This window comes from Enterobacter sp. UPMP2061 (assembly GCF_053709615.1).
In genome coordinates, this window is the sequence record NZ_JBSKJP010000011.1 from 1 (window position 1) to 56,654 (window position 56,654).

Below are 56,654 nucleotides of genomic sequence, written 5' to 3' on the forward strand. Positions count from 1 at the left end.
AATGACATTACACGCCGATATTACGTAGTTTCTCCCCTCTCATCAGCTTGCGTTCAATATGCTCCAGGGTCACGCCTTTGGTTTCCGGAATCAGCCAGAAGGTCACGCCGATAAACGCCACGTTCAGCACCGTATAGAGCCAGAAGGTGCCTGCCGCGCCAATCGCATCCAGCAGCGTCAGGAAGGTCGCGCCAATGATCATGTTCGACACCCAGTTGGTGGTGGTGGAACAGGTGATACCAAAGTCACGGCATTTCAGCGGCTGAATTTCAGAGCACAGGATCCACACCACCGGCGCGGCGCTCATCGCGTAACCGGCGATGCACATCATGGTCATGCCGACGGAGAGCCAGGAGAGGCCGCTGGACGCCGTGCCGTTATCGAACTGCATCAGGCAGTAGCCGAGTATTAAGGTGCCGAGCGCCATCACGCTAAAGCCAATTTTCAGGGCGGGTTTACGTCCGGCCTTATCAACGGTGAACACCGCGATAAAGGTGGCGAACATAAAGGTCAGCCCTACCACCAGCGTGGCGATCATCTGCTGTTCGGTGGTGGTAAAACCGGCCATTTTAAAGATGCGTGGGGCGTAATACATGATGATGTTCATCCCCGTGAACTGCTGCATCGCCTGTAACAGCATGCCGAGGAACACCGCGCGGCGCACGTTGCGGTTTGCCTTAAACAGCGACCAGCCGCCCTGCTTCAGCTTCAGGCTCTCGCGGATTTCGTTCAGCTCTTCACGCGCTTTTTCAGACGTGTCGCGCAGCATGCGCAGCACCTCTTCCGCCTCCACGTGACGCCCTTTTTGCGCCAGCCAGCGCGGGCTGTTCGGCAGGAAAATGACTAACACAATCAGCAGCACCGCAGGCAGCGCCAACACGCCAAGCATTGCCCGCCAGTTGCCGCTGTAGCTGAAGTATGTATCCGACAGGAACGCCAGCACGATACCGAGCGTCACCATCAGCTGGTACATGCTGATCATCTTCCCGCGCACGTTTTCACTCGCCATTTCGGAGAGGTAAAGCGGCGCGGTGTAGGACGCGATACCCACCGCCACGCCCAGCAGCACGCGGGAGAGCAGCAGCACTTCAACGTTGGTTGCAAACGCTGAACCAAGAGAGCCGGCAACAAACAGGATCGCCCCGACCATCAGGCTGTATTTGCGCCCGAGACGGAACGACAGCCAGCCGTTAAAGAGCGCGCCGATGGCCGCGCCGAGCATCATGCTGCTCACCACCCACTCTTGCAGGCGGTTGCTTAACGTAAAGTGGTCGGTAATAAAGGGCAGTGCGCCAGCGATAACGCCGATATCCAGACCAAACAGTAAACCGGCTACGGCGGCCGCAACAGAAACAAACTGGTTCATGCGTCGGGTATCGCGCAGCGCAGCGGGCATAAGGGTAGAGTCATTTACAGATGTCATAGTTTCCTGCCTCAACAGCGAAATTCGTTAAGTGAAATTACGAGATACCGGAAGAAAGTGTCAGGCCGGAACTGGTGAAGATATGGATTATTTCGCTACGACATACCGATCTGTGATGGACATTACAATTTCAAATCAGGGTGGTTTAACCTTATTTTTTATTAATTAGTTAATATTTAAGCAATAAATGTGTGACACCCGTCATTCATTCCTTTTCAGTATGGATTTTTCATCTTTAAGGATATGGATAAAGCCAATTTTGGCGCAAAAAAAACCTCCACCCGAGGGCAGAGGTTCTTTATTCGGGGTGAATTATCGTGCCAGCCAGCCGCCGTCAACGGCAACGGTGTAGCCGTTAATATAATCCGAAGCCGGGGACGCCAGGAACACAACCGGGCCCATCAGATCGCTCGGCAGACCCCAGCGACCCGCTGGAATACGCTCCAGGATTGCCGCGCTGCGCTCTTCATCCGCACGCAGCTGCTGGGTATTGTTGGTGGCCATGTAGCCCGGCGCAATCGCGTTGACGTTGATGTTGTGCTGCGCCCACTCGTTCGCCAGCAGACGGGTCACGCCCATCACGGCACTCTTCGATGCGGTGTAAGACGGCACGCGGATGCCGCCCTGGAAAGAGAGCATGGAGGCAATATTGATGATCTTGCCCCCTTTCCCCTGGGCGATGAAGTGCTTCGCAGCCGCCTGGGACATAAAGAACACGCTCTTGATGTTCAGATTCATCACGTCGTCCCAGTCCGTTTCGCTGAAGTTAATCGCGTCTTCACGACGGATCAGGCCGGCGTTGTTGACCAGAATATCGATATGCCCAAACTCCGCCACCGCGCGATCCAGCAGCTCAGGGATCGCATCGATTTTGCGCAGGTCCGCGGTCAGGCTCAGGAAACGGCGGCCCAGTGCGGTAACGCGCTCGATGGTTTCCGTTGGCTCAACGATGTTAATCCCGACGATATCGCAGCCCGCTTCAGCCAGACCTAACGCCATACCCTGCCCCAGCCCGGTGTCACAACCGGAAACCACAGCCACTTTACCTTGCAGAGAAAATGCATCCAGAATCATGTTTATTCCTTAATCGTTCAGCGCCTGTCAGCAACAGGCAGATATATACTTAACTGCCTGCGACTAGCGTAGATCCTTAACAGCGACGTGGTCCATGTCATCGAAGACCTGGTTTTCACCGACCATACCCCAGATAAAGGTATAGGCTTTCGTTCCCACGCCAGAGTGGATGGACCAGCTCGGCGAAATGACCGCCTGCTCGTTGTGCATAACGATATGGCGCGTCTCCTGCGGCTGTCCCATCATGTGGAACACGCAGGCGTCTTCATCCATGTTGAAATAGAAGTAGACCTCCATGCGGCGCTCGTGGGTATGGCACGGCATGGTGTTCCACAGGTTGCCCGGCGCAAGTTCGGTCAGCCCCATGCTGAGCTGACAGGTTTCCAGCACATCCGGAACAAAGTATTTGTTGATGGTGCGACGGTTGCTGGTGAGGTTATCGCCAAGGGTCACCGGGGCAACATCCGCTGGCGTGACTTTTTTGGTAGGGTAAGTCGTATGAGCCGGGGCGCAGTTGTAGTAAAACTTCGCCGGTTTGCTGCCATCAATGCTGGCGAACACCACTTCTTTCGCCCCTTTGCCGACGTACAGCGCGTCGCGGTGACCAATTTCGTAGCACTGGCCATCAACGGTAATGGTGCCCGGCCCGCCGATGTTAATCACGCCCAGTTCACGGCGTTCGAGGAAGTAGCTCACGCCCAGCTGTTTGCCCACTTCACCGCCCACGGAGACGGTTTTCGCCACCGGCATAATCCCGCCCACAATAATGCGGTCAATATGGCTGTAGAGCATGGTGTACTTGTCGGCTTCGAACACTTGCTCAACTAAAAACTCACTGCGCAGCCCCTGAGTATCCAGCGTTTTAGCGTGCGCACTGTGGATGCTTTGTCTGACGTCCACGTAAACCTCCAGAATTGATCGTGCCCGAAGGCAAAGATAATTAACGAAACAACGTTCCGTTTTCGTGATGAACACATATTATCCCCTGATCACGGGGTTTTCAATTGCATTTAAAACAACGTTTCATTTTTTCTGCTTGTTTATGCCAGAAATGGTGTTTCGATCACGATAAATCTTTAAGACCCTCAATCTGGTTAATGAAACTGAGAAAGTGCGCTGTCAGTCACACATAATGAAACAACGTTTTGATAATTTATCACCTAGTTTTCAACCTACATTACGCGTTCAAAGGAGTGCATTATGGCTAAAGGTATGCGGGTCAAGCTGAACTATGAGGTCAGCCGCGATCCGGATACAGGCGTGGAAGTCACCCGCCTGACCCCACCGGAAGTAACCTGTCATCGCAACTACTTTTACCAGAAGTGCTTCTTTAACGATGGCAGCCACCTGCTGTTCGCCGGGGAGTTCGACGGTCACTGGAACTATTACCTGTTGGATCTGAAAAAAGCCGAAGCGGTACAGTTGACCGAAGGCGCGGGCGATAACACCTTTGGCGGTTTCCTCTCTCCGGATGATAAATCCCTCTACTATGTGAAGAACGATCGCACCCTGCTGGAGGTGAATTTACAGACGCTGGCAGAGCGCGAAGTGTACCGCGTCCCGGAAGAGTGGGTCGGCTACGGCACCTGGGTCGCGAACAGCGACTGCACCAAACTGGTGGGTATTGAGATTGCCAGACGTGACTGGACGCCACTCAACGACTGGAAAATTTTCCACGACTTCTTCCACAAAGGGCCGCACTGCCGCCTGCTGCGCGTTGATCTGAAAACGGGTGAAAGCACCACCATTCATGACGAGAAGATCTGGCTGGGACATCCGATATATCGCCCGTTCGATGACAATACCGTGGCCTTCTGTCATGAAGGGCCGCACGACCTGGTCGACGCCCGCATGTGGCTGGTCAACGAAGATGGCAGCAACGTGCGGAAAGTGAAAACGCACGCGGAAGGTGAAAGCTGTACACATGAATTTTGGGTGCCGGACGGGTCCGCGCTGATCTACGTTTCTTACCTGAAAGGTCAGCAAGGGCGCACAATCTCCCGCTTCAACCCGGACACCGGCGTGAATGAAGCGGTAATGAATATGCCCGCCTGTTCGCACCTGATGAGCAACGTCGACGGCACCCTGCTGGTTGGCGACGGCTCCGGTACGCCTGTCGATGTGAAAGACACCGGCGGCTACACCATTGATAACGATCCTTATCTGTATGCCTTTGACGTGGCGAAGAAAGCCTGTTACCGCATCGCCCGTCATGACACCTCATGGGCTACGGTGGCGAACAGCCGCCAGGTAACCCACCCGCATCCGTCCTTCACGCCGGACGAAAAAGCGGTGCTGTACAGTTCCGATAAAGACGGCAAACCGGCCCTCTATATCGCGAAACTCCCCGAGCAACCTGAAATGTTGCATGTCTGATTTGAGTTAGTGTTTCTGTAACTGGCCTTGCCCTCCGATTCGGAGGGCTTTTTTTTGGGTGATTGCGCGGCGCTTTTTGCCGGGTGGCGCTTCGCTTACCCGGCCTACGAAACGACGGAGTGGAAGGAAGGTGTAGGCCGGGTAAGCGAAGCGCCACCCGGCGGTTTTAGCGAAGAAGATAAATTATCAGAAGGAGTACGCCACGCCTAAACGGAACCGGGTCTGGCGTTCGTCCGTGTCTTTAACCCCCACGTTGCCCACCTCCACATACGGCGCCCAGTTTTTATCCCATTTGTAGGCCAGCTTGGCGTTATATTCGTTGGAATAATCTTTATTGTTATTTCGGGCCACGCCTTCAGAACTTTTCGCGTAAACATAGTTCAGCTCGGTACGCCAGTCACCTAATACCCAACCGACCCACGCATCGCCACGGTTAACTTTATCATCGTCCTTATTTGAGCTTGACGGGTAGCGGGTATATTCGTAACGGTAACGCGCAGCCACGTAGAAGCCATTATCGAAGCTATATTGCACATGCAGATTCGGTTTATAAATGGTGCGACTGTCTGTGCTTTCAATCGTAAACGCAGGGGTCAGGGCAATATTGTCTGTCGCTTTCCAGCGCCAGCTAATCTGATCTTCGTGACCGTTCCCCACTACATCCGCGAATGGCTGATCTGCCTTGTCCCCGCCTGATTTCCACTTCGCCTCGACTGAAAAACCGAAGCCATTATCAAAGCGGTGCGAGACGGCAACACGGTCGGCATTCGAGCCGCTGTCAATATATTCGTGACGCAGATCGATGGTAACGGCGCTAGCCGCAAAAGAGGCACTAATAAGGGAAGCAAGGAGCAGAGATTTCTTAAACATGAAAAAACCCTCAATTAAAATAACGTTTCGTTTTTATGAAACTTGAGTTTATTTTTTATGCACCGTTATTTTAGTGACAAGGATCGAAATTATTTGTTTCATTTTTTTTGGCAAAGATTGACGTGAACCCCATCAACAAAAAAAGGGTATTAACCGTAAATTTCAGGCGTGAGATCACATTAAGCACTTCACAAAGCAAATAATTAACCGCGCAATAATTATTGCGGGCTTCAGAAAGAACGCATAAGTGTTAAAAAAGGATTCTGCGGACACAAAAAAACCTCCCGTGGGAGGTTTCTGTGCGCAGAGGGAGAAATTACCGTTCGATAGCCAGGGCCACCCCCTGCCCCCCGCCAATACATAGCGTTGCGATCCCTTTTCGGGCGTTACGCTTTTTCATTTCGTGGACCAGCGACACCAGAATGCGGCAGCCGGAGGCGCCAATGGGATGGCCCAGCGCGATGGCTCCGCCGTTGACGTTGACCCGCAGCGGATCCCATTCCAGCATTTTCCCGACCGAGATCGCCTGTGCAGCAAAAGCTTCGTTGACCTCAATCAGATCCACATCGTTCAGCTCCCAGCCCGCCCGCTCCAGGCAGCGGCGCGTGGCATAGACCGGGGCGATCCCCATTAACGCGGGATCAACGCCCACGCTGGCAAACGCTTTGATCCGCGCCAGCACCGGCAGCGCCAGCTCCTGGGCTTTGCTTTCACTCATCATCATCACCGCCGCCGCACCGTCGTTAATGGATGAGGCGTTGCCTGCCGTTACGGAACCGAGCGTTTCAAAGGCCGGATCGAGTTTTGCCAGCCCTTCTGCGCTGGCATCGGTGCGCGGCTGCTCGTCGGTATCGACGATGAGCGCTTCACCGTTCTGGCGCTGGGTACTGACCGGGACAATTTCATCGCGAAAACGCCCGGAGTCGATCGCTGCACGCGCTTTTTGCTGTGAGCTGAGGGCATATGCATCCTGAAGCTCGCGGCTGATACCGTATTCCCGCGCCAGGTTTTCCGCCGTTACGCCCATATGGTAGTCGTTGAAGGCGTCCCACAGCCCGTCGTGAACCAGGCTGTCAAGCAGCTGACTATTCCCGAGCTGCGCGCCGGTCCGGCTGTCGGTCAGGACATGCGGGGCGCGGCTCATATTCTCCTGCCCGCCAGCAATGACCACGTCCGCTTCACCGCACTGGATGGCCTGCGTCGCAAGATGGAGCGCTTTCAAACCTGAACCACAGACGTCGTTGATGGTAATTGCCGAAACGGTATTAGGCAGGCCGCCCTTCAGCGCCGCCTGGCGCGCAGGGTTTTGTCCCGCGCCAGCGGTCAGCACCTGGCCCAGGATCACCTCATCAATTTCATGTGCGGCAATCCCGCTGCGTTCCACCAGCGCTCTTACCACCACGCTGCCAAGATCAACCGCAGAGTGACGCGCAAGCGCTCCCTGAAAACAGCCGATAGCCGTACGTAACGCACCCACTATAACGACATCTTTCATCACGACCTCTGTGCAAAATGACATGACGATAGTAGAGGATTGTTATCAACAATTGACCCAAATGTTTAAAAATAGTGAGTTTAGTCACAGGATTATCGTGCGTCCTGTAAGTACTGGCGCAGCCAGCTTCCGGCGACGCCGGGCGGGGTTCGTTTGTTCCATACCAGATCGATGGCAATCGACCTCGGCCAGCCCGGCACGTTCAGCTGAACCAGCGATTTCGACGCGGCAAATTCGTCGACCAGCGCGCAGGGTAACGCGCACCAGCCAAAGCCCTGTACCGCCATGCTCAGCAGTAACAGATAATTCGGCGCAGACCAGACCGGCCCGCGCGAAAGGGGCGCTTCCCGTTCAAGATAGGTGCTCAACCGCAGCTCGCGCCAGCCATGCAGCTCGTCCGCCTGCGTCTCATGTTGCCCTGCCAGAGGATGTCCGGCAGAAACGTAGATGGCCATCCGCGTCTGCATAGGCAGACGGGTCGCGCCAATATCGGTCGGGTAGCTGTCGCGCGCTTCCGTCAGGCCAATTTGCGCCCGCTCCTTTTGCAGCAGATCGATCACGTCCTCCTCTTCTCCAATCAGGCACTCAAATTCCGTGTGCGGAAAACGCTGGTCGAACTGGCTCATCATCTCTTCCAGCACGGCCGGGTTAAGCGTATCGGAGAGAACAAAGGTAAAACGCGCCTCCGTTTGCGCGGTTAACGATACGGCCAGCTCATCCAGGCGCGCGCTGGCGGCGAGTATCGACTGGACATAGCCCAGCACCTGTTCACCCTGGGCGGTTAATACCGGGTGACGCGCCGAGCGATCGAACAGCTCAAAGCCAAGGTCAGCTTCAAGGTTGGCGATGGAGGTGCTGATGGTGGACTGGCTTTTACGCAGCCGCCGTGCCGCAGCAGAAAACGAACCTGCGGCGACAGTTTCAACAAACGCGGTCAGTGCTTCGGGAGAGTAACGCATGATGTATCTACTTTATCGATGGATACCATCTTTTATATATCACCTTAAACGATAAGAATAGGCCGCATCAACGCCCATACTGGCGTCAATATGAGGTAAATATGCAACATCAGGATGCACTCCAACGTAAATTGCCGGAGCGGATCTTCCATGCCGTCTGTTTTGAAGGCATTGCTACGGCGATCCTCGCCCCGACGGCCGCGTGGCTAATGCAGCGCTCGGTGGTAGAAATGGGGGGTCTCACCATTATTCTGGCGACCACGGCAATGCTCTGGAACATTATCTATAACTTTGGCTTCGACCGTTTCTGGCCCGTCCAGCGGGTGAAGCGCACGGCGAAAGTGCGCGCCCTGCATGCCCTGGGTTTTGAATGCGGCTTTATTGTGATTGGCGTAACCATCGTTGCCGCCGTGCTGGGCGTGACGCTGCTACAGGCTTTTACCCTGGAAATTGGTTTCTTCCTGTTCTTCCTGCCGTACACCATGCTCTACAACTGGGCGTACGACACCCTGCGGGAGAAAATCATCAAGCGCCGCCAGCAACGACGCGCCCTGGCAAGCGAATAACCTTCCGGCCGGAGACCTGCTCCGGCCCACCCCCTGCGAAGCAACGGCGACCTCAACGCATAATTATGGTAAATTGCACTCCTTTTTGTTCGTTTTATAGTTGATACGTTGCTCTAATGTCGAAAATTTGGTCAAAAGAAGAGACTCTCTGGAGTTTCGCCCTCTACGGCACTGCCGTGGGCGCAGGAACCCTGTTCTTGCCCATTCAGCTCGGCTCTGCTGGCGCGATTGTCCTGCTGATCACCGCCCTTGTGGCGTATCCCTTAACCTACTGGCCGCATAAAGCGCTGGCGCAATTTATTCTGTCGTCGAAGACGAAAGGCAACGAAGGGATCACCGGTGCCGTTTCGCATTACTACGGCAAAAAGATCGGCAACCTGATCACCACACTCTATTTTGTGGCCTTCTTTGTGGTAGTTCTGATTTACGCGGTGGCGATAACCAACTCACTCACTGAACAGCTGGCGAAACGGATGACGGTGGATACCGGCATGCGGATGCTGGTGAGCTTTGGCGTAGTGCTGATTTTGAATCTGATCTTCCTGATGGGGCGGCACATCACCATTAAGGTGATGGGTTTCCTTGTCTTTCCGCTGATCGCCTATTTCCTGTTTGTCTCGCTGTATCTGACGGGCAGCTGGCAGCCGTCGCTGCTGACCAGCCAGATGGCCTTCGACCAGCATACGCTGCACCAGGTGTGGATTTCGATCCCGGTGATGGTTTTCGCTTTTAGCCATACTCCGATCATCTCGACCTTCGCCGTAGACCGTCGCGAGAAATACGGTGAAGAGGCGATGGGTAAATGCAAAAAAATCATGAAAGTGGCGTACCTGATCATCTGCCTCAGCGTGCTGTTCTTTGTGTTCAGCTGCCTGCTTTCGATTCCACCGTCGTATATCGTGGCGGCAAAAGAGGAAGGGGTGACGATCCTGTCCGCTCTTTCGATGATGCCATCGTCCCCGGCATGGCTGGTCATTTCCGGCATTATCGTGGCGATTATTGCGATGTCGAAATCGTTCCTCGGCACCTATTTTGGCGTGATTGAAGGGGCAACGGAAATTGTGAAATCGTCGCTGAATCAGGTGGGTGTGAAGAAAAGCCGCGCCTTTAACCGCGCGATTTCGATTCTCGGCGTGTCGCTGATTACCTTTGCGGTCTGCTGCATCAACCCGAATGCGATCTCAATGATTTATGCCATCAGCGGTCCGCTTATCGCCATGATCCTGTTCATCATGCCGACGCTGTCGACGTACCTGATCCCGTCATTAAAACCGTACCGCTCCTTCGGTAACCTGCTGACGCTGATTGTGGGTGTGCTGTGTGTGTCGGTGATGTTTGTGGGTTGAGTATGCTGCCCGGCGCAATGCCGGGCATCTGTTTTACGCCCGAATATCGTCATACTCCCGCGTATTATCAAACTCATGCTTCGCAAATGGACACAGCGGGATAATTTTACGATTCTCACCGCGCATCTTCTCTACCACCTTCGCCACCAGCTGTTTACCCACACCCTGCCCTTTCAGGCTCGGATCCACATCGGTGTGCTCAATGATGCTCAGATGCTCGCCGGTCGGGACAAAGACGATCTCCGCTACCTGATTGCCTTCGGCGTTGTTGACGTAAAACTTGTTATGGCCTTCAAGAATTTCCATGGTTCCTCGCTTATTTTTGGCGGTACTTCAGCGCACCGCTCGGGCAGGTATCAATTACGCGCATAACCGTTTCTGCATCTACTTCATCCGGCGCGATCCATGGTTTACGCTTCAGATCGAACAGCTTCGCGCTGCCGCGCACGCAGTTGCCCGAGTGTTTGCAGATCCCGGTGTTGAAGTAGACATCGATTTTCTCACCGGTATAGGCCCGGTACCCCGCATCCAGTAGCTCCTGATCCATGACATTGCCTCTGTAATTATTGTGGTGACAAAAGAAGCATACCCTCACCCGATCCGCCTGACCACGTCAAAAACGAGGTTTAGCCACACTCTTTTCAGCGCATGACTTCTTCACGTTCATAGGATTATTCCGAATACAAGAACACCCGTTGCGAAGATATATTTTTGCGCTGTGTCAATTCTTGTAATAATTCACGCCACGTTCACATTAGGATTATTAGCTAAGCGCAATCTTAACCTCCGGATTTATTTTCATCTAACTGATGGATTTCCCATCCGTTTTTAAAACTCGTAACGAAGCGGTATTTCTTCACTCCCTGCAAAATTACCGCAAAACAACCCAGACAAGAAATTTGACTCTTCTCACATAACGACTAATGTTAATTTCTGAACGACAACTGATACGAATTACTTATCGTATCTCCTGACATAAACGCAACATGAGGGTTGATATATGGCAGAGCAACATCGTGGTGGTTCCGGTAATTTCGCTGAAGACCGTGAAAAGGCATCAGAAGCTGGACGTAAAGGCGGCCAGCACAGCGGCGGTAATTTCAAAAACGATCCGCAACGCGCATCTGAAGCGGGTAAGAAAGGGGGACAGAGTAGTCACGGCGGAGGCCGTAAATCTGATAACTCCTGATCTTATTTAAAGCTCTTATAAATATACCGAGAGCATGCTGCGGGCCCGTCGGCTCGCAGTACCTTCCCTTTATTTCACTGGAGCGAAAATATGAATATGAAAACTGTTGAAGATGTATTTATTCACCTGTTATCCGACACCTACAGCGCTGAGAAGCAGCTGACCCGCGCGCTAAGCAAATTAGCTCGCGCCGCATCCAGCGAGAAGCTGAGTGCCGCGTTCACGGCTCACCTCGAAGAGACGCAGGGACAGATCGAACGTATCGATCAGATTATTGAGCAGGAATCCGGTCTCAAACTGAAGCGCATGAAATGCGTTGCGATGGAAGGCTTAATTGAAGAAGCCAACGAAGTTATTGAGAGCACTGAGAAAAATGAAGTGCGTGACGCTGCATTAATTGCCGCAGCTCAGAAAGTTGAACATTACGAAATTGCCAGCTATGGCACCCTGGCCACCCTGGCTGAACAATTAGGCTATAAAAAAGCCGTTAAACTTCTTGCCGAAACGCTGGAAGAAGAAAAAGAAACCGATCTCAAATTAACCGATCTGGCTGTCGGTAATATTAATCAAAAAGCCCAGAAAGGATAATTAATATCTGATGAGCATCAGCACCAAAAATTAACCAGAAAATAAATCACAGGAGTTAATTATGAATCATGTAGAACACTACCATGATTGGCTACGCGATGCCCATGCGATGGAAAAGCAAGCCGAATCCATGCTGGAATCAATGGCCAGCCGTATTGATAATTATCCCGACTTACGTGCACGAATTGAACAACATGTTAATGAAACTAAACACCAAATTACCGTGCTGGAAGAAATTCTCGACCGCAATGATATTTCCCGTTCGGTCATAAAAGATTCCATGAGTAAAATGGCGGCGCTCGGCCAGTCCATTGGCGGCATGTTCCCTTCCGACGAAATTGTTAAAGGCTCTATCAGCGGCTACGTTTTTGAGCAGTTTGAAATTGCCTGCTACACCTCTCTGCTGGCTGCGGCCAAACAAGCGGGCGATACCGCCTCCATTCCAGCCCTTGAATCCATTCTGGAAGAAGAGCGCCAGATGGCAGACTGGCTGCTCCAGCATATTCCACAGACGACGGAACAGTTCCTGCTGCGCTCCGACGCGGACGGCGTTGAAGCTAAAAAATAACGAAATAGGGAGAATGTATGTTTCGACACGTAAAACAGCTGCAATACACGGTACGCGTAGCCGAACCGAATCCGGGCCTGGCCAATCTTCTGCTTGAGCAGTTTGGCGGGCCACAGGGCGAACTTGCCGCGGCATGTCGTTACTTTACGCAAGGATTAAGCGACGACGATCCCGGTCGTAAAGATATGCTGATGGATATCGCGACCGAGGAGTTAAGTCACCTGGAAATTATCGGCACCCTGGTGGGTATGCTCAATAAGGGTGCGAAAGGCGAACTGGCGGAAGGCGTTGAAAATGAAGCGGAACTGTACCGCTCCATGACCGAGAACGGCAACGACAGTCATATCACCTCCCTGCTCTACGGCGGCGGTACTCCGCTTACTAACTCCGCAGGCGTACCGTGGACGGCGGCGTACGTGGATACCATTGGCGAACCGACCGCGGATCTGCGCTCTAACATAGCGGCCGAGGCGCGCGCCAAAATTATCTACGAACGGCTTATTAACGTAACGGACGATCCGGGTGTTAAAGATGCGCTGGCGTTTTTAATGACGCGTGAGGCAGCACACCAGCTCTCGTTTGAGAAGGCACTCCAGTCGATCCGTAACAATTTCCCACCGGGTAAATTGCCGCCAATCGAAGAGTACACCAACAAGTACTACAATATGTCTGAGGGGGGAGAAGTTCGCGGCAGCTGGAACAGCGATAAGCACTTCGACTACGTGGAATCTCCTCAGCCAGCGGTCGATGGCGGTGACGGCGGCGCAAGCGTAACGCTCACTACAGAGCAGGAAACGCTGGTCAAAGCGATGTGCGCACGCACGAAATCCGACCCTAATGCCGATCCGCTTACCGGTGCCGAGCTTGGCGCAGGTAAGAAAAAACCGTAACCGGTTTTGCCAGGCAGCCTGAGGCTGTCTGGCAATGCCTTGTGCGCTATCAGTTCCAGAGGTACGGAGCATGTTCGAGCTTGATGCGTTTCATCTGGCCAGGATACAGTTCGCCTTTACCGTCTCTTTTCATATTCTCTTCCCGGCGATCACCATCGGGCTTGCGAGCTATCTGGTGGTTCTCGAAGGCATGTGGCTTCGCACCAAAAATGATGTCTGGCGCTCGCTATACCATTTCTGGCTGAAAATTTTCGCCGTCAACTTTGGTATGGGCGTGGTTTCCGGGCTGGTCATGGCTTACCAGTTTGGGACTAACTGGAGCGGCTTTTCCCAGTTCGCAGGCAGCATAACCGGCCCTCTGCTCACCTATGAAGTACTAACCGCCTTCTTCCTGGAAGCTGGTTTCTTAGGCGTGATGCTGTTCGGCTGGAACAAGGTCGGCCCCGGCCTGCACTTCTTTGCCACCTGCATGGTGGCGCTGGGCACGCTGATGTCCACTTTCTGGATCCTCGCCTCCAACAGCTGGATGCACACCCCGCAGGGCTTCAGTATTCAGAACGGTCAGGTCATTCCCGAAGACTGGCTGGCCATTATCTTTAACCCCTCATTCCCTTACCGCCTGATCCATATGTCCATCGCCGCCTTCCTGTGCAGCGCCTTGTTTGTGGGCGCGTCCGGGGCATGGCATCTGCTGCGCGGTAACGATACGCCCGCTATTCGCACAATGTTCTCCATGGCCATGTGGATGGCGCTGCTGGTCGCGCCCATTCAGGCCGTGGTTGGGGATATGCACGGCCTGAATACGCTTGAGCACCAGCCTGCCAAAATCGCCGCGATTGAAGGCCACTGGGAAAACCCGCCCGGCGAGGCCACCCCGCTGCTGCTGTTTGGCGTACCGGATATGGAAGAGGAGCGCACCAAATACGGGCTTGAAATTCCCGCGCTCGGCAGCCTGATCCTGACGCACAGCCTGGATAAACAGGTCCCGGCGCTGAAGGATTTCCCGAAAGAGGACCGCCCTAACTCGCTCATCGTCTTCTGGTCCTTCCGCATTATGGTCGGCATGGGGCTGCTGATGATTACCCTTGGCGTGCTGAGCGTCTGGCTGCGCTATCGCCGTCGACTCTATCACTCGCGGCCATTCCACTGGTTTGCCCTCTGTATGGGGCCTGCCGGACTGCTCGCGCTGCTCGCCGGGTGGGTCACCACCGAAGTGGGCCGCCAGCCGTGGGTCGTTTACGGCTATCTGCGCACGATAGATGCGGTGTCTCTGCACAGTACGTTGCAGATGAGCATCAGCCTGCTGGCCTTTATCGTGGTCTACTGTTCGGTATTTGGCGTGGGTTATGTGTATCTCGCCCGGTTGATTAAGAAAGGTCCGCAGCCTGTGGGCACGCTAACGTCTAATACATCGGGCACCCCTGCCCGTCCGCTGTCCGCCGCCGAGTCTGTTCCGGAAGAGGAGAAGATCTGATGGGCGTCGATATCCCGGTCATCTGGTTTGCCATTATTGTCTTCGCCACGCTGATGTACATCATCATGGACGGTTTCGATCTCGGTATCGGCATGCTGTTCAGCTTTGTGGGCGATGCCAAAGAGCGCGACGTGATGGTGAACAGCGTCGCCCCGGTCTGGGACGGAAATGAAACCTGGCTGGTCCTCGGCGGCGCAGGGTTGTTCGGCGCGTTTCCGCTGGCCTACGCGGTAATAATCGATGCCCTGACCATCCCGCTGACGGCCATGCTGATCGGGCTTATTTTCCGCGGCGTGGCGTTTGAGTTTCGCTTTAAGGCGACCCCTTCACACCGCAAATTCTGGGACTACTCCTTTGCCGGCGGTTCCCTGCTGGCAACCTTCAGCCAGGGGATCGTGGTTGGCGCGATGATCAACGGCTTTGACGTGGAAGGGCGTCGCTTTGTGGGCTCCTCGCTGGACTGGTTCACCCCGTTTAATCTGTTCTGCGGGCTGGGCTTAAGTGTCGCCTATACCCTGCTGGCTACCACGTGGCTGATCATGAAAAGCGAAGGCGCGCTGCAATATCGGATGCGCGAGCTGACCCGCCACGTGCTGCTGGCGCTGATTGCCGTTATTGCGGTGGTAAGTATCTGGACCCCGCTCGGCTGGCAGTTTGTCGCCGAGCGCTGGTTTACTCTGCCTAACTTCTTCTGGTTCCTGCCAGTTCCGGTTCTGGTGGCGGTATTCAGCCTGTGGATCTGGCGGCTGACGCGCAATCCCGACAGCCATGCCCGTCCGTTCCTGTTAACGCTGGGCCTGATCTTCCTCGGCTTTAGCGGCCTGGGCATCAGCCTGTGGCCACACATTATTCCGCCGCACATCACCCTGTGGGAAGCCGCCGCGCCGCCTGCCAGCCAGCTGTTTATGCTGATTGGTACACTGTTAATCATCCCGGTGATCCTGGTTTATACCGCCTGGAGCTACTACGTCTTCCGGGGCAAAGTGTCTGATACCGAAGGTTATCATTAAGGATTGCTATGGCAGGCTGGCATACACGCGCCATTATTTACCAGATTGATACCGCCCTGTTTTACGATCTTAACGGCGATGGCTGTGGCGACATCGCCGGAATCACCGCGAAGCTGCGCTACATCCGCCGGATGGGCGCGACGGTTATCTGGATCACCCCGTTTTACCTCACGCCTTTTCTCGATGAAGGTTATGACGTGAGCGACCATTTGCAGGTCGATCCCCGCTTCGGCAAGCTCAACGATATCATCGCCTTTATTGAACAGGCGCGGGAGCTGGGGATGCAGGTCATTATTGAGCTGCTGATCCAGCATACCTCGGATGCGCATCCCTGGTTTCAACAGGCCCGCCGCAACCCCCAGTCACCCTACCGTGACTATTACCTGTGGTCCGACACGGACGACGACGATACGCCACCGATGTTCCCCGGCGTGGAGAAGAGCATCTGGACATGGGACGACGAGGCGGGGCAATACTACCGGCATATGTTTTATCACCACGAGCCGGATCTCAATCTGGCCTCCCCTGCGGTGCTAAAGGAGATTGAGAACATCATCATCTTCTGGCTAAAGCTCGGGGTGTCGGGCTTTCGCCTGGATGCGGCATCGCACCTGACAAAACAGGCCGGACGTGGGGATGAAAAACGCGGCCTGTGGATCCTGGAGCATCTGCGCCGTCTTATCGGGCAGCGTAACCCGGACGCGATCCTGCTCGGCGAAGTCGACGTGGAGGTCGAGGCCTACAAAGATTATTTTGGTCAGAACGACCGGCTCAACCTGGTGCTGAATTTCTGGCTCAATAAGTACTTTTACGTCAGCCTGGCAGAGAAGAGCGCACGACCGCTGCGCAACGCGGTGAAGAAGATGATTGTGCCGCCGGACTCCTGCTGCTTCGCCAACTGGCTGCGCAATCATGATGAGCTGGATCTGGAAGGGATAGGAAAAAAAGCGAAGCAGACCGTCATCGATACCTTTGCCCCTGACGAAGAGATGAGTGTGTATCAGCGAGGTATCCGCCGCCGTCTGGCGCCGATGCTTAATGGCGATCGAAAGCGGCTGGCCTTTTGCCATGCGGTCTTGTTTTCGCTACCGGGCGTACCGGTCATGCGCTACGGGGATGAGATTGGCATGGGGGATGATTTGGATCTTGAGGAGCGTTACGCCGTACGCACCCCGATGCAGTGGGCCGGATCGCAAGGCGGCGGTTTCTCAGATGCCGACCCGGAAACTTTTGTCGCCCCGATGATTGACCACGGCCCGTACCGCTATCAAAAAATCAACGTGGCGGATTCGCTGTTGCACCGCAACTCACTCCTGCACTGCATTATCGATATCGCCAATACGCGCTCGGAGTTCCCTGAGATCGGCGTCGCGCCGTTTCGTCTTATTAATATCGACAGCGATGCGGTACTGGGGATCTATTACGAAACCGACACGCGCAGCATTCTGACCTTCGTTAACTTCAGCGATAAGCCCGTTAATTTTACCGCCAGAGGGATCCGGCATGCGACCTGGACCGCCTGCCTGGCGGACAAACGCTACGACGACGCGCTGGTGTGCGGCAAAACCGTCGCGCTTAACCTCAGCGGCTATGGCTACCGCTGGTTCTGGACCGATCGTACCGCACTGCGCTGATTATCGTCTCCGCGAGAGCAGCAGACGGGCCACGATCGCGCCCGTGACGGCAAGGGAGCCGAGCAGCACTTTCCCCGGCATGCCGGAGGTGACGCTGATAGCGCGCTCTTTTGCTTCGTCGGTGAAGTGCCCGTGGATTTTATGCAGGTCGTTGACCGGCTGATCCAGATAGTCCTGACGGTCATCCGCATTTAACGTATCGGTCATCTGCCCTTCCCAGGCCTTTTTAACCATCAGCCGATCCAGAAAGCCGGGGAAAAGAAATTGCCCGACAATCGACTGGACGGTGCTGCTGCCCACCCACAGTTCCCGCACCGGTTTCTGCGCCACCTTAAAAATAGCGCTGGCAGCTACTTCCGGCTGAAAAACGGGAGGAACCGGGCGCATCGCCCAGGCAAATTTATTCCTCGCCCACTCGAACTGCGGCGTATTGAGGCCTGGCATCTGTACCATTGCGATCTGCACCCGGCTGTTTTCATGCATCAGTTCGGTGCGCACGGCATCGGTAAATCCGCGGATTGCGGCTTTCGCCCCGCAGTAGGCTGACTGCAAGGGAATGGAGCGGTAGGCCAGCGCGGAGCCAACCTGAATAATCGTTCCGCGATCGCGTGGGGTCATTAACTCCAGCGCGGCGCGGGTGCCGTTAACATACCCCAGATAGGTCACCTCGGTGACGCGGCGAAACTCCTCAGGCGACATGGTGCGAAACGGCGCCAGCATCCCGCCCATGGCGTTATTCACCCACACATCGATGGCCCCAAGCCGGTATTCAATCTCGTTAGCAGCATCGGTCACCGCCTTGCTGTCCGCCACGTCGGCCTGAACGGCGCAGGCGTTGATCCCGAAACGGCGCAACTCCTCTTCTGTGGAGCGCAGGCTCTGCTCGTCGCGGGCAATGATGCCCACATCGTAGCCCGCCTTGGCAAAGTGCAGCGCCGTGGCTTTCCCCACGCCCGCCGTACCGCCGGTAATAACGATCACAGCCATAGCCTTTCCCCTTGTTTCAGACGTTATCCCAGCCGGAGAGTATTTCGATCAGTTCAGACAGGGAATAACGCACCGCTTTATCCACCACATCCTGACATTCACCGGAAAACAGCACGGTGCGGGTTTCCGTCTGCCCGCGAATATTCCAGCCGAAGCAGACCGTACCGGCTGCGGTGCCATCGTCTCCGCCTTCCGGTCCCGCATACCCGCTGATGGCAAGGCCGATATCCGCCTCGGCAATTTCGCGAATTTTAGCGGCCATCTCGGTCACCGTTTGTTCACTGACGGCGGTGAAGCGCTCAATGGTTTCGTGCCGCACGCCGAGGATCCTCTCCTTCGCCGCATCGCTGAACACCACCATGCCAACGTCATAAAATTCCGCCGTGTTCTCTTCGGCACAAAGCGCAACCGCGAGGTTGCCCCCGGTACAGGACTCTGCGGTAGTTAACCGCAAACCTCTGTCCGTAAGCTGAGTGGCGAGCTTTTTCGTCAGCTCGCTGATGGTGCTGTTGCTGTCGTGAATAAGATTGCTCATCGCATTGCCCCTTAATTTTCGTCAGGAATAATAGAAATATGACCATTACGCTCAAGAATAGCGTATTTAATCTCCTTCAATTCTGTAATACCGTGATTCTGGCGGGCTGATACCAATATATCATCACAGGATACATCGACCTTTTTCAGTTTATCGGCAAGGGGAACACCGTTCTCCACCAATATCACCGGCGTGCCATCAAGAATATTCTCAACGGTGGAAAAATATTTCTTCAGCAGGCCAAAAATAATATCAACCACCACCAGCGTTGTTATTGTAATCATCGCACCGGTGACGGAGAAATCTTCACCAAGCAGCGCCTGTTGTGTCGCCTCACTGATAATTAAGAGCAAAATAAGGTCAAAACTGGTCATTTGTAGCAGGGCGCGTCGCCCGGCAACTTTAAACACAATGACCAGAAACAGGTAAATTGCCAGGGCACGAAAAACCATGTCCATATTCGACTCCTAGGGGTAAATAAACTGCCAGAAATGGATATCTGGCTCGTTGTTTACGCGGATGCTGTTTGTCCACTTCCCTGCTTTTGACGGCGTGATAAATAACAAAACGGTAAATTTATCGGTCTGTTGTAAACGATCGTAGACGAGAAACAGGGTATTCCCCCGGCTGTACATACTGTCCGGCTGTGGCCAGACGCTGCCGGGCTCATATGCGTCGCTGCTTTCGCTGGTCAGGCTGAGGGTATATTTCCCCTCAGACGTCACCGGAAACGTCACCGCCATCCGCGATTCGGTCTGGCGGCGACCGAAGCGCTCATAGTTCAGGGTCAGGGATTTTGCATCGTTTGTTTTCTCCACGTCGCTGACCACGCCGCTTGAAAACAGCCCGGCAATTGCCGCCACGATAATAGCTAACAGCACAATAAAACCCACCTGGCGAAATGCGTACTCAAACGTCAGTAAACGGCTACTCTCTTTTATCCCAGGCACTTTTTCATTTTTTGGTTCCATGGCTGTCGTCACCGTTTCGCTTAATTGCCGAAATTTTTGATTTTTCTGTGTAAATGCTTTTAAGACTTATCACATTTGCCACATAAAGGAATAGCAACAATACTTAATAAGTCAAGACATCCAAAATGAAGGATATCAGATGAAATTATCAGTGATTTCAGCCTTGTTAATATTAATTATCCCTTCTGCATGGGCAGATAATAACGGCGGGTTACAAAAGGGTGACGCGCCGCCACCGCCACATGCGCTGGACAGCGGTTATCGTGGTACCGATGATGCGCGCATTATGACCATTACTCAGGCGAAAGAGATGCATGATGGCGCCTCTATTTCACTGCGCGGCAATCTTATTGACGGCAATGGCGATAAATACGTATTCCAGGATAAAACAGGGAAAATCGACGTTATTATCCCGAAAGCCGTATTTGACGACAGAACCGTGGAACCTGACAACATGATCAGTATTAGCGGCTCGCTCGATAAAAAATCCTCCCCACCCGTAGTGCGGGTCAGCCACTTGCAAAAATAATTCAGCGAAGCGTTAACGCTGTAACTATCCATCAAATCTCACCCCTAACAAGGAGTTAGCTATGAGTGATAATGAACAACGTACGAACGCTTACCCAACGCCACCTTTCCCGGAGCAGCCTCAGACGCCACCGGGCCTGGCCTCTGAGATGGAACCCGTACCCGACCACGGCGAGAAGAGCTACAAAGGGCACGGTCGTCTTGCAGGTAAGAAGGCGCTAATTACCGGGGGCGATTCCGGCATCGGACGCGCGGTAGCCATTGCCTATGCCCGCGAAGGGGCAGACGTCGCCATTAACTATTTGCCGGAAGAGGAAGAAGACGCAGCGGAAGTCATCGCCCTGATTAAAGCGGAAGGACGGAACGCCGTCGCGCTTCCGGGCGATGTGCGGGATGAAACTTTTTGTCAGAACCTGGTAGAGCAGGCCGTCTCAAAACTGGGCGGGCTGGATATCCTGGTGAATAACGCAGGCCGCCAGCAGTATCGTGAGTCGCTGGAAGAACTGACCACGGAAGATTTTGACGCGACCTTTAAGACCAACGTCTATGCGCCTTTCTGGATCACAAAGGCGGCGTTGCACCACATCAAAGCCCCTGCTTCCATCATTAACACCTCATCTGTACAGGCGGTGAAACCGAGCGCCGTACTGCTTGACTATGCGCAGACCAAAGCCTGTCTCGCGGTGTTCACCAAAGCGCTGGCGAAACAACTGGGACCGAAGGGAATCCGCGTGAATGCGGTAGCGCCGGGACCTTACTGGACCGTGCTTCAGCCCAGCGGTGGGCAGCCACAGGAAAAAGTGAAACACTTTGGCGAGAGTACCCCTCTGGGACGCCCGGGACAGCCCGTGGAGATCGCACCGCTGTATGTCACCCTGGCCTCGGATGAGTGTTCATACACCTCCGGGCAGGTGTGGTGTTCAGACGGCGGGGATGGCGTCATCTAGCGCTCAAGGCGCGCAGAGTGTAGGCCGGGTAAGGCGAAGCCGCCACACCCGGCAAACTGTTGCAGGCGAATGCTAAAGGGCTGCGAAAGCAGCCTTTTTTACGTTTAAGGGGTGACGACAGGAAACCAGAAGCTGAAGCTCTCCATGCAGCGCAGCATTTCGTTCACCTTCGCGGCATTGCCGACGACCGTCACCTCTCCTGCCTGTTGCGCCTTTTTCAGCGTGGTCTCTTTGAGGATGATTTTATTCAGCGTTTCGCGGCTGAGCGTGATGGTTGCATCCGGATCTTGTGCCTGAGCGTTGGCGCTATGGTTCAGCACGCCATTCTCCAGCTCCAGCTTGTACCTGCCGCCCTCGCGGCCCAGATCAACGTTAAAAATCCCTCTGGCAGTCGCGGCTATGACGCCATTAAGGTGAACGCCGAAGTAGTCAAAAATCATCTCAGTCGACATGGCACGGACCGCATCCGGGCTGGCGGTATTGGGTGTCGGCATCCTCTTCACGCCGTTACGCAACTCCTGCGCACCGGTGAGGTAGGCGTTACGCCAGGGTCCTGACTCAGCCTGGTATCCCAGCTGTTCAAACGCGTCCGCTTCCAGTTCGCGCGCCGCCTTATTATTGGGATCGGCAAAAACGACTTTATTCATCACCTGCGCCACCCAGCGGTAATTTCCCCGGGCATAATCAACCCGGGCTTTTTCAAGGATCGCGCGGGCTCCGCCCATGTAATCGACATATTTTTTCGCCGCCTCGACCGGAGGCAGTTCATTGAGCGTCGCCGGATTGCCGTCGAACCAGCCAAGATAGTAGACATAGGTGGCTTTGACATTGTTGCTTACCGAGCCGTAATAGCCACGGCCTGCCCAGGATTTCGCCAGCCCGTAAGGCAGGGCGAAATTAGCGGCTATCTCATCCCTCGTCAGCCCTTTATTCGCCAGCCTCAGCGTCTGGTCGTTGATATAGCGGTAGATATCACGCTGGCTTTTCATCAGCTTCACCACTTTCTTATTACCCCATGTGGGCCAGTGGTGCTGCGCGATAATAATTTCCGCTTTATCCCCCCAACGATCGAGGGCGTTATTGATGTATTTTGACCATGCCAGCGGATCGTGTATTTTCGCCCCGCGCAGCGAGTAAGTATTGTGCAGGGTGTGAGTGACGTTCTCTGCTGCTTCAATCAGCTTTTTCTCTACCACATACCAGAGCATTTCAGACGGCGCTTCCGACCCCGGCGCCAGCATAAAATCATAGGTGAGACCGTCGATGATCTCTTTCTGCCCGTCTTTGGTAATGGCGTGAGTGGGCGCGATAAGCGTGACCGTCCCGGCTGAGGTGGTCGTTCCCAGCCCCGCCCCTACCTGACCTTTTACATTGGCCTTTAACAGGTTTCCGTAGATATAACTGGCACGGCGGCTCATGGCATTTCCGGCCATGATATTTTCCGATACCGCCTCTTCCATAAAATCTGCTGGAGCATAGACTTTCACTTTGCCGGTCATCACTCCCGCTTCATCGACTACGCCACGCACGCCGCCATAATGATCGACATGACTATGGGTATAAATAACGGCAACAACCGGGCGTTTGCCACGATGTTGAACGTAAAGATCTATGCCCGCTTTGGCCGTTTCCGCAGACACCAGCGGATCGATAACCGTGATCCCCTCTTTGCCCTCTATAATCGTCATATTCGACAGATCGAGGTTGCGGATCTGGTAGACGCCTTCCGTGACCTCAAACAGACCGCCAATATTATTCAGCTGCGCCTGACGCCACAGGCTCGGGTTGACGGTATCCGGCGCTTTTTGCCCTTCTTTGATAAAAGCGTATTTCTGGGGGTTCCAGATAACGGCGCCTTTTTCGCCTTTAATCACCGCGGGTGGCAGCGGGGCAATAAAGCCTTTGTGCGCATTCCGGAAATCGGTCTTATCAAAGAAGGGCAGTTGACCATAAAGTGCATCATTCATCTCTTTCGTATGGGCAGTGGCTCCCTTCCCTTCCTTTTGTGCCAGGACAGGCAATGAGGTCAACGAGACTAATAGCAGACCAGCAACGGCCATCGCACTAACGAGCGTTTTAAATTTCATACTTCCTCGAGGAGTTATATTCACGCTGGCGGTACATGGGGGGAAAGGAGGCTATCACCAGGCTTATCTTTAACCTATGAAAATAACGTTTATAAATAAATAAGTTTATTCTTTCGTCGCTGCGTCCTTAAGGGATAATGCTGAGTCCAGTTATTTCCCCGGAGTAATTCGATGAAGAGCCTGCCGTTCTTTTTCGCTGTATTAACCCTCAGCACATTAACAGCCTGTAGTTCTCCCCAACCAGACAATGTTGAAAAAATTAATCATCTGCAAATTCCACTGGTGTTGCCGGGGGAAAAACCGCCGCAGGCACAGATATCGCATATCGCGTCTCTTTATCAGGAAAATAAACAGCAGATCGAGACCTTAACGCGTAGCGTAAAATCACAGTATCTTCAGGACACCACCGCAAAAGAAATTTTTGTTGCGGACAGTGACGTTCAACGCGTCTATGCCTCGCTGACCAAACTGGAACAGTTAGATATGGTTAATCAGCAATACCTGAAAGATAATAATGTCACGGGCCTGCAAAATATTCATATCATTCTTGAACCGTTATTCACCAGCTGAAAATAAAAAACCCGGCAATATAAGCAGCCGGGTTTTTATTAATGGGCATATCACGGGCATCAGTCGTACTGACCAAAGCGATAGCTAAGCCCTGCGGTGACGGAACTCAGGTCGCTGCTTACGCCAATCTGGTTAACATTGCCCACGTTGCTTACCCACTGATACTCCAGGCGACCCGCCCAGTTTTTATTGAAAGCGTATTCAGTACCCACGGCTGCAAGCGGGCGCACACCAGTTTCAAAACGATTGTGACCACTTACATCGGATTCAGCGCGATAGCCCATTGCACCGGCACGGCCGTAAATATCCCAGTCATTGGTCAGGGCATAACTGGCCTTCAGAGACATTTGCAGGCCCTGCGTCTTCATTTGCGCCCCGGCGCCATGCTGACCTTTAATCTGCATGTTGCCTAAATAATCATAACCGCCTTCTACCGCAAGCCATGGGGTAATCTGATAACCCGTATAACCCCCCCCGCCGACATTATCATGGTCAAAATCGAAATGATCGGAATGCGTGTTCTCAAACGCTTTTGAACCCATATTGGTATCAAAATAGTGAGACCAGCCGAATTTCGCCCCGCTATACCAGGTGCCCGCATCAGCGGCGGCGAACGCGGAAGTGGCGGTAAATGCATTAGCCATAATCAATGCGATAACTGTCTTTTTCATAAAATTACCGTTTACTTGATAAAGTTAAATCTGAGAAAGCAAACGATATAGAAAATTAACGGTGGCGTTAATTCCATTTCTGTTTAATTTTAAACTTTCGCTAGAATGACTCGGGTAAATGTCTGACCTCAAGCAGATATCCACCGCGCTTAAAGGCGATATATTCCCCCTGCTTAAGGGCGGATAATACATTGAGTATACTGCTGCGAGAGAGCAGCGTACGATCCTGGATATATTCCAGAATCGTGGTACGCAGACGCGTCTCTTCCGGGAGCAAAATCATTTCCTGAAGGTGGTTACGAATAACGGAATAGGTACGCTGCTGGAGTACCTGGGCATCACGGAATATTAAATAGGCCGTATGGTATGAGAGCAGCGCGGCGACATCCTCCCAGACGCCCTCGGCGCGAAACAACTCAGCCGCCTTGTCCGCATCGAGACGTAAAATAGTCGACTCCCTTTCCGCACGGAGAAGGTGCCCCTGCGTAGGCTGGATCATCTCTGCAATACCAAACAAATGCGGCTCGTAAACGGTCACTACCACCAGTCCATCCGAAGCCCGCAGCAGGGACAACTCCCCTTCCAGAAAGAGGTACATCTGCTGTTTCCCCTTCCGTAACCAGGTAAGTCGCTTACGCGGAACAACGTGCACTTTCTCCGCTATCGGCTCAAGGATGGCGGTCAGTCGTTCGATGGATTTTTCGGGTCGAACAGGCGGTAAAATATGCATGGTACAACCTTCTGACATTGAATATCTGCCATTATAGACCATATATTTTAAGCGGTTAGCCGATCAAAACTGATAGCTGTAGTTGACGCTGGCAAACCAAAGATAAGGATGATCGTAACTTCCGGCAAACGCCGTCGGCGATTTCACATGCGACGACTGCATATGAAGATACGACACGGCAATACCTATATTGCTGGCCGGGGTGATCTGATACTGGGCTCCCGTGCCAAATCGCCACTCATCGCCGGTGGGTAAGGTCAAGGCCACATCACTCTGACTTTCATACGGCGAACTGTCGAACGCCACACCGGCATTCAGTCGCCACTGAGGTGTTGGACGATACTGCACGCCCACCGCACCGTGCCACGTATCTTTCAGGCGGCTGACGTTGTTCAGTTGCTTATCCCCAACGACGATTTGCGGCGCACCGAACTGGCTCCAGTCCTGCCAGCCGAGATCGCCCATAACCGACCACCGCGGGTTAATATCATGCACAAGACTGAGCATGATTTGCTGCGGCGCGCTGATTTGTGCCGACACCGGCAGGTCGTAGGCGCCATTCTGAATGCGAGCTTTGCCGTTAACAGAATAGCGATAGTTCGTCTCGCTGTTCCATATAATACCGGCTCGCGTCTGGTCGGTCAGTTGCATGAGTAACCCAAGCCGATAGCTCATGGCCCAGTCCTCATCATGCTGTCGATAGTCTTTATCATTAACGTTGCGGGTCAGCGAGAAATAACCGTAATTAACGTTGGCGGACGCCCCTATTGAGAGGCGGTCGTTGAGCTTGTATGCCAGTGACGGACTGAGCGTCATTGCGACCAGGGTGCTCTTTTTAATCAGCCTGTCGCCCGCCCAGCTACCGTAATCGATCCCCAGACCGTAATTACCGTAAAGCCCGATCCCGGCATAAAGATCATCGTTTATTTTCTGGCTATAAAAGGCGCTGGCATTCGGGATGGTTTTCATCACGTCGCCGGGGCTTTGATGGGCATCGTTATCCAGCTGGTTATCGATGGAGCCATCCATAACCTGTAACCCACCGGTGACCATATGATCCGGCAGGCGCGTCATGCCAGCAGGGTTGGTCATGATTGTCGAGGCGTCCTGCGCACGAGCCGCCTGCCCTGCTCCGGCAAGCGCGGTATCTTCGGTGCCGACTTCATAAAAATAGAGGGCGCTGGCATGGGTACTGGAGGCGGCAAATAAGCCCGCGCACAGGAGGAGTCGTGTTTTCATCTGCGATCCGGGAAATAAAAAATTTGCCGACAGATATAACAGGGGCGTCTGATGACGTAAAAAGAAAGAGGGTTTAATTTTAAATTATGCGCGGTTCAGCCCCTCTTAATATCTCTGACAGTTCAGCGACGTCCAGAATAAGGCGCCGCTACGTCCTGCACCTGTAATACACTCAGGTACAGGACGATAAAATCCAGGAATTTTGTTCAGGTTTATCCGGCCTTACTTATAATGCTCCAGATTGGTTTCCGGGCCCGTTCTGGCAATTTCCTGAGCTTTGCCGAAACTTTCAATCAGGCACTTATATTCCGGACAGACATGCTCTGCCAGGATCTCAGCAAAGCGTGAGCCTTCCGCGCGGTTCCAGGTTCTCATTAATTCAGCGACAATGGCAAACGTATCGGTAGGGATCGCCCCCGCCTGAGCCACACGCGCGATGGTGGTATCGGTCGCGATTTTGGACCAGTTCCCCGAGGCATCCACAACACAGTAAACCTTGTACCCTTCCTGGACAGCGCTAACCGCAGGGAACGCCATGCAGACGCTAGTGAGCGTGCCGGCAATAATCAGGGTCTTTCTGCCCGTCTTTTCCACTTCCTTCACAAACGCCGGATTATCCCAGGTATTAATCTGCCCGGTGCGCGGAACATACACGGCATGGGGTGCATATTTGTGAATTTCCGGGATGAGCGGGCCATTGGGACCGTCAGGGACAGAGGCCGTGGTGATCACCGGGATATTTAAAAGCGTGGCAACCTTGGCTATCGCTGTCACGTAATTACGAAGGTCTGGTACAGGCACATCACGTACCGTGTTGAATAAGCCACTCTGATGGTCGATGAGTAAAATTACAGCGTCATCAGTATCAATCATACCGTTTGTAGCAGCCATATTTCTTTCCTCATGATTTCTTTTACATTGCCGTCAACTCTCCCGGCTCCGCGATTTTACATGCACCTGGTCAGGCTATAATGCATTGATAAATCATAATGAATAGTAGTCCGATCCGGTCTGAATACCGCATCATTTCAGGACAATTTCTGGCACGGTACGCTGAGCCATCGACGCTGACGGAAAGTCATAGTGAGGAGAAGAGATCCTTACAATGCCGTTATGCGGCCATTCGTATTCGTTCGGCTGAAGGCAAGCGTTACTCCTCACAGGGATCCCCCTTATCCTCCCGCATGGATTCAATAAACTCCCGTTGCTCCTCTGTGAGTTCAAGCGCATCCAGCAAGCGATCTAACTCTTCTTCAGGTGATTCCTTTTGGTTCTTTCTCTTCCCGGTAGCCATACTCACCCTTGAGTTATTAGGATTAATCTCAGGGTATCCAGGGTACAGGAAATGTGCAACTTAGCGTGTTATGCCATGGGTGATTCGTAGTTTAGGAGAAGAAGGCTTTTTACTACGAAAAGAGAGCTTTTTGCCTGTTGCAATAAAGCGAGGCAAATTGCAACGTAAGCAAAGCGGTGTGACGCAGTGGCAACACCAGGATATTTCATACAAACCCCAGAAAAATAGTTAGCGTCATAATTAGTTGCCTGACCGTGCTCCAACAGAGCCGGGGATATTTTAAGCAGGAGGATGTAAACCGGGAGGATAAAGAGACGGGACACCCACGGGGGCGGGTTGTGAAAATACTTCCTGTTGCCTTCGACCTTATTGCACGTAAAATGACCAGACACATTTTGGGAAGGAGTCTTTAATGGATATTGCGTTGCTCAACAGGGGCTGGAACAGAACATGGTCAGATACCATGGTGAATCTTGAAGCCCGGAAACTCGTCGAAACAGCAAATCGGCTGTCAGCATTCTATTTGCAAGATGGTCTTACACGAATCAAGTTTGTCGAAGAAATAAAACAGGTTGTAGATAAAGAATTTGAAACTGCACGACGGGCCAAAACCGATGAAGAATGCATTGCATGCATCAAAAATCTGCGTGCCGAAACAGATAATCTACACGAACAAGAACGCCTGTTAAGAACCAGAGCCGCACAGCTTTACGCGAAGGTCGAATTTGTTAAGGAAAATAATAAAATCGTCGGTTATGTTATATCCGCTGTAAATGTGGTGCTATCAGGCGTGGTTCTCTTTGGTGGCTTTATGATGTTATCCACTATGGGGCCGATTGGTATGCTGGCTGGGGCAGTCCTGATTGCCGATGGAATGAACGGATTAACGAAAGAAGTGCTCAACTTTGATCAGCCAGAAGGAAATAAACCCTCGCAAGGTATCATTGCTGACTCCGCGATGCATACGGCCCAGTTCATGGGATTTAATCCTAACACGGGCTTGGCTCTCTATAATGGTGTTACTCTTGGTGCCAGTGTGTACAGCATTGTAGGACTCGCTCGAAAAACTGGAGCCTGGAGATTATTTCGCTGGCTTCCACACGATTACTATCGCAAAGTCAGCACAATGAGCACTCCTAAGCTAACAATGAAGATTGTCGGTTATGGTGTTAAAGCAAAAGTGATTTTCGATCTATTGACAACCGAAAATGGAACCAGTTAATCCTTGATAGTTTTTCGGTAACGCCAGGATTTATAGGAAATTATCGGCGGCTGCGCGAAGGACATAATGGCAACCCCAAAGATCATCGCCAGCCCCCATGCAACTGCTCTATCAGGTGAGCTGAAGACGATAAGTAGCAGTAGGATTAAGGCACACACAGCCACCACTCCCGCCAAGGTAACAAATCGCCTGGCGAGGTCATTTATGGCCTCTCCAAGCGTTCCTCCATATTTTTCAATGTTACTTTTTATTTTCTGCAATTCGGGCTGCGTAAACCCTGAACGTAACAAAGCCTCATCAGTCACTTTCATATCGTCTCGTCCCTTATCTCCCAGAAGTGTTTTCCCAATCGCTGATTGTGCAAGCAATCATACTGATGAACTTTACAGCATTCCACATGATGTTTGTCCATTGAATCAGATTTCAGACAATAGCAGCCATAAAGCCCCGTTAGTGATACAAGCAACAAGCGGAGCGTAGCGACTTCATCAGGACAACCTAGTTGGTTTCGCTTTGCGAAAGTCACCAGTGACCAAATCAGATTGTCAGAGAGATCACACCTTATCAGGGTGCTCGTGTACCTTTCGGAGCGTGAGCGAAGCGCTGGCAGAGCCTGCATGTCGTGTGCAGGTACGTTTACCACTATTCACCTGTTTACGTGGCTCATGGGGCCACACATCGGGCTTAAATGCGTGTGATCACTCTGTTTCGGGAATTATGCCAGGTACGCGGCTTTTTGTTCGTTGTTGTACTGTCGCGGTAAGAACCTGGAACCACCGCCAGCGTGGATGATATGTTCCCTTGTACTACAGACCCTGTCACGCGACGACAGGTACGGGCATAGAATATTGAGTAGTTTTAGTTGTACCTGCTAAAGCGGAGCAACGTAACTAACTGAAAATTTATAACTTTTTGATTTATGAGGAGACTCGAGCGGGTGAAGGGATTAGAACAAGCCACTCAATAAATTGAAAAATATGAAATTTTCAAGTTATATATTTACTTATACCCCCAAAGATACCACCAAAGCACAGAGGCTTTGAATTCAAGCAATTACCTTTGTCGATAAATCAGCAGGAAGCGAGATGATACCAAATGACAAGGCATACTCAAAAGCAGCGATACCGTTAGCATCAGACTAATTACGATTCATTAAACCCAGATCGCGGCGGGCCCTCATGAAATCGGTAATCGTGAGATATGGCGTTTGTTCTTGCCAGCTAAACCCTCTGCGATCGATACGGACCAGTTCGTACTTTTCCACCAGAAAGTTAACGGCATTAGCAAGAGTAATACCGGCATCGATATGTTCCTTTATAACGGTTTCATCACTAAAAGGTGTATCGTTTAGCGTCAGGCCATAATGTTGTTCCAGCAGCCGTGTAAGTAGCATTTGCCAGACAGCTACGGGCGACAGACAGGGCTTCGCCGCCCGCATATTTGTTGCAGGTAGAAATTTCATTTTTTCTCTCGTGAAAGTAATTAACGTTGAGTGGGATAAACAGCGATGTATACGTAGCCGAAACTATCCACTCCGGCCTTACGCAGACGTCGTTCATCGAGATATCCCAGAGCGATATTGAGCAGTAGTGTGATAAACCAGTACCGTCCGCCCGAGACGGCCTCATATGCCTCGTCAAATGACATCCCGCTCAATCCTGCCGTCCACAACTCCAGCGCATAGCCAATAAAAGGCGCAAATGCCAGTGTCCATACCACTCCGCCTGGAATGCGGTGCCCCGGCAGCGCTGGTGGTGTGGTGCTGTGGAGCAGCGCCGAAGCCAGCGGGGTGGTGGAGACCGGTTGCCAATCCGTCATACCCTGTCGCCATACCAGCGTGGTTGCCGTCAGTTCACCGCGCATAATCAGGCCAGTGATGTCGTCTTCGGTCACATTGTCGTGACGTATGCCATTTTTCTCGTAATGCCAGGTCATTGTTTTTCCTTCTTAACAGAGGCAATTAAATCAGTGTGTTGCCCTGCTCCTCCTCAGAGGGCCCAGGAGACAGGACTTCGCGAATACAGCTGAAGTGCGGAAGCCGGGTTGTGATAAATAGTGATGTTATTCATATCAGTATCTCATTACAAAGTGAAAGAGAGACGTAGCGCCAGCGCGGCCAGCGTTACAAACAACACAGGCAGAGTCATGACGATCCCGGTGCGGAAATAGTACCCCCAGGTGATGGTCATGTTCTTGTGTGAAGGAACATTTAGCCAGAGCAGCGCTGCCAAGATACCAATAGGTGTAATTTTCGGTCCCAGATCGCACGTTGGCAGAGATCATCGCCACTTTGATAACGTCGGTTGCGGTGTTTCTTGCGGTGGGAGTTCTGGATCAGAAGACTATTCGACAGTGGCTAATGAACCACTCACATTGTCCCTTCGGAAGAATTATTGCTAAAAAACAAGATATTCACTTTATGAAATTTTAAACACTCATGAATATTTCTTATAAAAGTAAAATTGAATAATTAAGTTCAACCATTTATACAATAATTGATTTAATTGAATTGTAATGTTAACATATGTAGACATGGTTATCATTTCATAAAATCCCATCAGGCCTCCCTGAGGGCGGTAGCGTTTCTTGATTAAACCTCTCTGACAAGGACTATCTAAGTGACAAAGAAAAGAAAAAAAGGATTGAGTCTTGCGACTAAAATAAAACAACATGCAACCGCTCTAATTAAAAGAAACATCAATAATCGCTCAGTCATAAAAAAAGACAGAAAGGGCCGCTTAATTATCCCCAAAAAAGGTATTAATGGTGCGGGTTTACTTTCAGGTCTAAGGGATAAGGACTACAACGAATCGCTACACGAGTTGAAAAATACTTTAGCAAATAAGGATGTACGAAATTCAATTATTCCATATGCCTTTCCTCATACTGTTGAAATAAAAGAAAGCGTGAGGTATAAAGATTCATTTCATGGGTTATTTTACGACCTTGAATTTGAAATTATCATCCTCAATGCCTTTTCAGATGAAATAAAATATTTTCTAGAGTTACAACATGAGTTTGATTGCTTGCTACTGAATAGTAGATTAGGAGAAGCGTCAGAAACTCTCCAAAAAATATTTGATACTTTTGGGTATAGCAATTGGTATATTTCTTCAAAGCTAAATTTGTTTTTTGAAATGGGGAATTCAAAAGGTTTCTTAGAATACCATAAAAAAATAACATCCATATTCAAAGAAAACCAATACAATAATTTATCAGAAGTTCATCTGAGTTACCCGTTCATAAGATGCGATAAAGGCGTTTCATTCGAAAGATATACATTTGCGATTCAGCATCAATCTGAAGAGTTCAAGATTTCGCGTAACGACACAGCCATAGAACAAATTGATTTTTCACATTGCTACTCCCCGGAAAAAAATTATAACCACCTTTCTAAAATAATATGCGAGAATTCATCGAGTAATATAATAGATCGCTATTTGAATTTCAGAAGAATAATAATAAGTTGCCAACTTCATAATCGACTTGATGGATTCAATTTTTCTAGTATCAGAGATTTATATTATAATATCAACGATTCAATTCTGCGAAATATTCTATGTGCGAATAAAGTACTGGAGTTCAAGTATAATGTAAACGATGAGCGAATTGCTAAGGTTGGAGAACTCTATTTCAAAGGCCATTATAATGACGCAGCCATCTTATGTGAAAAAATACTTGATGAAAACCCGCTGTCGACTTCAATCATAGAAATCTTTGTAAAATCATTAATCAGGTGCGGCCGTCGTTGTGAAAAAAAATCACTTCTAAATGATATAATTAATAAAATTATTGATTTATACACTGAAAGTTATAAAAGTGAGTTAATTAAATTACTAATGAAGGACTTTTTACGTTTATATCATTGTAATTGGGCTTTTTTTATAAAACTCCAGTGTGAGAAATTTACAGTTACTTCTGAAAGCGATCCTAGCGAGTATTTATATAGCTTTTTAGATTTCCATACTTCACTCGCTAATTTATTTAGCAACGAGAATATAGAAATCAATCATTGTGGACAAGAAATTATATACAAAAGAATTTTGTCGCTAAATGATGATGAGATAAATAATGATACATTCATTGATAAAGGTCGAAAATTAAAAACCCTCGGCGACAAATATTTTCAACAAAGAGAATATAACACTGCGTATCAATACTACAATGAACTAGCCAACATTGAAGATCCATTATATAGTGAACACGCACTATCACGCTTGGCTATGTGCCTTTTTAAGGAGAACCATATAGATCAAGCGTTTAATCGCATAGCAAATCTCATAAAAACGTCCTCCAATGCCATTTACTCTTGCCTTAAAGAATTCTCAATATTCATAATTGATAGTAACAATAATGATGTGAATTTAGAGCAGTTAATGGATAGGGTAATTATATTAAACACCTTTAACAATCTAAAAAACAATGAATATTCGTATATTTTAACTTTAATCTGTGAAGATATCCTTGAACGATTGGATATCTCACGCGCTGAAGAAATATATATTGACATTAATAATTCCTACTTCTTCGAAAACGTGCTCAATGAAGATATAATGGAGACGTTTGATATCTTCGAAAACAATAAAGAAATATTACTTTTCAGGATGGTTACATTACAAAAATTAGTTTCTTTTAATAATAAAAGCGATGAAGAAATAGATATATTAAGAGTAGAGATGTTTCGAACCTTGGAGAAACTTGTTAAAGAAATATGCGTAACTGATTGCGGTACAGGAAGAATTGAAGTTGACACAATATCAGTGAAAATAAATGCCATCAGTAAATTCTCTGATGATTTTGAATCAATAAAAAAATCAGAAAAAATCCCATTTAGGGACTCAGATTACACCGAGATAACTAAGGATTACGAAAGTTTCAGCTACAGTTCCAATAATTACTATTCGAAAGTGTTAGATCTATTCTATAAAATCAGAGATGAATATACTATCAGCCCTCTTTATGGGTTAGATAATTTTCTCAATCTTAACATCCGGCATGGTGGAATAATAAACCTACTCTTAGGTCCAATTAAAGCTCACAAGTTATTCTATCTCAAAAATGACAAAGGTATTTATGAAAGAGAAAACTATTGGTTTGAACAGTATGTATATTTGAGCAAAGTTAATCGTGAGTTAATTGATGATGCCTTTAGACAATTCTCAAGATCTATTGATAAAGAAGTGCAAACTGCCAAGGGATGGATTCATATAAATACTGGTGAGTTTAATGAAGGTGAAAAAGTATTCAACTTTTTCTCCGATCCAGGTGTCATAGAAAAACTAGGCGGAAATATAGATGACCAATCGAACTTCGAGGATTTTGTTAATTTAATTATAGATTACTTAGTATCACAAACAAATGATGCACTTGAAATCTTAAAAAATAAAGTCGATACAGTTCTTAGAAAAAATATAAATAATTGCTTTGAGGTTTTATCTGACGATATCACAAATATATCTAGACTTGATGAACTCAAAAGAAAAATTCGGCTATCACAGCGAGAAGTTAATGAAAAAATCAATGAGCTAATATCTTGGTTAGATTGGAAAAATGAGACAAACAATCCATTCTTAATAGGCTCAAGCTTTGATGCTGCGTTAGATATGACTAAGAGCTTGCATCCAAATGTTAGTCTAGAAACTAATCTCATTGATGACACACATATAACAATTAAAGGTGATTACTTTAGACGATTCGTAACTATATTCTTAATATTGATTGAAAACTCAATAAATCATTCCTGCATGAAAGATACAATCGCCATAAATATTGCTGTGACAAATCATGACTCAGAAAATATACTTATTAGATTTTCTAACAAAGCATCTTTAGAAGCATTGCAAAAAATAAAAGACAAAATTGAAAAACTTAAATCCCTAATAAATAGCAACTACATCATCGGAGCCAACGGTGAATCCGGAAGTGGATTATATAAAATAAAAAAACTGTTTTCTTACGATATGAGAGTTAAAAACTACCTAGATATATCTCTTGACTTCGATAATGAATCGTTCAACCTATCAATTTATTTAATTCAGGGGCAAATTAATGCAAATCAAAATATTGTTAGCTGATGACAGCCCTGAAAAAGTAACCTACATAAAAGAAGCCTTAGATAAAAATATTACTTATGATTCATTGGATATTACTAAGTCTTACAAAAGCACAATGATGGCTATCAAGGATAATACATACGATCTACTCATTTTAGATATGTCAATGCCGACTTTTGAATCTAGAGACGATAAGACGATACTAACGCCTAGACCACTTGCAGGGAAAGATGTGTTAAGCAAGTTGCATTATAGGAAAGTTAAAATCCCTGTCATCGTTCTAACTCAGTTTGATGTATTTGGAAGGTTAGTTGATGCCATAGGCTTAAGTGATTTAACAGAAGATTTGTCAAAATCATTTCCCAACAATTTTAAAGGATGCGTATTTTACGATCCACAAAGTTCCAAATGGGTAAATGAACTTATTTCAATAATAAATGGAATTGAATTCAGTGAGTAAATATCTGATTATTGAAGATGAGAAAAATAAGGCTGACGTAATTAAAGCTGAACTTTTAGATTTTGGCATTCACGAAACATCAATTAATCATGTAAAATCTATAAAGAGTGGTTTAGAATGTTTAAGGACTACTAAATATCGATTAGTCATTCTAGACTTGAACATTCCTGCAAAAGATGATGAAACCCCCAAAGAAAATGGTGGAGTTATTTTTTTAGGGAAGCTAATTCGAGATAAGAGTCGATATATAAGACCTAATCAGATTATTGGTCTGACGGCTTATCCAAAACTTATATCCCTTTACGAAACAAAATTTTCGGAGCTGGATTTCTCACTAAAAGATTTTTCATCATCCTCATGGAAAACAACGATTAGAAATCGCATTGAATGGAGCGCAGAATCTTTAATTGGAAAGGAAAGATCTCCTGGTAAAAATATTGTAGTGTCTATACATGGCATCCGAACTTTAGGGAAATGGCAGAATAAATTTGAGAGTGAAGTAGCAAGTAAGTTACCTGAATTTATAATAAAAACTTATCGTTATAATTATTTTTCTTGCATTCAGCTATTATTACCCTTTGCCAGAAATAGGATTATAAAACATTTTAGAGAGGAGCTAATTCATATCATCAATAGCTATCCAAATGCAGAATTTCATTTTATTTCTCATAGCTTTGGTACATACGTTTTAGCCAATGGGATTATAACCCTTCCTATAGATACGGAATTAAAAATTAAAAACATTATTTTAGCTGGTAGTGTTTTAAAAGAAAACTTTCAATGGACATTATTAAAAAACAAGTTTGACATAGAGAACATAATTAATGAATGTGGTTATAACGATAATGTATTACTTTTATCAAAAATCGCATGTATTGGCATGGGGATGGCGGGACGCCGAGGGTTCATGGGTTGCGATGAAGTAGTTAACAGATTCTATCATGGAGGACATGATTTTTTTGATCGGGAACCAAATTTCATGAGCAAATATTGGCTTCCTTTTTTTGGTGGAGATGTGACTGCTCACGATGAACGGGATTTCGGAAATTTTCGCGAGAACATTGAGATACTTCTATCAACCAGAATAAATATTCTCTTAATTATACTGGTGATATGTCTTTTATTTTTTTTCATCTAACCTCAATCCTTCATCAATGTTAGTGAGTGTACTATTTTGAATTATTCCTTAAGCTAATCCTTTGTAAAGTTGTTTTTTGTATTCGCCTCCTAGTTAAAGAAGGTCCTTCAGCACAATAACACTGAAACTGACTAAACATCTAAGTACATTATGCCGGTGATGTTATCGTGCGCTCTGACTAAAAAAGCGAAAATAACCACTTTTCATAAAAAATGAAATTATCTGTACTTTATCTAACAAATGGATAAAAATTATATCTGCAGGATAATAATGTTCTACTCAAGATAAAAATCTGCAACCAATGCTGCCATTTTGGATAACCTCAATGGCGGCATTGTTTTATAGAACTAAGTGTTTAAAAGTGATTACATCCGTTCAGAGCGATTGGATTTAGCTCTAGATATTCATTAAACACTACAAAATTGATGTACCTGTAAAAATTGACATCAATGGCGAAAGATTAAATAATTTAAATACAATAAATCACCTGACAAAAAGAGTCTAATTACAGTCAAAAAGAGTTAGAAATTGTTATTGGAGGTGATACGCCCCTACATACTTGGAGCACAAAAAAACACCTGCAATTAGTCAATTAAATAAATAGCTTATAAAAACTAGAATATTTTTACTTTCGCTTAAATTCGTTAACCTTTGCAGCCAGAGATTAAATAGTCGGAATACCACTGCATCATCTCCCTTCTCCCTTCAAGATACTGAGCGTGGTTATATGTCCCGCGAATTGAGTTCTTATCGACGTGAGCCAGTTGTAACTCAATCCAGGCCGAGTTGAATCCCTGCTCATGCAAAATGGTACTCATCGTGTGGCGGAATCCATGCCCTGTGACGCGACCTGCATAGCCGATACGCCTTACCAACACAGTCAAAGCCATATTGCTCATAGGTTTCTTAGGATCATTACGTCCAGGGAACAACAACGCTCCTGCTCCCGTCATGGGTTTAAGCTGATTAAGCAGGTCAATTGCCTTGCTTGATAATGGAACCAGATGAGGGCGGCGCATTTTCATACGTTCCGCTGGAACATTCCAAACCTTTTTCTCAAAATCAAATTCCTGCCACTCCGCTTGCCTCAACTCCCCAGGCCTTACTCCTGTTAAAATAAGCAATTGCATCGCAATCTTAACAAGCACACTACCAGCATAGGTGTTCAGAGTCCGAAGAAACTCTGGCAATTCATCCTGGGTTAAAAAAGCATAGTGCTCTTTCTCATGAGGAGTAACGGCGCTGGCTAGGTCAGGTGCTGGATTGTACTCGGCCCTGCCAGTCACAACGGCATACTTCCAGACCTCACCACAACGCTGGCGAACCTTACGGACCTTCTCAGTTGCTCCTCGTGCTTCTATTTTTGAAAGAACAGTAAGCAACTCCATCGGCTTGATATCTTTGATTGGCCGGTGACCGATATAAGGAAACACATCCTTTTCAAAGGTTCTCAGCATCTCTTCACGGTAAGAGACAGACCAGCGGTCATAGCGCCGCTGATACCACTCTCGCGTGATAGCCTCAAAAGAGTTTTCTGTGTCTTGTTGACGACTAAGTTTCTCAATTTTCCGTTCAAGCGAAGGATCATTGCCAGCCGCTAATGTTCTTTTTGCATCCTCACGCTTACTTCTGGCTTCAGCTAAAGAAACATCAGGGTAAACGCCAATAGCAAGTAGCTTCTCTTTACCTAGCGAACGGTATTTGAGGCGCCAGTATCTCTTACCGTTAGGATTAACCAGCAGGGTAAAGCCCACCACCATCGGCCAGTTTGTAGGGCTTCTCTTTGGGTTTCGCAGTTTCAACCTGCCGAGCAGTCAGCTTCATTGGGGGTACCTCTCTGCAGGGGGTACAATTATACCCCCATCTATACCCCCACATTAGGGTTGACCCAGGGAGAGTACAATTGAGTTCAATAGACTAATTGAATGCTATAACTGCTGATTTATCAAAGTAAAATTGAGTTTGGTAGACTTCAGGAGACTTGAGTTTGGAGCGGGCGAAGGGAATCGAACCCTCGTATAGAGCTTGGGAAGCTCTCGTTCTACCATTGAACTACGCCCGCTTTGAGGTGCGTAAGGCATTATAGACCTTACGCCTCTTCATACAAGCCTTTACCCCACTAAGTGGCGATTAAATAATCACTTAGCACTTCGGCTTACTGCCCTGCGCGGGAAGATAACGCTGCGGATCGATGGCCGTGGCCTTATAGCGGATCTGGAAGTGCAGCTTCACCGTATCCGTCCCGGTACTGCCCATGGTCGCAATCTTCTGCCCCGCCTTCACGTTCTGGCCGTTATTGACCAGCATCGTGTCGTTATGCGCATACGCCGTAATGTAGTCCTCACCATGCTTAATCATGATCAGGTTACCGTATCCACGAAGCTGGTTACCGACATAGACCACCTTCCCGGCCCCTGAAGCGTAAACCGGTGTGCCGCGTGCGGCAGCGATATCAATACCTTTATTGCCACCTTCCGAGAGCGAGTACGGCGCAACCACTTTTCCGCTTGCAGGCCAGATCCAGCAGCGCTGACCGACCGGCGGCCAGGATGATTTAGGCACCTGATAGGATGGCGTGACTTTGGCTGTTTTACGCGTTGAGGACTTTTTCCCTGAGGAGGAACCGCCGTTAACCTTGAGCTTCTGCCCTACCTCAATAGTATACGGTGGAGAAATATTATTCAGGCGCGCCAGCTCCTTCACGCTGGTTCCCGTGGCGCGTGAGATGCGGTAGAGCGTGTCCCCGCGCTTAACGGTATAGACTGCACCGGAATAACTGCCCATATCCGAAGATTTACTCCCCGAGCATCCTGCTACAAGTAGCGTCAGCGTCAGGCAGAAAACGGCAATGATCGGGTTTCTCGTCAGGCTTCCTGCAAACAAAACAGCTCCTCGGTCAGCGTGAATGGCGCACTATGATAGCAGCCCAAACTGATGCGGGTCATGCCCTTTTCCGCTCTGTGGGCCAAACCGTTCGCATAAGAATGCAGTATAATAATTCCGCTGGTGGTGCTGAACCATTAAGCATTTTGGCACTGGAGCATCAATGAGTATTCAAGAACACGTTATTTTGGTAAATGACCAGGGAAAGGTGATTGGCACTCAGGAGAAGTACGCCGCGCACACGTCACACACCCCGCTACACCTGGCCTTCTCTTCATGGCTGTTTAACGCTAACGGAGAATGTCTGATCACCCGGCGCGCATTAAGTAAAAAAGCCTGGCCCGGCGTATGGACCAACTCCGTTTGCGGCCATCCACAGGCCGACGAAGCGACAGAGCAGGCGATTATCCGCCGCTGCCGCTTTGAAGTCGGCGCCGAAATCACAGACATCACCCCCATTGCCCCGGAGTTCCGCTACCGTGAAGCCGACCCGTCAGGGATCGTTGAAAACGAAATCTGCCCGGTCTATGCCGCCCGCGTAACGAATACCCTCGCAATCAATGACGATGAAGTGATGGAGTATCAGTGGGTGGAGCTGGACGCGCTATTCCGCGCGCTGGACGCCACACCGTGGGCATTTAGCCCGTGGATGGTGCAGGAAGCGAACACCGCGCGTGAAAAACTCAGCGCCTTCGCGGCGCAATAAAAAAGCCCCGGCGATAAACGCACGGGGCTTTTTTTACGTCTTAACGGCTTATTTCACCGGACGCATCGCCGGGAACAGGATCACGTCGCGGATGGTGTGGCTGTTGGTGAACAGCATCACCATACGGTCGATACCAATACCCAGGCCAGCCGTCGGCGGCAGACCGTGCTCCAGCGCGGTCACGTAGTCTTCGTCGAAGAACATCGCTTCGTCGTCGCCTGCCGCTTTCGCGTTAACCTGATCCTGGAAGCGCTGCGCCTGATCTTCTGCATCGTTCAGCTCGCTAAAGCCGTTACCGATTTCGCGGCCACCGATGAAGAATTCGAAGCGATCGGTGATTTCCGGGTTCTCGTCATTACGACGCGCCAGGGGAGACACCTCCGCCGGGTATTCGGTGATGAAGGTCGGCTGAATCAGGTGCGCTTCGGCCACTTCTTCGAAGATCTCGGTCACGATACGGCCCAAGCCCCAGCTCTTCTCAACCTTAATACCGATGCTTTCAGCGATCGCTTTCGCAGAGTCGAAGTTATCCAGATCCGCCATGTTGGTTTCCGGACGGTATTTCTTGATCGCTTCGCGCATGGTCAGTTTTTCGAACGGCTTGCCGAAGTCGAACACCTCTTCACCGTAAGGCACCTGGGTGGTGCCCAGAATGTCCTGCGCCAGGGTGCGGAACAGGGATTCGGTCAGCTCGATCAGATCTTTGTAATCCGCATACGCCATATAGAGTTCCATCATGGTGAACTCTGGGTTATGACGTACGGAGATACCTTCGTTACGGAAGTTACGGTTGATCTCAAACACGCGGTCGAAACCGCCGACCACCAGACGCTTCAGATACAGTTCCGGCGCGATACGCAGGTACATGTCCAGGTCCAGGGCGTTGTGATGGGTGATGAACGGACGGGCTGAGGCACCGCCTGGGATCACCTGCATCATCGGGGTTTCTACTTCCATAAAATCGCGGTTAACCATGAACTGGCGAATACCGGCCATGATCTGGGAGCGAATTTTGAAGGTCTTACGGGATTCATCGTTAGAGATGAGATCCAGGTAACGCTGACGATAGCGCGCTTCCTGATCCTGCAAACCGTGGAACTTGTCCGGCAGCGGGCGCAGGGCTTTGGTCAGCAGACGCAGTTCGGTGCAGTGGATAGACAGTTCACCGGTCTTGGTTTTGAACAGTTTACCTTTCGCGCCCAGGATATCGCCCAGGTCCCACTTTTTGAACTGCTCGTTGTAGATGCCTTCCGGCAGGTCGTCACGAGAGACGTACAGCTGAATGCGGCCGCCAACGTCCTGTAAGGTCACGAAGGACGCTTTACCCATGATACGACGGGTCATCATGCGGCCCGCCACGGACACTTCAACGTTCAGCGCTTCCAGCTCTTCGTTCTCTTTACCGTCGAAGTCTGCGTGCAGTTGGTCTGAGGTGTGGTCACGACGAAAATCGTTCGGGAACGGCACGCCCTGCTCACGCAGCGCTGCCAGCTTCTCGCGGCGGGTTTTCAGTTCGTTGTTAAGATCGACTACCGCGTCAGCGCCCTGTGCTTGTTGTTCAGACATGTTGGTTCCTCATAACCCTGCTTTCAAACTTGCTTCGATAAATTGGTCCAGGCTGCCGTCCAGCACCGCCTGCGTGTTGCGGGTTTCAACCCCGGTACGCAGGTCTTTGATGCGGGAGTCATCAAGGACGTAAGAACGGATCTGGCTGCCCCAGCCGATATCGGACTTGTTGTCTTCCATCGCCTGCTTCTCAGCATTTTTCTTCTGCATCTCCAGCTCATAAAGCTTCGCTTTCATCTGCTTCATGGCCTGGTCTTTGTTCTTATGCTGGGAACGGTCGTTCTGGCACTGTGTTACCAGCCCGGTTGGAATGTGGGTAATACGCACCGCAGATTCCGTACGGTTAACGTGCTGACCACCCGCGCCGGATGCGCGGTAAACGTCGATACGCAGGTCCGCCGGGTTGATGTCGATATCGATATCTTCATCCACTTCCGGGTAGACAAACGCGGAGCTGAAGGAGGTGTGACGACGGCCGCCGGAATCGAACGGGCTCTTACGCACCAGGCGGTGAACGCCGGTCTCGGTACGCAGCCAGCCGTAAGCGTAATCGCCAATAATCTTGATGGTGACGGATTTGATACCCGCCACTTCACCTTCGGACTCTTCGATAATCTCGGTTTTGAAACCGCGCGCTTCCGCCCAGCGCAGGTACATGCGCATCAGCATGCTCGCCCAGTCCTGCGCTTCGGTACCGCCAGAACCTGCCTGAATATCGAGATAGCAGTCAGCGCTATCGTATTCGCCGGAGAACATGCGACGGAATTCCAGCTGCGCCAGCTTCTCTTCCAGCACGTCGAGCTCTGCCACGGCTTCGTTAAAGGTTTCTTCGTCGTCGGCTTCGACAGCCAGCTCCAGCAGCCCAGAAACATCTTCCAGACCCTGCGCCATTTGATCCAGCGTATCTACGATGGCTTCGAGGGAGGAACGCTCTTTACCCAGCGCCTGAGCGCGCTCAGGTTCGTTCCAGACGTCCGGCTGTTCCAGCTCGGCGTTTACTTCTTCGAGACGCTCTTTCTTGGCATCGTAGTCAAAGATACCCCCTAAGAACGTCAGAGCGCTCCGTGAGGTCCTGAATGCGGTTTTTTACCGGATTAATTTCAAACATGGTCTGTTTTCTTTTATGAGCTTGTCAAAATGCGGTGATAAGAGCGGGATTGTACCGAATCCACGCCCTTTTTTATAGAGATTACTGACGCTAAATTGGCCAGATATTGTCGATGATGATCTGAAGGGAGCGGTTACCGCGGAACTCGTTAATATCCAGCTTATAGGCCAGCTCAACCTCGCGCACGCCGTTGTCCGGCCAGATGGAGGTATCAACGTTAAAGGCGATGCCATCGAGCAGCGGTCCGCCGCCGACCGGTTCCACCATCACTTTGAGATGGCGTTCGCCCACGATGCGCTGTTGCAGCAAACGAAAACGTCCGTCGAAAAGCGGTTCCGGGAACATCTGCCCCCACGGGCCGGCATCGCGCAGCATCTGCGCCACCTCCATGGTCATTTCAGCCGGTGAAAGCTCACCGTCAGAAACCACTTCACCCTGCAACAGAGCCGGATCGATCCACTCGGTGACCAGTTCGCCAAACAGACGCTGGAATTCGTCGAACTTCGCCTCTTCCAGCGACAGGCCTGCCGCCATCGCGTGACCGCCGAACTTAATCATCAGGTTCGGATGCAGCGTATCCAGACGCTCCAGCGCATCGCGCATATGCAGACCCTGAATGGAACGACCGGAGCCTTTCAGCGTGCCGTCCCCGGCGGGGGCGAACGCAATCACCGGGCGGTGGAAACGCTCTTTAATGCGCGACGCCAGAATGCCCACCACGCCCTGGTGCCATTCAGGGTGATACATCGCCAGCCCGCCCGGCAGGGTATCGCCGCTGCGCTCCAGCTTTTCGCACAGGGTCAGCGCTTCGGCCTGCATCCCCTGCTCAATCTCTTTACGGGTCTGGTTGAGTGCGTCCAGCTCACTGGCCAGCACGCGCGCTTCGCCGATGTTGTCGCACAGCAGCAGCGCGACGCCAACCGACATATCATCCAGCCGCCCCGCCGCGTTCAGGCGCGGGCCGAGGGCAAAGCCTAAATCGCTTGCCGCAAGCTTCAGCGGATCGCGGTTGGCAATTTCCAGCAGCGCCTTAATTCCCGGACGGCATTTACCTGCCCGAATGCGGCTTAAGCCCTGCCAGGTGAGAATACGGTTATTGGTATCGAGCGGCACCACGTCCGCCACGGTTCCCAGCGCCACCAGATCGAGATACTCCGCGAGGTTCGGCACGGCAATTCCGCGCGATTCGAACCAGCCCTTATCTCGCAGCAACGTGCGTAACGCCAGCATCAGATAAAACGCCACCCCTACTCCGGCCAGCGATTTCGACGGGAAATCGCAGTCGCGCAGGTTCGGGTTAATGATGGCTTCGGCGGCAGGCAGAGTTTCGCCTGGCAGGTGGTGATCGGTGACCAGTACGGGGATCCCCAACGCATGGGCATGATCGACCCCCGCATGAGAGGAGATCCCGTTATCCACGGTCATGATCATCTGTGCGCCACGGGCGTGGGCTTGATCGACCACTTCCGGGCTGAGGCCGTAGCCGTCTTCAAACCGGTTCGGCACCAGGTAAGTCACGTTCTCGCAGCCCAGCGCACGCAGGCTGAGCACGCTCAGCGCGGTACTGGTTGCGCCGTCGGCATCGAAATCGCCCACCACGACAATCCGCGTGCCTTCCCGGAACGCGTCGTAGAGCATTTCAGTCGCTTTTTCGATGCCACTCAGCGCTTGCCAGGGCAGCATGCCTTTGACGCTGCGCTCAAGATCGCTTGCCGTACGCACGCCACGGCTGGCGTACAGCCGCTTTAACAGCAGCGGAAGCGTGTCTGGTAAATCCGCGGTTTCACCCGCATCGCGGCGGCGCAGTTTTATCGGGGCTTTCACGCGAATTATTTACCACCCATCTGTTTCTGGTGCTCGTCGAGGAACGCTTTCATCTCTTTTGGACCCTGGTAGCCCGGTACCACGTAGCCGTTACTCAGCACAATGGCTGGCGTACCGCTCACGCCAAACTGTACGCCCAGCGCGTAGTGGTTAGCGATGTCGATATCGCAGGACGCGGGCTTCACGCCTTTGCCGTTCATCGCGTCATCAAAGGCCTTGTTGCGGTCTTTCGCACACCAGATCGCTTTCATATCCTGCTCAGGCTGGCTCTGCACGCCGGCGCGTGGGAAAGCCAGGTAACGCACGGTAATGCCCAGCGCGTTGTAGTCTTTCATCTCTTCATGCAGCTTGTGGCAGTAGCCGCAGGTGATGTCGGTGAAGACGGTAATAACGTGCTTTTCCTGCGCCGCTTTGTAGACAATCATCTCTTTTTCGAGCGCGTTCAGGTTTTTCATCAGCAGCTGGTTAGTGACGTTCACCGGCTGCGCGCCACTCACGTCGTACATAGGCCCCTGAATGATGTGCTTGCCGTCTTCGGTCACGTACAGCACGCCGCTGTTGGTCAGCACCGTTTTCATGCCAGCCACCGGCGCTGGCTGGATCTCGCTGCTGGCGACGCCGAGTTTCGTCAGAGACTGTTTAATGGCGGCATCGTCCGCATGGGCAATACCGGAAATCGAAGCTGCCAGCAGGGTGAGCAGCGCTAAAGACTTTTTCATATTTGTTCCTGTAACAATTCGTCGGCACTCACGCGCGAGGGTGGTGCTGTTGGTGTAGCTGCCGCAGGCGTTCCGTCGCGACATGGGTGTATATTTGCGTCGTTGAAAGATCGCTGTGTCCAAGCAACATCTGCACCACGCGTAAATCAGCGCCGTGGTTTAACAGATGCGTCGCGAAGGCGTGACGCAAAACGTGCGGCGACAGCTTCTCACTGTCAATACCCGCCAGTGTGGCGTAATGTTTAATGCGATGCCAGAACGTTTGTCGCGTCATCTGCTGCGCGCGCTGGCTCGGGAACAATACATCTATGGAGACGCCGTTCAGCAGCCACGGACGCCCGTGTTCCAGATACGTCTCCAGCCAGTAGACCGCCTCTTCACCCAGCGGCACCAGCCGTTCTTTGTTCCCTTTACCGATAACGCGCACCACGCCCTGACGCAGGCTGATATCGCTCATCGTCAGGCCCACCAGCTCGGAAACGCGCAAGCCCGTGGCATACAATAGTTCAAGCATGGCTTTATCGCGTAACTCCAGCGGAAGGTCAACTGCGGGCGACTGTAATAATCTCTCAACTTGTGCTTCGCTGAGATCTTTTGGCAGCCGCTGAGGCAGTTTAGGCGATGCCAGCAGTGCGCTGGGGTCATCCGCGCGGATCTTCTCGCGGTACAGGTGCTGGAACAGGCGGCGCATGGCGCTCAGCAGACGTGCGGAGCTGGTGGCTTTGTACCCCCCTTCCATCCGCTCGGCCAGTAACCCTTGCAGGTCATCGCTTTGCGCGCTTTCAAGCGTCAGCCCACGATGCGCCAGCCACTCGACCAGCAGCGTGAGATCCCGACGATAGGCGCTGAGCGTATTTTCAGCGAGGTTTTTCTCCAGCCACAGCGCGTCGAGAAACTGTTCGATGAGTGCGAGATCCTTTTCCACATCAGCCCCTTTGGTTCTGCAATCTGGCCATTATGCCTGATTGCCATCGGTTTCTGGTACACTACGCGCAAAGTCATAGCAAGAATTGAGATAGTTACGCGATGAATATTGGTCTGTTCTATGGTTCCAGCACCTGCTACACCGAAATGGCGGCGGAGAAAATTCGTGACATCATTGGCCCGGAACTGGTGACGCTGCATAACCTGAAAGATGACGCGGTTGCCTTGATGGAGCAGTACGATGTGCTCATTCTGGGTATCCCTACCTGGGACTTTGGTGAGATTCAGGAAGACTGGGAAGCCATCTGGGATCAGCTCGATTCAGTCAATTTTGAAGGCAAAATCATTGCGATGTACGGCATGGGCGACCAGTTGGGCTACGGGGAGTGGTTCCTTGACGCACTCGGCATGCTGCACGACAAACTGGCGCCAAAGGGCGCGACCTTTATCGGCTACTGGCCTACGGAAGGCTATGAGTTCACCAGTCAAAAACCGATTATTGCCGACGGTCAGCTGTTTGTCGGGCTCGCGCTGGATGAAACCAACCAGTACGATCTTAGCGACGAGCGCCTCCAGAGCTGGTGCGAGCAGATTCTGGGTGAGATGGCCGAGCAGTTCAGCTGATTTACTCCTGCGTCGGCTGTTGCACGATCAACCGGCGCAGATCTCGCCACTCCGCGGGATCCATACTGTCTGCGGCCAGCCACAGGTGCTGGCGACGGTTATCCTCGACCCGACGCAGCCGTAGCATCATCCCGGTGTTAAGCATCCACGGCGTCCCCATCATCTCCCACTCTTTTCCCTGCCAGCGCAGGCGAGAATCCATCAGCAACTTAATTTCACCCTGACGGGCGTTGATTCGACGCTGGCTGCGCACGCTGTCAAACACCACAAACGACAGCAATAGCAACCACAGAGGGGTATAGCTAAGCGGCCACGGCACCAATAACACCAGTGCCGCCACCAGCCCGTGGAGCAGTAAGGACATCCACTGTGAGCGCCACGAGACGCGAAGATCAGATTGCCACAGGACCACGTTCCTGATTCCGTGTTTGAATTAATTGCACCATCCGTTGCAACTCGGTGTCGGCGGGCTTGCCGTGATTCATCAGCCAGTTGAATAAATCCGGATCGTCAGACTCAAGCAGACGGACAAACAGGCGCTTATCGTCATCGCTTAAGCTGTCGTACTCATACTCGAAGAAAGGCATGATGGAGATATCAAGTTCACGCATGCCGCGACGGCACGCCCAGTGAATACGGGCCTTGTTGTTAATATCCATGTTCTGTTTCCTGCATTACGTTTGGCACAGTCGGTATCCCGCTTGGTATTCATTATTGCTCTCCGGGAACACCTGCTAGTGTAACGTGTTTTTGACCGTTTCTTTACTGGAATATTGCGAACCTCGAGCAGGCTCCCTGAATAATCCTTATAAAGACAGCGGATTACACTATTTTGCGTAGCGCCACGCATAACCGCGTAATGGCACGAATGGCCTGCTGAAAGCGCTTGCATTGAATACAGTCTCTTTTACCATTAGGTATTATCAAAGCGTTAAGCAATTCAGGACATCACTATGGCATTTACACCATTTTCTCCTCGCCAGCCCGCCGCCTCTGCGCGTCTGCCGCTGACGCTGATTACTCTTGATGACTGGGCACTGGCGACACTGACTGGTACGGACAGTGAAAAATACCTGCAAGGCCAGGTCACGGCGGACGTGGCGCAGTTGACTGAGCACCAGCATCTGCTGGCCGCGCATTGCGATCCAAAAGGCAAAATGTGGAGCAACCTGCGTCTGTTCCGCCGTCAGGACGGATTCGCCTTTATTGAGCGCCGCAGCCTGCGTGACGCCCAGCTTAAAGAGCTGAAAAAATACGCGGTCTTTTCTAAAGTCACCATCGCCCCGGACGATGAACACGTTCTGCTGGGGGTCGCGGGTTTCCAGGCGCGTGCAGCGCTGAAAAACCTGTTTGCCGAGCTGCCGGATGCTGAAAAACAGCTGGTCAGCGAGGGAGCGACCTCCATTCTGTGGTTCGAACACCCGGCGGAGCGCTTCCTGCTGGTAACCGACGAAGCAACGGCGGAACGCGTCACTGACGCCCTGCGCGGTGAAGCACAGCTCAACAACAGCCAGCAGTGGCTGGCGCTGAACATCGAAGCGGGCCTGCCGGTGATTGACGCGGCAAACAGCGCGCAGTTTATCCCGCAGGCGACAAACATCCAGGCGCTGGGTGGTATCAGCTTTAAGAAGGGCTGCTACACCGGTCAGGAAATGGTGGCGCGTGCGAAATTCCGCGGCGCGAACAAACGCGCCCTGTGGACGCTGGCTGGTCACGCCAGCCGTGTGCCGGAAGCGGGTGAAGATCTTGAGATGAAGATGGGCGAAAACTGGCGCCGTACCGGCACCGTGTTAGCCGCCGTCCAGCTCGATGATGGCCGCCTGCTGGTGCAGGTTGTCATGAATAATGATATGGAGCCCGACAGCGTGTTCCGCGTGCGGGATGATGCAAACACGCTCAGCATTGAGCCGCTACCGTATTCTCTGGAAGATTGATGCTGTATCGCCCGGTGGCGCTGCGCTTACCGGGCCTACGGTGTTGATATTCTCCCTCTCCCTGTGGGAGAGGGTCGGGGTGAGGGCATCAGACCGCACCTTACAAAAAAACTACACCTGCCCAACATACAGATAAATTGCCAGGAAGTGGCACACGCTGCCGCCCAGCACAAAGCCGTGCCAGATGGCATGGTTATACGGGATACGCTTGCAGACGTAGAAAATCACGCCCAGCGAGTAGACCACCCCGCCCACCGCCAGAAGCGTCACGCCCCCCACCGCCAGCTTAATGGCTAACTGATACACCACAATCAGCGACAGCCAGCCCATTGTCAGATAGGTAACCAGCGACAACACTTTAAACCGGTGCGCAATGGTCAGCTTAAACAGGATCCCCAGCAGCGCCAGGCTCCAGATCACAATCATCAGGCCACGCGACAGCGGTGAGTTGAGCCCCACCAGCAAAAACGGCGTATAGGTACCCGCAATAAGAAGATAGATAGCGCAGTGGTCAAATTTCTTGAGCCATATCTTCGCCCGTTGATGCGGAATAGCGTGATACAGCGTTGAGGCCAGGAAAAGCAGGATCATACTCCCGCCATACAGACTGTAGCTGGTAATGGCCATCGCGCTGGCGTTGGTATCCACTGCCTGTACCAGCAATAACACTAAGCCGACAATCCCAAAAACCAGGCCAATGCCGTGGCTTATACTGTTGGCTACTTCCTCAGCCAGCGAATATCCCTGTGCGATTAATGGTCTGCTCACCATACTTAACTCCGGGAAAACAAAAGATGATTATTCATCGCCAGTCTATGCTAACTGAGAATGATTCCAGTGAACACCTGTTAGCTAAAATAAATCCACATTCAAGATTTATCCTTATAAATCAGCATAATGTAAAAACAATCCACCGCACAGGTGTAAATGATTTCATTAACATCTAAGTAATCAAGGAGATAAATCCGTCTCCCGCCCTTCGTCATCATGGTATGCTTCAGGAATAGTGTCCGACAGCGAGTTTAGCCATTGTGAGTATGTTCAGCCATTCCGCCATTGCCAGCCTCAACAATCTGGAAATGATGGTCTACAACTATGTCATTAAGAACCGCGATAAAGTGATGTACATGACCATCCGCGAGCTGGCGGATGCGGCGGGCGTTTCCACTACCACTATCCTGCGCTTCTGCCGCAAGCTCAACTGCGATGGTTACTCGGAATTTCGGGTGCGCTTTAAACTCTATCTGGAGCAGAACGAGCCGCAGCAGGCGAATTTTGGTGCCAGTGAAATTATCAGCTTCTTTAAAAGCGTAAATAACGAAGAGTTTGATGCGCTATTAGATAACGCGGTCGATATTATTTTATCATCTGAACGAATTATTTTTGTCGGTGCGGGCACCTCCGGATCGCTGGCAAAATATGGCGCACGTTTCTTTTCAAATATCGGGAAATTCAGCAACCATATCGACGATCCTTATTTCCCGGTCACTAACGATATGGCTAAAAATGCGCTGGCTATTGTACTCTCCGTCTCCGGCGAAACCGAGGAGATCCTGCGCTTCGCCAGCCAGTTCAGCCTGCACCACTGCAAGGTGCTCTCAGTCACCAGCCACGAACATTCACGTCTCGCAAAGCTGGCGGACTTTAACCTCTCCTGGCACGTACCGCAAACGCGCATTGGCGGCGTTTACGATATCACCACGCAAATTCCCGTCATCTATATTCTGGAATCATTAGGCCGGAAACTGGCGAAGAAATTAACAGAATAAAACATCCTGTTTTTTTGATGTGACAAATTACAATTTCCGCAAAATGTTATATCGTGACATTTAATTCCGCTTTGCTAGACTCGAAATCAATAAGTCCTGAATTGAGAATAGCAAAGATGAAAAAACTCACCTTACCGAAAGATTTTTTATGGGGCGGCGCGGTAGCGGCGCACCAGGTTGAAGGCGGCTGGAACAAAGGCGGCAAAGGGCCAAGCATCTGCGACGTGCTCACCGGCGGCGCACACGGCGTTCCGCGAGAAATCACGCAGGAAGTGATTGAAGGCAAATATTACCCGAACCACGAAGCCGTCGACTTTTACGGCCATTACAAAGAAGACATTAAGCTGTTTGCCGAGATGGGCTTCAAATGTTTCCGTACCTCCATCGCCTGGACGCGCATCTTCCCGAAAGGCGACGAAACTCAGCCAAACGAAGAGGGGCTGAAGTTTTACGACGACATGTTCGATGAACTGCTGAAGTACAACATCGAGCCGGTTATCACCCTCTCCCACTTTGAAATGCCGCTGCACCTCGTTCAGGAATATGGCGGATGGACCAACCGTAAAGTGGTCGATTTCTTTGTGCGCTTCTCGGAAGTGGTATTTGAGCGCTACAAAAATAAGGTCAAATACTGGATGACCTTCAACGAAATCAACAACCAGCGCAACTGGCGTGCGCCGCTGTTCGGCTACTGCTGCTCTGGCGTGGTCTATACCGAGCACGACAACCCGGAAGAGACCATGTACCAGGTGCTGCACCACCAGTTCGTGGCCAGCGCGCTGGCGGTGAAAGCCGCACGCCGCATTAACCCGGAAATGAAAGTCGGCTGCATGCTGGCGATGGTGGCGCTCTATCCGTACTCCTGCAAGCCAGAAGATGTCATGTTCGCTCAGGAATCCATGCGCGAGCGCTACGTCTTCACCGACGTGCAGCTGCGCGGCTACTACCCGTCTTACGTGCTGAACGAGTGGGAACGCCGTGGCTTCTCCATCAAAATGGAAGCGGGCGACGAGCAGATCCTGCGTGAAGGCACCTGCGATTACTTAGGTTTCAGCTACTACATGACCAACGCGGTCAAAGCGGAAGGCGGTACCGGTGACGCCATTTCCGGCTTCGAGGGCAGCGTGCCGAACCCACACGTCAAGGCGTCCGACTGGGGCTGGCAGATTGATCCGGTAGGCCTGCGCTATTCGCTGTGTGAACTGTACGAACGTTATCAGAAGCCGCTGTTTATCGTGGAAAATGGTTTCGGCGCCTACGACACCGTGGAAGAGGACGGCAGCATCAACGATGACTATCGCATCGACTACCTGCGCGCCCACGTGGAAGAGATGATGAAGGCGGTGACCTGGGATGGCGTGGATCTGATGGGCTACACGCCGTGGGGCTGCATCGACTGCGTCTCCTTCACCACCGGCCAGTACAGTAAGCGCTACGGCTTTATCTACGTCAACAAGCACGACGACGGTACCGGCGACATGTCCCGCTCCCGTAAGAAGAGCTTTGAGTGGTATAAAACCGTCATTGCCAGCAACGGCGAAACGCTGTAATGGCTCGCCCTCTCTGCAAGCGGAGAGGGCAAACCGCTTATCTTCCAGACACTTCTTTACAGCTTTTGCGTTGCCAAAATATGTTCGCCCGATAATATAGGCGTCCTGAATATTTGAGGCGAACATGATCAAGCGACAACGCAACGCTATCCTGCTTGTAGCCCTGGCCTGCCTGGTGGTGCTGATATGCACCGCCCAGCGGATGGCCGGGATGCACGCGCTTGTCATGAACGTCACCGCCACGAGCCAGTCTGTCCAGCAGGGGCAGGAGAGTACCGACGCACCGGTAACCCCGTGTGAGCTTAGCGCCAAGTCGCTGATGTCGGTCCCGCCTGTTTTATTTGAAGGCGCCCTGATTGCCGTCACCCTGCTGCTGGCGTTGCTGGCAGCCAGTCCACCGCGCCGCGAACGGCAGTGGCCTCCCCGCGTTATCTCCCCGCCCCGGTTAAGGGTGCATCTGCGATTATGCGTCTTCCGTGAATGAGCCTTCGCCTGTTACTTCAGGTTAATTCATCATTTACGGAGAAAATTTATGTTTACTGTATTCAGGCGACTGCTGGTCTGCCTGCTTTGGCTATGGCTGCCCCTCAGCCAGGGTGCCGACAGCGGCTGGCTGCGCGCCGCCGATAATCAGCACGCCAGCGTCAGGCTGCGTGCGCAACCCGAAAGCACTGGCGAAACCCGCCTGCTGCTGGACGTCGCCCTGCAAAAAGGCTGGAAAACCTACTGGCGCTCGCCGGGCGAAGGCGGCGTCGCCCCCGCGATTAAATGGCATCAGCCCGTCGAGGCGATCTGGCGCTGGCCTGTGCCGCAGCGTTTCGACGTCGCGGGCATCACCACGCAGGGCTACCACGGCGATGTCAGCTTTCCCATCACTCTGAGGGGCGACGTCCCGAAGATCCTGAGCGGCGTGCTGACGCTCTCCACCTGTAGCAACGTCTGTATTCTTACCGACTACCCGTTTTCGCTGAACATGACAGCATCCGCAGGCGCCGGTTTTGATTACGATTTCAGTCGGGCCATGGGCACCCTTCCGCTCAGCGGCGGGTTGACCTCAACGCTTAACGCCACCTATGCCCCCGGCAAGCTGACCGTAACGGCGCAGCGTGACGCAGGCTGGCAGGCGCCGTCCCTGTTTATCGACGGTATGGATGATGTTGATTTCGGCAAACCGGCCCTCACCGTGCGCGGTGATTCGCTGGTCGCCACCGTGCCCGTGACGGACAGCTGGGGCGAGGCCGCGCCCAACCTCAGCGGCAAAACCCTGTCGCTGGTTCTGGCCGATAGCGGCCAGGCGCAGGAGTCCAGCCTGAGCATTCAGCCGGGGAACGCCGCGCCGACGCTCTCGTTAGGCTGGGTGCTGCTGATGGCGCTGGCGGGCGGTCTGATCCTTAACGTCATGCCCTGCGTACTGCCCGTGCTGGCCATGAAGCTGGGCACGCTGATGCAAACCGAACGGCAGGCGCGGGGTCAGGTACGCCGACAGTTTCTTGCGTCGGTAGCCGGGATCGTGATCTCGTTCCTCGCGCTGGCGCTGATGATGACGGTTTTACGCTTAGGCAATCAGGCGCTCGGCTGGGGGATCCAGTTCCAGAACCCGTGGTTTATTGGCGCGATGACGCTGGTGATGGTGCTTTTCAGCGCCAGCCTGCTGGGGTTGTTTGAAATCCGTCTCCCTTCCGGCGCCAGTACCTTCCTTGCCACGCGCGGCGGCAACGGGCTTGCGGGTCATTTCTGGCAGGGCGCGTTTGCCACGTTGCTGGCGACGCCCTGCACCGCGCCGTTCCTGGGGACGGCGGTCTCGGTCGCGCTGGCGGCGCCGCTTCCCCTGCTGTGGGGGATCTTCCTGGCGATGGGTATCGGTATGAGCCTGCCGTGGCTGCTGGTGGCGGCCTGGCCGGGGCTGGCCCAGCGCTTGCCGCGTCCGGGACGCTGGATGAACGTCGTACGCGTAGTGCTGGGGATGATGATGCTCGGCTCATCGCTGTGGCTGCTGAGCCTGCTGACGGTGCACATTGGCAGCCTGCCCGTCATCACGCTGGGCGTGCTCCTGATCCTTACGCTGCTGCTGGTCACCGCCTGGCGCTACCGCTGGCAAACGGCACTGCGCGCCGGGGTATTAGCTGTAGTGGTGGCCGGGGCGGTCGCGTTTGTATCCGGTTCCGGCGGCGAGGGTTCCCGCCGCGATCGTATTCACTGGCAGCCGCTCAGCGAGCAGGCCATTGCCCGCGCGCTGGCGGAGAACAAACGGGTGTTCGTCGACGTGACCGCCGACTGGTGCGTGACCTGTAAAGCCAATAAATACAACGTGCTGCTGCGCGACGACGTGCAGGATGCGCTCTCCGCCCCGGACGTTGTCGCCCTGCGCGGCGACTGGAGCCGCCCCTCAGATACCATCAGCCAGTTCTTAACCACGCGCGGCAGCGCCGCCGTGCCGTTTAACCAGATCTACGGACCGGGATTACCGCAGGGCCAGGTGCTGCCTGCGTTGTTAAGCCGCGAAGCGGTGCTGAGCACCCTGTCCGATGCAAAAGGAAAATAACATGAGAGCCTTCGTTGCCTTACTTCTGCTGTCGTTATCAACGTTCGGTTTCGCCGCACCTTCTGATGACGCTTCCAGCGACCAGCTGGCAAAACTTCTGTTTAACGACCCCAACAGCCCGCGAACCGGCGCGACATCGCCGAAGCTGACCATCGTCTCCTTCACGGACTACAACTGCCCGTATTGCAAGCAGTTCGACCCAATGCTTGAGAAAATCGTGCAGGAAAATCCCGACGTGCAGCTCATCGTCAAACTGCTGCCGTTCAAGGGACAAAGCTCGGTAAATGCCGCGAAAGCGGCACTCTCAACGTGGCAGCAGGCGCCGGATAAATTCTGGGCGCTGCACCAGCGGCTGATGATGAAAAAGGGCTATCACGATGACGCCAGCATCGCCGCCGCGAAGGTAAAGACCGGAACGGACAGCATTAAAACGGATGATAAAACCATGGACAGCCTAAAGATGAACCTCATCCTGGCGCAGGTGCTGAATATTCAGGGTACCCCGGCGACCATTATCGGCGACCAGATGGTGGCGGGCGCAATTCCGTATGACGACCTGGAGGGGCTGGTCAAAGAACAGCTGGCAAACGCCCGTGGCAAGTAAGCTTCCGCGCCTTCTGCGCGAGCTGGGCGTATGGCTGCTGATTGGCGTAGCCGTGAGCCTGGCGGTGGACTATTTCCGCCAGCCCGCGCTGCCGCAGAATTTCTCCGCGACGGCACTGCACACCCTCGACGGTCAGCCCGTCGATCTTATCGCCATGAGTAAGGAGCGACCGCTGCTGGTCTACGTCTGGGCGACATGGTGCGGCGTCTGCCGCTACACCACGCCGTCGGTGGCGGCGCTTGCCGCGGACGGGGGTAACGTGATGTCGGTTGCGCTGCGCTCGGGCGATAACGCGACGCTCGAAACCTGGATGAGGAAGAAGAAGGCGACGATGCCCACGGTCAACGACGCCAGCGGAGAGCTGGCGCGTGAGTGGGACGTTAAGGTTACGCCAACGCTGGTGGTGATCTCTCACGGTGAAGTGAAGTCGATCACCACCGGCTGGACCAGCGGCTGGGGAATGCGCCTGCGGCTGTGGCTGGCGTCGTAGCGTTACTTCCCGCCAGCCAGCTCCAGGAAGCTACCGGTGACATAGGAGGCTTTGTCGCTCAGCAGCCAGACAATGGCCTGGGCGACCTCCTCCGGCTGACCGCCACGCTGCATCGGTAACGTCGACTTCACCCGATCCACACGCCCCGGCTCGCCGCCGGAGGCGTGAATATCGGTATAAATCAGGCCTGGCCGCACGCCGTTAACGCGAATGCCCTGCGCCGCCACCTCCAGCGCGAGGCCGGTGGTCAGGGAATCCACCGCCCCTTTTGAGGCGGCATAATCCACATATTCCCCCGGCGCGCCCAGCCGTGATGCCGCCGAGGAGACATTCACAATCGCGCCGCCCTTGCCGCCGTGTTTATGCGACATGCGCTTAACCGCTTCACGGCAGCAGAGAAAATAGCCGGTGACGTTGGTAGCCAGCACGCGGTTAATACGTTCAGCGGAGAGATTTTCGATGGTGGATTGTTCAAACAAAATCCCGGCGTTGTTCACCAGCGCGGCGAGCGGCTCAC

The 56,654-nt window shown here is 51.7% G+C and carries 57 protein-coding genes, 1 tRNA gene and 3 pseudogenes (1 of these 61 running past the window's edge); 26 read left to right on the forward strand and 35 right to left on the reverse strand.

All coding sequences use genetic code 11. The features are described 5' to 3' along the window. Positions 1 to 7: 7 nt before the first annotated feature. The 3 genes from araE to kduI form a co-directional block, all read right to left on the reverse strand. Positions 8 to 1,423 (reverse strand): arabinose-proton symporter AraE, encoded by a 1,416-nt coding sequence (araE, locus tag ACWKXX_RS17860; RefSeq protein WP_023304357.1) that lies wholly within the window; start codon positions 1,421 to 1,423, stop codon positions 8 to 10. A gap of 312 nt (positions 1,424 to 1,735) precedes the next feature. Further along, the gene (kduD, locus tag ACWKXX_RS17865) at positions 1,736 to 2,497 is read right to left on the reverse strand and encodes a 2-dehydro-3-deoxy-D-gluconate 5-dehydrogenase KduD (protein ID WP_003862835.1); all 762 of its coding nucleotides are present in this window, start codon (positions 2,495 to 2,497) and stop codon (positions 1,736 to 1,738) included. Positions 2,498 to 2,560: 63 nt separating this feature from the next. Then, positions 2,561 to 3,397, reverse strand: coding sequence for a 5-dehydro-4-deoxy-D-glucuronate isomerase (kduI, locus tag ACWKXX_RS17870; protein WP_023304358.1), 837 nt, complete (start codon positions 3,395 to 3,397; stop codon positions 2,561 to 2,563). A gap of 300 nt (positions 3,398 to 3,697) precedes the next feature. Between kduI and ACWKXX_RS17875 the strand changes: the two genes are divergently transcribed. Continuing rightward, entirely contained in the window at positions 3,698 to 4,873 is a 1,176-nt protein-coding gene (locus ACWKXX_RS17875) for an oligogalacturonate lyase family protein (protein ID WP_023304359.1), read from the forward strand. 186 nt (positions 4,874 to 5,059) lie between these two features. Here the strand turns inward: ACWKXX_RS17875 and ACWKXX_RS17880 are convergent, their stop codons facing one another. The 3 genes from ACWKXX_RS17880 to ACWKXX_RS17890 all read right to left on the reverse strand — a co-directional run bounded on the left by ACWKXX_RS17880 (position 5,060) and on the right by ACWKXX_RS17890 (position 8,197). Next, a complete protein-coding gene (locus ACWKXX_RS17880; RefSeq protein WP_023304360.1) occupies positions 5,060 to 5,743 on the reverse strand; it encodes an oligogalacturonate-specific porin KdgM family protein in 684 nt (227 codons plus the stop codon). Positions 5,744 to 6,059: 316 nt separating this feature from the next. Then, positions 6,060 to 7,238: an acetyl-CoA C-acetyltransferase gene (locus ACWKXX_RS17885; protein WP_015571770.1), complete on the reverse strand. Its 1,179-nt coding sequence runs from the start codon at positions 7,236 to 7,238 to the stop codon at positions 6,060 to 6,062. Between the two features lie 92 nt (positions 7,239 to 7,330). Further along, positions 7,331 to 8,197 (reverse strand): LysR family transcriptional regulator, encoded by an 867-nt coding sequence (locus tag ACWKXX_RS17890; RefSeq protein ID WP_015571771.1) that lies wholly within the window; start codon positions 8,195 to 8,197, stop codon positions 7,331 to 7,333. Positions 8,198 to 8,298: 101 nt separating this feature from the next. Here ACWKXX_RS17890 and ACWKXX_RS17895 point away from each other — a divergent pair, with 101 nt between their 5' ends. Next, positions 8,299 to 8,763, forward strand: coding sequence for a multidrug/biocide efflux PACE transporter (locus ACWKXX_RS17895; protein WP_022651793.1), 465 nt, complete (start codon positions 8,299 to 8,301; stop codon positions 8,761 to 8,763). Between the two features lie 116 nt (positions 8,764 to 8,879). Next, positions 8,880 to 10,109 (forward strand): amino acid permease, encoded by a 1,230-nt coding sequence (locus tag ACWKXX_RS17900; protein ID WP_126804753.1) that lies wholly within the window; start codon positions 8,880 to 8,882, stop codon positions 10,107 to 10,109. Between the two features lie 33 nt (positions 10,110 to 10,142). On the opposite strand, the gene ACWKXX_RS17905 is transcribed toward ACWKXX_RS17900, so the two are convergent. Continuing rightward, positions 10,143 to 10,415 carry a GNAT family N-acetyltransferase gene (locus ACWKXX_RS17905; protein ID WP_032654874.1) on the reverse strand — a complete coding sequence of 91 codons (273 nt, stop codon included), beginning with the start codon at positions 10,413 to 10,415 and terminating at the stop codon, positions 10,143 to 10,145. A 10-nt stretch (positions 10,416 to 10,425) separates the two neighbouring features. Next, positions 10,426 to 10,656: a 4Fe-4S mono-cluster protein YjdI gene (yjdI, locus tag ACWKXX_RS17910; protein WP_015571774.1), complete on the reverse strand. Its 231-nt coding sequence runs from the start codon at positions 10,654 to 10,656 to the stop codon at positions 10,426 to 10,428. Between the two features lie 453 nt (positions 10,657 to 11,109). Here yjdI and ACWKXX_RS17915 point away from each other — a divergent pair, with 453 nt between their 5' ends. The 7 genes from ACWKXX_RS17915 (at position 11,110) to ACWKXX_RS17945 (ending at position 17,462) form a co-directional block, all read left to right on the forward strand. Next, entirely contained in the window at positions 11,110 to 11,298 is a 189-nt protein-coding gene (locus ACWKXX_RS17915; protein ID WP_015571775.1) for a con-10 family general stress protein, read from the forward strand. 90 nt (positions 11,299 to 11,388) lie between these two features. Beyond that, on the forward strand, positions 11,389 to 11,886 hold the full coding sequence (locus ACWKXX_RS17920) for a YciE/YciF ferroxidase family protein (protein ID WP_003862851.1): 498 nt from the start codon (positions 11,389 to 11,391) through the stop codon (positions 11,884 to 11,886). 61 nt (positions 11,887 to 11,947) lie between these two features. Then, complete coding sequence (locus ACWKXX_RS17925; RefSeq protein ID WP_017382870.1) at positions 11,948 to 12,454, forward strand: ferritin-like domain-containing protein; 507 nt, start codon at positions 11,948 to 11,950, stop codon at positions 12,452 to 12,454. Positions 12,455 to 12,471: 17 nt separating this feature from the next. Beyond that, the gene (locus tag ACWKXX_RS17930) at positions 12,472 to 13,344 is read left to right on the forward strand and encodes a manganese catalase family protein (protein WP_015571777.1); all 873 of its coding nucleotides are present in this window, start codon (positions 12,472 to 12,474) and stop codon (positions 13,342 to 13,344) included. 70 nt (positions 13,345 to 13,414) lie between these two features. After that, a complete protein-coding gene (locus tag ACWKXX_RS17935; RefSeq protein ID WP_017382872.1) occupies positions 13,415 to 14,818 on the forward strand; it encodes a cytochrome ubiquinol oxidase subunit I in 1,404 nt (467 codons plus the stop codon). Further along, a complete protein-coding gene (cydB, locus tag ACWKXX_RS17940) occupies positions 14,818 to 15,828 on the forward strand; it encodes a cytochrome d ubiquinol oxidase subunit II (RefSeq protein WP_261666037.1) in 1,011 nt (336 codons plus the stop codon). Before ACWKXX_RS17935 ends, cydB begins: the two co-directional genes overlap by 1 nt. 8 nt (positions 15,829 to 15,836) lie before the next feature. Further along, positions 15,837 to 17,462, forward strand: a complete 1,626-nt coding sequence (locus tag ACWKXX_RS17945; RefSeq protein ID WP_017382873.1) for an alpha-amylase family protein — start codon at positions 15,837 to 15,839, stop codon at positions 17,460 to 17,462. Here ACWKXX_RS17945 and ACWKXX_RS17950 read toward each other — a convergent pair whose 3' ends face one another. From ACWKXX_RS17950 to ACWKXX_RS17965, 4 genes are read right to left on the reverse strand one after another with little or no spacing between them, the layout of a single operon-like run. Continuing rightward, positions 17,463 to 18,449 carry an SDR family oxidoreductase gene (locus tag ACWKXX_RS17950; protein WP_040118062.1) on the reverse strand — a complete coding sequence of 329 codons (987 nt, stop codon included), beginning with the start codon at positions 18,447 to 18,449 and terminating at the stop codon, positions 17,463 to 17,465. Between the two features lie 16 nt (positions 18,450 to 18,465). Next, a complete protein-coding gene (locus ACWKXX_RS17955) occupies positions 18,466 to 18,984 on the reverse strand; it encodes a 2-oxo-tetronate isomerase (protein WP_003862863.1) in 519 nt (172 codons plus the stop codon). A gap of 11 nt (positions 18,985 to 18,995) precedes the next feature. Further along, positions 18,996 to 19,442: a DUF421 domain-containing protein gene (locus ACWKXX_RS17960; protein ID WP_006811854.1), complete on the reverse strand. Its 447-nt coding sequence runs from the start codon at positions 19,440 to 19,442 to the stop codon at positions 18,996 to 18,998. A 9-nt stretch (positions 19,443 to 19,451) separates the two neighbouring features. Continuing rightward, positions 19,452 to 19,955 (reverse strand): hypothetical protein, encoded by a 504-nt coding sequence (locus ACWKXX_RS17965; RefSeq protein ID WP_261666035.1) that lies wholly within the window; start codon positions 19,953 to 19,955, stop codon positions 19,452 to 19,454. A 139-nt stretch (positions 19,956 to 20,094) separates the two neighbouring features. Here ACWKXX_RS17965 and ACWKXX_RS17970 point away from each other — a divergent pair, with 139 nt between their 5' ends. Both ACWKXX_RS17970 and ACWKXX_RS17975 read left to right on the forward strand, forming a co-directional pair. Next, positions 20,095 to 20,484 carry a YdeI family stress tolerance OB fold protein gene (locus ACWKXX_RS17970; protein WP_047051834.1) on the forward strand — a complete coding sequence of 130 codons (390 nt, stop codon included), beginning with the start codon at positions 20,095 to 20,097 and terminating at the stop codon, positions 20,482 to 20,484. A gap of 61 nt (positions 20,485 to 20,545) precedes the next feature. Further along, entirely contained in the window at positions 20,546 to 21,430 is an 885-nt protein-coding gene (locus tag ACWKXX_RS17975; protein ID WP_261666033.1) for an SDR family oxidoreductase, read from the forward strand. Between the two features lie 104 nt (positions 21,431 to 21,534). On the opposite strand, the gene ACWKXX_RS17980 is transcribed toward ACWKXX_RS17975, so the two are convergent. Beyond that, positions 21,535 to 23,517, reverse strand: a complete 1,983-nt coding sequence (locus ACWKXX_RS17980) for an alkyl/aryl-sulfatase (protein ID WP_261666032.1) — start codon at positions 23,515 to 23,517, stop codon at positions 21,535 to 21,537. A 171-nt stretch (positions 23,518 to 23,688) separates the two neighbouring features. Here ACWKXX_RS17980 and ACWKXX_RS17985 point away from each other — a divergent pair, with 171 nt between their 5' ends. After that, entirely contained in the window at positions 23,689 to 24,087 is a 399-nt protein-coding gene (locus tag ACWKXX_RS17985) for a hypothetical protein (protein WP_045330801.1), read from the forward strand. Between the two features lie 59 nt (positions 24,088 to 24,146). Here ACWKXX_RS17985 and ACWKXX_RS17990 read toward each other — a convergent pair whose 3' ends face one another. The 5 genes from ACWKXX_RS17990 to ACWKXX_RS18010 all read right to left on the reverse strand — a co-directional run bounded on the left by ACWKXX_RS17990 (position 24,147) and on the right by ACWKXX_RS18010 (position 28,021). Further along, complete coding sequence (locus tag ACWKXX_RS17990) at positions 24,147 to 24,758, reverse strand: outer membrane beta-barrel protein (protein WP_284329618.1); 612 nt, start codon at positions 24,756 to 24,758, stop codon at positions 24,147 to 24,149. 100 nt (positions 24,759 to 24,858) lie between these two features. Next, positions 24,859 to 25,488, reverse strand: coding sequence for a winged helix-turn-helix transcriptional regulator (locus ACWKXX_RS17995; protein WP_015571785.1), 630 nt, complete (start codon positions 25,486 to 25,488; stop codon positions 24,859 to 24,861). Between the two features lie 63 nt (positions 25,489 to 25,551). Continuing rightward, entirely contained in the window at positions 25,552 to 26,727 is a 1,176-nt protein-coding gene (locus tag ACWKXX_RS18000; RefSeq protein WP_261666029.1) for an OmpP1/FadL family transporter, read from the reverse strand. Positions 26,728 to 26,949: 222 nt separating this feature from the next. Next, on the reverse strand, positions 26,950 to 27,618 hold the full coding sequence (locus ACWKXX_RS18005; RefSeq protein WP_023295377.1) for an isochorismatase family protein: 669 nt from the start codon (positions 27,616 to 27,618) through the stop codon (positions 26,950 to 26,952). A gap of 259 nt (positions 27,619 to 27,877) precedes the next feature. After that, positions 27,878 to 28,021, reverse strand: coding sequence for a hypothetical protein (locus ACWKXX_RS18010; RefSeq protein ID WP_176758427.1), 144 nt, complete (start codon positions 28,019 to 28,021; stop codon positions 27,878 to 27,880). A gap of 412 nt (positions 28,022 to 28,433) precedes the next feature. Here ACWKXX_RS18010 and ACWKXX_RS18015 point away from each other — a divergent pair, with 412 nt between their 5' ends. After that, complete coding sequence (locus ACWKXX_RS18015; protein ID WP_047051839.1) at positions 28,434 to 29,243, forward strand: DUF4225 domain-containing protein; 810 nt, start codon at positions 28,434 to 28,436, stop codon at positions 29,241 to 29,243. Here ACWKXX_RS18015 and ACWKXX_RS18020 read toward each other — a convergent pair. The 5 genes and pseudogenes from ACWKXX_RS18020 to ACWKXX_RS18040 form a co-directional block, all read right to left on the reverse strand. After that, positions 29,240 to 29,554, reverse strand: a complete 315-nt coding sequence (locus ACWKXX_RS18020; RefSeq protein ID WP_047051840.1) for a hypothetical protein — start codon at positions 29,552 to 29,554, stop codon at positions 29,240 to 29,242. The genes ACWKXX_RS18015 and ACWKXX_RS18020 overlap by 4 nt on opposite strands. 827 nt (positions 29,555 to 30,381) lie before the next feature. Then, on the reverse strand, positions 30,382 to 30,705 hold the full coding sequence (locus tag ACWKXX_RS18025) for a toxin (protein WP_261666027.1): 324 nt from the start codon (positions 30,703 to 30,705) through the stop codon (positions 30,382 to 30,384). A gap of 20 nt (positions 30,706 to 30,725) precedes the next feature. Next, complete coding sequence (locus tag ACWKXX_RS18030) at positions 30,726 to 31,178, reverse strand: DUF4339 domain-containing protein (protein ID WP_261666025.1); 453 nt, start codon at positions 31,176 to 31,178, stop codon at positions 30,726 to 30,728. A gap of 25 nt (positions 31,179 to 31,203) precedes the next feature. Continuing rightward, positions 31,204 to 31,281, reverse strand: a pseudogene (locus ACWKXX_RS18035) (transcriptional regulator); the annotation flags it as partial. 43 nt (positions 31,282 to 31,324) lie between these two features. Further along, positions 31,325 to 31,556, reverse strand: a pseudogene (locus ACWKXX_RS18040) (ArsB/NhaD family transporter); the annotation flags it as partial. 305 nt (positions 31,557 to 31,861) lie between these two features. On the opposite strand from ACWKXX_RS18040, the gene ACWKXX_RS18045 reads away from it, so the two are divergent. Genes ACWKXX_RS18045 through ACWKXX_RS18055 form a run of 3 tightly spaced genes read left to right on the forward strand, consistent with a single transcriptional unit; the run spans position 31,862 to position 36,894 of the window. Then, positions 31,862 to 35,317 carry a tetratricopeptide repeat protein gene (locus tag ACWKXX_RS18045; protein WP_284329619.1) on the forward strand — a complete coding sequence of 1,152 codons (3,456 nt, stop codon included), beginning with the start codon at positions 31,862 to 31,864 and terminating at the stop codon, positions 35,315 to 35,317. After that, on the forward strand, positions 35,292 to 35,756 hold the full coding sequence (locus tag ACWKXX_RS18050) for a response regulator (RefSeq protein ID WP_131346801.1): 465 nt from the start codon (positions 35,292 to 35,294) through the stop codon (positions 35,754 to 35,756). Before ACWKXX_RS18045 ends, ACWKXX_RS18050 begins: the two co-directional genes overlap by 26 nt. Continuing rightward, complete coding sequence (locus ACWKXX_RS18055) at positions 35,749 to 36,894, forward strand: hypothetical protein (protein ID WP_454540838.1); 1,146 nt, start codon at positions 35,749 to 35,751, stop codon at positions 36,892 to 36,894. The genes ACWKXX_RS18050 and ACWKXX_RS18055 overlap by 8 nt, the downstream gene beginning before the upstream one ends. Positions 36,895 to 37,538: 644 nt before the next feature. Here the strand turns inward: ACWKXX_RS18055 and ACWKXX_RS18060 are convergent. From ACWKXX_RS18060 to actS, 3 genes and pseudogenes are all read right to left on the reverse strand, one after another. Next, positions 37,539 to 38,718: pseudogene (locus ACWKXX_RS18060) on the reverse strand (tyrosine-type recombinase/integrase). Between the two features lie 164 nt (positions 38,719 to 38,882). Further along, a tRNA-Gly gene (locus ACWKXX_RS18065) sits at positions 38,883 to 38,956 on the reverse strand. 80 nt (positions 38,957 to 39,036) lie between these two features. Further along, the gene (actS, locus tag ACWKXX_RS18070) at positions 39,037 to 39,777 is read right to left on the reverse strand and encodes an amidase activator ActS (protein WP_022651807.1); all 741 of its coding nucleotides are present in this window, start codon (positions 39,775 to 39,777) and stop codon (positions 39,037 to 39,039) included. Between the two features lie 163 nt (positions 39,778 to 39,940). On the opposite strand from actS, the gene idi reads away from it, so the two are divergent. Beyond that, complete coding sequence (gene idi, locus ACWKXX_RS18075; RefSeq protein WP_003863454.1) at positions 39,941 to 40,483, forward strand: isopentenyl-diphosphate Delta-isomerase; 543 nt, start codon at positions 39,941 to 39,943, stop codon at positions 40,481 to 40,483. A 48-nt stretch (positions 40,484 to 40,531) separates the two neighbouring features. Here the strand turns inward: idi and lysS are convergent, their stop codons facing one another. The 5 genes from lysS to xerD all read right to left on the reverse strand — a co-directional run bounded on the left by lysS (position 40,532) and on the right by xerD (position 46,625). Further along, positions 40,532 to 42,049, reverse strand: coding sequence for a lysine--tRNA ligase (gene lysS / locus ACWKXX_RS18080; protein ID WP_003863452.1), 1,518 nt, complete (start codon positions 42,047 to 42,049; stop codon positions 40,532 to 40,534). 9 nt (positions 42,050 to 42,058) lie between these two features. Further along, a protein-coding gene (prfB, locus tag ACWKXX_RS18085; protein ID WP_096147815.1) for a peptide chain release factor 2 occupies positions 42,059 to 43,157 on the reverse strand; the annotation gives its coding sequence in 2 pieces (ribosomal slippage) (positions 42,059 to 43,081 and positions 43,083 to 43,157; 1,098 coding nt in all). Between the two features lie 90 nt (positions 43,158 to 43,247). Then, entirely contained in the window at positions 43,248 to 44,981 is a 1,734-nt protein-coding gene (gene recJ, locus ACWKXX_RS18090) for a single-stranded-DNA-specific exonuclease RecJ (protein WP_023304383.1), read from the reverse strand. Positions 44,982 to 44,986: 5 nt separating this feature from the next. Continuing rightward, positions 44,987 to 45,700, reverse strand: coding sequence for a bifunctional protein-disulfide isomerase/oxidoreductase DsbC (gene dsbC, locus ACWKXX_RS18095; RefSeq protein WP_023295380.1), 714 nt, complete (start codon positions 45,698 to 45,700; stop codon positions 44,987 to 44,989). Positions 45,701 to 45,728: 28 nt separating this feature from the next. Continuing rightward, positions 45,729 to 46,625, reverse strand: a complete 897-nt coding sequence (gene xerD, locus ACWKXX_RS18100) for a site-specific tyrosine recombinase XerD (RefSeq protein ID WP_003863442.1) — start codon at positions 46,623 to 46,625, stop codon at positions 45,729 to 45,731. 101 nt (positions 46,626 to 46,726) lie between these two features. On the opposite strand from xerD, the gene fldB reads away from it, so the two are divergent. Continuing rightward, on the forward strand, positions 46,727 to 47,248 hold the full coding sequence (fldB, locus tag ACWKXX_RS18105) for a flavodoxin FldB (protein WP_015571793.1): 522 nt from the start codon (positions 46,727 to 46,729) through the stop codon (positions 47,246 to 47,248). A 1-nt stretch (position 47,249) separates the two neighbouring features. Here the strand turns inward: fldB and ACWKXX_RS18110 are convergent, their stop codons facing one another. Both ACWKXX_RS18110 and sdhE read right to left on the reverse strand, forming a co-directional pair. Further along, the gene (locus ACWKXX_RS18110) at positions 47,250 to 47,660 is read right to left on the reverse strand and encodes a protein YgfX (protein WP_017382887.1); all 411 of its coding nucleotides are present in this window, start codon (positions 47,658 to 47,660) and stop codon (positions 47,250 to 47,252) included. Then, the gene (gene sdhE, locus ACWKXX_RS18115; protein ID WP_003863437.1) at positions 47,641 to 47,907 is read right to left on the reverse strand and encodes an FAD assembly factor SdhE; all 267 of its coding nucleotides are present in this window, start codon (positions 47,905 to 47,907) and stop codon (positions 47,641 to 47,643) included. Before sdhE ends, ACWKXX_RS18110 begins: the two co-directional genes overlap by 20 nt. Positions 47,908 to 48,201: 294 nt before the next feature. On the opposite strand from sdhE, the gene ygfZ reads away from it, so the two are divergent. After that, entirely contained in the window at positions 48,202 to 49,182 is a 981-nt protein-coding gene (gene ygfZ, locus ACWKXX_RS18120; protein ID WP_261666021.1) for a tRNA-modifying protein YgfZ, read from the forward strand. A gap of 111 nt (positions 49,183 to 49,293) precedes the next feature. Here ygfZ and trhA read toward each other — a convergent pair whose 3' ends face one another. Next, on the reverse strand, positions 49,294 to 49,953 hold the full coding sequence (gene trhA / locus ACWKXX_RS18125) for a PAQR family membrane homeostasis protein TrhA (RefSeq protein WP_003863433.1): 660 nt from the start codon (positions 49,951 to 49,953) through the stop codon (positions 49,294 to 49,296). Between the two features lie 266 nt (positions 49,954 to 50,219). Here trhA and ACWKXX_RS18130 point away from each other — a divergent pair, with 266 nt between their 5' ends. From ACWKXX_RS18130 to ACWKXX_RS18155, 6 genes are all read left to right on the forward strand, one after another. Next, a complete protein-coding gene (locus tag ACWKXX_RS18130) occupies positions 50,220 to 50,951 on the forward strand; it encodes a MurR/RpiR family transcriptional regulator (protein WP_015571796.1) in 732 nt (243 codons plus the stop codon). A gap of 116 nt (positions 50,952 to 51,067) precedes the next feature. Next, a complete protein-coding gene (gene bglA / locus ACWKXX_RS18135) occupies positions 51,068 to 52,501 on the forward strand; it encodes a 6-phospho-beta-glucosidase BglA (RefSeq protein ID WP_023295383.1) in 1,434 nt (477 codons plus the stop codon). Between the two features lie 124 nt (positions 52,502 to 52,625). Then, positions 52,626 to 52,985 carry a hypothetical protein gene (locus tag ACWKXX_RS18140; protein WP_003863427.1) on the forward strand — a complete coding sequence of 120 codons (360 nt, stop codon included), beginning with the start codon at positions 52,626 to 52,628 and terminating at the stop codon, positions 52,983 to 52,985. 48 nt (positions 52,986 to 53,033) lie between these two features. Beyond that, positions 53,034 to 55,043, forward strand: a complete 2,010-nt coding sequence (locus ACWKXX_RS18145; protein ID WP_261666020.1) for a protein-disulfide reductase DsbD family protein — start codon at positions 53,034 to 53,036, stop codon at positions 55,041 to 55,043. A 1-nt stretch (position 55,044) separates the two neighbouring features. Next, positions 55,045 to 55,647: a DsbA family protein gene (locus ACWKXX_RS18150; protein ID WP_045141943.1), complete on the forward strand. Its 603-nt coding sequence runs from the start codon at positions 55,045 to 55,047 to the stop codon at positions 55,645 to 55,647. Next, the gene (locus ACWKXX_RS18155) at positions 55,637 to 56,137 is read left to right on the forward strand and encodes a protein disulfide oxidoreductase (protein ID WP_017382895.1); all 501 of its coding nucleotides are present in this window, start codon (positions 55,637 to 55,639) and stop codon (positions 56,135 to 56,137) included. Before ACWKXX_RS18150 ends, ACWKXX_RS18155 begins: the two co-directional genes overlap by 11 nt. 2 nt (positions 56,138 to 56,139) lie before the next feature. Here ACWKXX_RS18155 and ACWKXX_RS18160 read toward each other — a convergent pair whose 3' ends face one another. Continuing rightward, on the reverse strand, positions 56,140 to 56,654 hold the 3' portion of the coding sequence (locus ACWKXX_RS18160) for an SDR family oxidoreductase (protein ID WP_454540839.1). The gene runs 229 nt beyond the window's last position; 515 of the gene's 744 nt are visible here — the last part of the coding sequence; the start codon falls outside the window, past its right edge; its stop codon occupies positions 56,140 to 56,142.

Bases quoted from the DNA above. Each gene is read 5' to 3' on its own strand.
- ACWKXX_RS17885 (WP_015571770.1), bottom strand. From the start codon at position 7,238: ATGAAAGATGTCGTTATAGTGGGTGCGTTACGTACGGCTATCGGCTGT.
- ACWKXX_RS17925 (WP_017382870.1), top strand. From the start codon at position 11,948: ATGAATCATGTAGAACACTACCATGATTGGCTACGCGATGCCCATGCG.
- sdhE (WP_003863437.1), bottom strand. From the start codon at position 47,907: ATGGATATTAACAACAAGGCCCGTATTCACTGGGCGTGCCGTCGCGGC.
- ACWKXX_RS17945 (WP_017382873.1), top strand. From the start codon at position 15,837: ATGGCAGGCTGGCATACACGCGCCATTATTTACCAGATTGATACCGCC.
- ACWKXX_RS18145 (WP_261666020.1), top strand. From the start codon at position 53,034: ATGTTTACTGTATTCAGGCGACTGCTGGTCTGCCTGCTTTGGCTATGG.
- yjdI (WP_015571774.1), bottom strand. From the start codon at position 10,656: ATGGATCAGGAGCTACTGGATGCGGGGTACCGGGCCTATACCGGTGAG.
- ACWKXX_RS18140 (WP_003863427.1), top strand. From the start codon at position 52,626: ATGATCAAGCGACAACGCAACGCTATCCTGCTTGTAGCCCTGGCCTGC.
- ACWKXX_RS17920 (WP_003862851.1), top strand. From the start codon at position 11,389: ATGAATATGAAAACTGTTGAAGATGTATTTATTCACCTGTTATCCGAC.
- ACWKXX_RS18020 (WP_047051840.1), bottom strand. From the start codon at position 29,554: ATGAAAGTGACTGATGAGGCTTTGTTACGTTCAGGGTTTACGCAGCCC.
- ACWKXX_RS18015 (WP_047051839.1), top strand. From the start codon at position 28,434: ATGGATATTGCGTTGCTCAACAGGGGCTGGAACAGAACATGGTCAGAT.
- fldB (WP_015571793.1), top strand. From the start codon at position 46,727: ATGAATATTGGTCTGTTCTATGGTTCCAGCACCTGCTACACCGAAATG.
- ACWKXX_RS17915 (WP_015571775.1), top strand. From the start codon at position 11,110: ATGGCAGAGCAACATCGTGGTGGTTCCGGTAATTTCGCTGAAGACCGT.
- trhA (WP_003863433.1), bottom strand. From the start codon at position 49,953: ATGGTGAGCAGACCATTAATCGCACAGGGATATTCGCTGGCTGAGGAA.
- cydB (WP_261666037.1), top strand. From the start codon at position 14,818: ATGGGCGTCGATATCCCGGTCATCTGGTTTGCCATTATTGTCTTCGCC.
- ACWKXX_RS17935 (WP_017382872.1), top strand. From the start codon at position 13,415: ATGTTCGAGCTTGATGCGTTTCATCTGGCCAGGATACAGTTCGCCTTT.
- ACWKXX_RS17960 (WP_006811854.1), bottom strand. From the start codon at position 19,442: ATGGACATGGTTTTTCGTGCCCTGGCAATTTACCTGTTTCTGGTCATT.
- ACWKXX_RS18000 (WP_261666029.1), bottom strand. From the start codon at position 26,727: ATGAAAACACGACTCCTCCTGTGCGCGGGCTTATTTGCCGCCTCCAGT.
- ACWKXX_RS17890 (WP_015571771.1), bottom strand. From the start codon at position 8,197: ATGCGTTACTCTCCCGAAGCACTGACCGCGTTTGTTGAAACTGTCGCC.
- ACWKXX_RS17980 (WP_261666032.1), bottom strand. From the start codon at position 23,517: ATGAAATTTAAAACGCTCGTTAGTGCGATGGCCGTTGCTGGTCTGCTA.
- ACWKXX_RS17950 (WP_040118062.1), bottom strand. From the start codon at position 18,449: ATGGCTGTGATCGTTATTACCGGCGGTACGGCGGGCGTGGGGAAAGCC.
- ACWKXX_RS17975 (WP_261666033.1), top strand. From the start codon at position 20,546: ATGAGTGATAATGAACAACGTACGAACGCTTACCCAACGCCACCTTTC.
- ACWKXX_RS17955 (WP_003862863.1), bottom strand. From the start codon at position 18,984: ATGAGCAATCTTATTCACGACAGCAACAGCACCATCAGCGAGCTGACG.
- ACWKXX_RS17900 (WP_126804753.1), top strand. From the start codon at position 8,880: ATGTCGAAAATTTGGTCAAAAGAAGAGACTCTCTGGAGTTTCGCCCTC.
- ACWKXX_RS17895 (WP_022651793.1), top strand. From the start codon at position 8,299: ATGCAACATCAGGATGCACTCCAACGTAAATTGCCGGAGCGGATCTTC.
- ygfZ (WP_261666021.1), top strand. From the start codon at position 48,202: ATGGCATTTACACCATTTTCTCCTCGCCAGCCCGCCGCCTCTGCGCGT.
- lysS (WP_003863452.1), bottom strand. From the start codon at position 42,049: ATGTCTGAACAACAAGCACAGGGCGCTGACGCGGTAGTCGATCTTAAC.
- araE (WP_023304357.1), bottom strand. From the start codon at position 1,423: ATGACATCTGTAAATGACTCTACCCTTATGCCCGCTGCGCTGCGCGAT.
- ACWKXX_RS18050 (WP_131346801.1), top strand. From the start codon at position 35,292: ATGCAAATCAAAATATTGTTAGCTGATGACAGCCCTGAAAAAGTAACC.
- ACWKXX_RS17970 (WP_047051834.1), top strand. From the start codon at position 20,095: ATGAAATTATCAGTGATTTCAGCCTTGTTAATATTAATTATCCCTTCT.
- idi (WP_003863454.1), top strand. From the start codon at position 39,941: ATGAGTATTCAAGAACACGTTATTTTGGTAAATGACCAGGGAAAGGTG.
- ACWKXX_RS18005 (WP_023295377.1), bottom strand. From the start codon at position 27,618: ATGGCTGCTACAAACGGTATGATTGATACTGATGACGCTGTAATTTTA.
- ACWKXX_RS17880 (WP_023304360.1), bottom strand. From the start codon at position 5,743: ATGTTTAAGAAATCTCTGCTCCTTGCTTCCCTTATTAGTGCCTCTTTT.
- ACWKXX_RS18030 (WP_261666025.1), bottom strand. From the start codon at position 31,178: ATGACCTGGCATTACGAGAAAAATGGCATACGTCACGACAATGTGACC.
- ACWKXX_RS18150 (WP_045141943.1), top strand. From the start codon at position 55,045: ATGAGAGCCTTCGTTGCCTTACTTCTGCTGTCGTTATCAACGTTCGGT.
- ACWKXX_RS17965 (WP_261666035.1), bottom strand. From the start codon at position 19,955: ATGGAACCAAAAAATGAAAAAGTGCCTGGGATAAAAGAGAGTAGCCGT.
- dsbC (WP_023295380.1), bottom strand. From the start codon at position 45,700: ATGAAAAAGTCTTTAGCGCTGCTCACCCTGCTGGCAGCTTCGATTTCC.
- ACWKXX_RS17995 (WP_015571785.1), bottom strand. From the start codon at position 25,488: ATGCATATTTTACCGCCTGTTCGACCCGAAAAATCCATCGAACGACTG.
- ACWKXX_RS18010 (WP_176758427.1), bottom strand. From the start codon at position 28,021: ATGGCTACCGGGAAGAGAAAGAACCAAAAGGAATCACCTGAAGAAGAG.
- ACWKXX_RS17930 (WP_015571777.1), top strand. From the start codon at position 12,472: ATGTTTCGACACGTAAAACAGCTGCAATACACGGTACGCGTAGCCGAA.
- ACWKXX_RS17985 (WP_045330801.1), top strand. From the start codon at position 23,689: ATGAAGAGCCTGCCGTTCTTTTTCGCTGTATTAACCCTCAGCACATTA.
- ACWKXX_RS18025 (WP_261666027.1), bottom strand. From the start codon at position 30,705: ATGAAATTTCTACCTGCAACAAATATGCGGGCGGCGAAGCCCTGTCTG.
- ACWKXX_RS17875 (WP_023304359.1), top strand. From the start codon at position 3,698: ATGGCTAAAGGTATGCGGGTCAAGCTGAACTATGAGGTCAGCCGCGAT.
- ACWKXX_RS18130 (WP_015571796.1), top strand. From the start codon at position 50,220: ATGTTCAGCCATTCCGCCATTGCCAGCCTCAACAATCTGGAAATGATG.
- kduD (WP_003862835.1), bottom strand. From the start codon at position 2,497: ATGATTCTGGATGCATTTTCTCTGCAAGGTAAAGTGGCTGTGGTTTCC.
- bglA (WP_023295383.1), top strand. From the start codon at position 51,068: ATGAAAAAACTCACCTTACCGAAAGATTTTTTATGGGGCGGCGCGGTA.
- ACWKXX_RS17990 (WP_284329618.1), bottom strand. From the start codon at position 24,758: ATGAAAAAGACAGTTATCGCATTGATTATGGCTAATGCATTTACCGCC.
- ACWKXX_RS17905 (WP_032654874.1), bottom strand. From the start codon at position 10,415: ATGGAAATTCTTGAAGGCCATAACAAGTTTTACGTCAACAACGCCGAA.